The organism is Actinomycetospora aurantiaca, from assembly GCF_037401875.1.
Lineage (GTDB): Bacteria > Actinomycetota > Actinomycetes > Mycobacteriales > Pseudonocardiaceae > Actinomycetospora > Actinomycetospora aurantiaca.
Genome location: NZ_JBBEGN010000011.1, coordinates 112503 through 170173, shown reverse-complemented (window position 1 = coordinate 170173; position 57671 = coordinate 112503). Strand labels below are relative to the sequence as shown.

Here is a 57671-nt window from a genome sequence, read left to right as displayed (position 1 = left end):
CCCAGGACGGTGCCCGCCGCCCACAGCACCGCGGCGCCGGCCGCCAGCAGCGCCGCCACCACGGCCTGCACCCCGACGTCGAGCGGGTCGGCGAACGCCAGCAGCCAGGCGCCGACCAGGGCCGGGACCGCGTAGAGCCAGTAGCCGCGACGCAGCCGCTCGCCGAGCAGCCACGCCGCCCCGAGCGCCGCCACCAGGGGCTGGATCTTCTGCAGGACCAGGGGCGTGATCGGGTCCCCGAGCACGAGCGCCTCGGTGAACAGCACCGTCGCGAGGGCGGACGACCCGGCGCCGATCACGGCCATCGCGGCCCGGGCTCGCGGCGGCATCGCCGCGAACGCCCGCCACGCGCGCGGCAGCCACGGCACGAGTACCACGACGATGATCAGGTGCTCCCAGAACACGATGCTCGCCGCCGGGAGCGCCCCCGCGAGCGGCGCCCGCAGCAGGGCGTCGGTCCCCCAGAGCGCCGCGCCGAGCGCGACCAGCCACGTCAGGTCAGTCGAGCCGCGCCACCAGGTGCGCTTCACCGCCACCCTCCTCGTCGACCAGCACGTCGAGGTCCGCGAACGCCGCACGGAGCTCCCCCGGCCCCGCCCGGAAGCGGCCGCCCGCGTCGCCCACGACGGACAGGACCGTCACCACCAACACCCCGCCGGGCGCCAGCAGTCCCGCGAGCGGACGGTAGAGCGCCGGGTCACGGAAGCGCTGGCAGACCACCACGTCGTAGCCACCGGTGACCGGCAGGCCCTCGTCGAGATCGGCCTCGACCCAGTGCACGGTCACGCCCTCGCGGGCGGCCAGCTCCCGGCCGAGCGCGAGCCCGGCCGGGGCGGCGTCGACGGCGTCGACGGTGAGCCCGCGCTGCGCCAGCCACACCGCGACCGTGCCACGACCACACGCCACGTCCAGCGCCCGACCCGTCGTCGGGAGGAGGTCCATCCGGCCGACCAGGACGCCCGGCGGGCCGGGCTCGCCCGGCCCGGACGCGGCGAAGCGCTCGTTCCAGTCCATTCAGCGGTGGCGCGCCAGCGTCATCCCGAACCGCTCGCCCGGGTCGGTGAACCAGCCGACGGCGTCGAAGCCGGCCGCGTCCAGCTCGCCCGCGATGCCGGCGCGCGTGAACTTGGTGGAGATCTCGGTCCGCATCTCCTCGCCCGCCGAGAACTCGACGGTGAGGTCGAGCGCCGGCACCTGCACCGTCATCGCCCGGCGGGCCCGCACCCGCATCTCGATGCGGCTCGACTGCGGCACCCAGGCCGCCACGTAGTCGAAGCCGTCCGGGTCGAAGTCGGCCCCGAGGACCCGGTTGAGCACCGTCAGCGCGTTGAGCTCGAACGCGGCCGTGACACCCGCCGAGTCGTCGTACGCGGCGACCAGGGTCTCCTCGTCCTTGACCAGGTCGGTGCCCACCAGGAAGTGCTCCCCGGGGACGAGGGCCTCGGAGAGCGCCGTCAGGAAGGCCCGGCGGTCGTCGGGCTCGAAGTTCCCGATCGTCCCGCCGAGCAGCACCACCAGGCGGCGTCCGACCTGCGGGATGCTGCGCAGGTCGGCGGTGAAGTCGCCGACCACCCCGTGGACGTCGAGGTCCGGGTAACCGGCGACGAGGCCGGGCACCGCCTCCTCCAGCGCGGCCGCGGACACGTCGACCGGGACGTAGTGGCGCAGCTCCCCGGTGCGCGACATGGCGTCGAGCAGCAGCGTCGACTTCGTTGACGAGCCCGACCCGAGCTCGACGAAGGTGTCGGCGCCCGCGGTGCGGGCGATCTCGTCGGCCCCGGCCGCGAGCGCCTCGCGCTCGGCGGTGAAGGGGTAGTACTCGGGCAGCGTCGTGATCTGCTCGAACAGCTCCGAGCCCCGGGCGTCGTAGAGCCACTGCGGGCGCAGCACCTTCGGCGTCGAGGTCAGGCCGCGACGGGCGTCGGCACGCAGGGCGGCGTCGGCGTCGGCCTCGGTGAGGTGGACGTCGAGCGTCGGGAGGGTTCCGTGCTGGGTGGTCACGGCGGGGTACACGTCCGATCGGTTGCGGCCCTCCCGGTCGGGGTGGGCCTGGTTCACGGCGTCGGGAACGGGTCCGGGGTGCTACAGGGCGGTGACCTCGACCGCCGCCGCGTCGCGGGTGACGACGAGGTGGTGGTCGGCCACCGGGGTCCACGGCCGGTCGTCGAGGGGCTCGGAGGCGACCGTGACGCCCTCGTCGTCGACCACCCAGGACAGGGCGTGGTGGACCGCGGTGGCCACGAGGACCGGCTCCCCCGCAGGACCGCCGGTGAGCAGCATCAGGTTGAGCCGGGAGCCGGGGGCGGCGGCCAGGGTCCGGGTGACGACGTCGGCCACCGCGTCGGCCGGGTCCTTCCCCGCGTCGAGCCGGCGGCGCACCAGGGCCCACAGCACCGCGGAGTCGGTCGGGGCCTCCAGCGTCATCAGCGCCTCGGGGTCCAGCTCCGCGGCGAGGTCACGCAGCGAGCCCGGCCAGCCGCGCACGACGCCGTTGTGGCTGAAGACGCGGTCGGCGTCGCGGAACGGGGCGCAGGCCCCGGTGGAGACCGGCATGCCGACCGTCGCCGAGCGGACCGCCGCCACGAACGCGGGCGAGGAGATCGCGGTCGCGAGGTCGAGGAACGACCCGTCGGTCCACATCGGCACCGGCGACCGGTACGAGTGCGGGCCGGTGTCCGAGTACCAGCCCACGCCGAAGCCGTCGGCGTTCACCGTCCCGCCCCCGCGCATGTCGGCGGGCGCGTAGGACTGCACGAGCAGGGAGTGCTCCGGCTCGGTCACCCGCGAGGCGAGGGTGACCGGCCGCGGACCCACGTGGCCCAGGTGTCGGCACATCGCGCGTCAGGCGTCCCGGGCGAGACGGAAGCCCGAGAAGATCTGCCGACGGATCGGGAGGTCCCAGTTGCGGAAGGTGGTCCGCGCGTTGATCGCGCCGACGCCGAACGACGAGCCGCGCAACATCCGGAAGTCGCCGCCGAAGAAGACCTCGGAGTACTCCTTGTACGGGAACGGCGCGAAGCCCGGGTAGCCCTCGAACCCGGAGTCGCACCACTCCCACACGTCGCCGACCAGCTGGTGCACCCCGAGCGGCGAGGCACCCTTCGGGTAGGCCCCGACCGGCGCGGGCTGCAGGTGCCGCTGGTCGAGGTTCGCGAGCTCGGCGGTCGGGTCGCCGTCGCCCCACGGGAAGCGGCGGGAGGTTCCCGACGACGGGTCGACCCGGGCCGCGTACTCCCACTCCACCTCGGTGGGCAGTCGCTTGCCGGCCCAGCGGGCGTAGGCGGCGGCCTCGTGGAAGCACACGTGCATCACCGGCTGGTCGGCGACGTCGGCGATCGCCTCGCGCCGGCCGAAGCTCGTGCGGTGCCACCCACCGTCGAGCCGCTCCCAGGTCATCGGTGCGGACCAACCCGCGGTGGTGATCTGCTCCCACCCGGCGTCGGACCACAGCTCGCGGCGGGCGTAGCCGCCGTCGTCGACGAAGCGGGCGTACTCGCCGTTGGTGGTCGGCACCGCGTCGAGGTGGAAGGGCGCGACCTCGACGGCGTGCGCCGGCCGCTCGTTGTCCAGGGCGTACACGTCCGGCCCGACGGGGTCGACACCCATCGTGAAGCGCCCGCCGGGGTGGAACACCTCGGTGCCGACCAGCTCGCGGGCGAGCTCCGAGCGCGGCGGCTCCTCGGCGTGCAGCGCGGGCGCCCCCACGCGCAGCTGGTGGGTGGCGAGCATCGTCTCGACGTGCTGCTGCTCGTGCTGGGCGATCATCCCGTAGACGAAGCCGTCCTCGAGCAGCGGGCGGCCGTCGGCCCCGGCCTGCTCCAGGATCTCCAGGGTGCGCTCGCGCACGCTCCGGCCGTAGGCCCGCGCCTCGGTCGGGTCGAGCAGCGGGAGCTGCGGCCGGCCCGCCCGCGGGTTGGTGAACGCGTCGTAGAGGTGGTCGATGTCCTCGCGGACCCCGACCGTCGGCTCGTCGCCCGGCGTCGCCCGGCGGACGAGCCAGAAGTCCTCCATGTTGGCGATGTGCGCGACGTCCCAGTGCAGGGGCGACATCAGCGGCGAGTGCTGCCGGGTCAGCTCGACGTCGTCGACCGCGTCGGTGAGCACCTGGGTGCGGCGCCGGGCGGTGGCGAGCTCCTCGGCCAGCCGGGCGCGGAGCTCGTCGGGGTAGCGGGTCACGCGGGGTCACCTCCGGAGGGTGCGGTGGTCGCCGGGCCGTCGTCCGGGTCGCGCGGGGAGGGGTAGGGGTTCTCGACGGCGGGTCCGAACTCGCTCTCGCCGGGCTCGACGGTCGCGTCGTCGGCGGGGCAGCGTCCGCGCAGGACCCGGCGCTCGGCGACCTCGCCGACCAGCGCGGCCAGGGTGGGGTCGGTCCGGCGCAGCCCGGCGTGCGCGAGGTCGACCAGCCGGGCCGCCGCCCGGTGCAGGGCGGGGTCGGTCAGGCCGTGGCGGGCGGCGGCGACCCAGCGGTCGGCCACCGGGGCGGCCGCCTCCCGGGCGGCGTCGAGGGTGCGGGCGTCGTCGAGCAGCGCCGTGATCACGGCGAGGGGCACGGCCCACTCCCCGCCGGGCTGCTGGTCGACGTAGCGCACCTCGACGTGCCCGTGCGGGCGGACCGGGGGGAACAGCGTCGTCAGGTGGTAGTCGAGGTCGTCCCAGGTGGGTGCGTCGTCGAGGCCGCCCTGCCCGTCGATCCAGTCACCGAACGTCACCGCGGGCGGGGCGTTCCAGTGCCCGTGCCGGCGGACGCAGAGCAGCGACGTCGCGAGGGCGCGCTCGGCCCACTCGGCGGCCGGGTCGTCCCCGAGCCCGCGGGGCGGCCGGGTGCGCTCCGGGTCGAGCGACAGCCACGCCGCCATCCGCGAGGACTTCCAGCCGGTGCGACGGCCGTGCACCGCCGGCGAGTTCGCGAACATCGCGACGAGGGTGGGGCCGATCTCGTGCAGCGCCCGCCAGCGGTCGGCCACCGCGGCGCCCTCCCCCGCGTCCACGCAGAGCTGGACCGCCGAGGTGGAGCACATCATCGTGCGCCCGTGCGGCCCGACGCGGTCGAACGCCGCCTCCATGGCCGCGTACCGCGGCACGCGCAGCAGGCGGCGGGGTGGGCGGAGCGGGTCGGCGGCGCGGTCGACGAGGGTGAGGCCCTCGGTGGCCAACCGCTCGCGGATCACGTCGGCGTCCGTGCGCACGGCCGTGACCAGCGCGGACAGGCTGGCGACGGGCGGGGAGGCGATCTCGACCTGGCCGCCGGGCTCGACGGTGACGGTGCTCCCGGACGGGAGCGGCTCCGGAGCCGGGGCGGCGTGCGGGGCGGGCGGCGCGCCGGTGACGGTGGGGACGGAGGTACGGAGGGTGCCCGGGGCGTGCGGGCCGAGGACCCGCAGCAGCTGCGCGGGGTCCACCGGGTCGGCCGGCCGCCAGGCCGACCGGACGAGCCATTCCAGCTCGGCACCCAGCAGCCGCGGCGGCCCGTGCTTGAAGCAGACGGACGCGACGTACGCGGCGGCGGCGGCCCGGTCGGGCACCGGGGCCGCCGGATCGAGCTCGATCGCGGGAGCGGCCATGTCTGTTCAACTCCCCTCGATGCTCGTCGGTGATCACCGGCGGCGCACGGGAGGCCCGTGCGACACGCCGAACGACGCTACACGCGGCCCCGAGCAGGTGCAGGTGTTCGCGCCGTCGATGTCTGGCGTATCACGGCCCCCCGACAACCTCACCGATGGTGATCACGCGGCGGGCGCGAACTGCGTGTGGTGCAGGTCGGCGTAGCGCCCCGCGCGGGCCAGCAGCACCTCGTGCGAGCCCTGCTCGACGACCCGGCCGTCCTCGACGACGGCGATCGTGTCCGCGCTGCGGATCGTCGAGAGCCGGTGGGCGATGACGATCGCCGTCCGTCCGACCAGCGCCTCCGTGAGCGCCTCCTGGACGGCCACCTCCGACTCGGAGTCGAGGTGGGCCGTGGCCTCGTCGAGGATGACCACCCGCGGGGCGGCCAGCAGCAGGCGCGCGATCGTCAGCCGCTGGCGCTCCCCGCCGGAGAGCCGGTAGCCGCGCTCGCCGACCACGGTCTGCAACCCGTCGGGCAGGTCGGCCAGCAGAGCGCCGAGCCGGGCCCGTCGCAGGGCGGTGACCAGTTCGGCATCGGTGGCCTCGGGCTTCGCGTACCGGAGGTTCCCGGCGATGGTGTCGTGGAAGAGGTGGCCGTCCTGGGTCACCACGCCGATCGCGCCGCGCAGGTCGGCGAAGCTCGCGTCCCGGATGTCGGTCCACGCCCCGGGTCGGCCCACCTCCACCGCGCCGGAGCCCACGTCGTAGAGCCGCGGCACCAGCGACGCGATCGTCGACTTCCCGGCCCCCGACGGCCCGACCAGGGCGAGCATCTGCCCCGGCGCCACCTCGAGGTCCACGCCGTGCAGCACCTCGTGGTTCTCGGTGTGCTCGAGCGTCGCGACCTCCTCCAGGCTCGCCAGCGAGATCGTCGACGCGTCGGGATAGGTGAAGCGCACGTCGCGCAGCCGCACCCCGAGCGGGGTCGCGGGCAGCGGGGTGGGGTCGGGTCGCTCGGTGAGCGACGGCTTCAGGTCCAGCACCTCGAAGACCCGCTCGAAGCTGACCAGGGCGCTCATGACGTCCACGCGGGCGTTGGCGAGCTGGGTCAGCGGGCCGTACAGCCGGGTGAGCAGCAGGGCGAGGCTCACGACGGTGCCCGCCTCGATGCGCCCGGTGAAGGCGAGCCAGCCGCCGACGCCGTACACCATGGCCTGCGCCAGGGCGCTGACCAGCGTCAGGCTCGTCATGAAGACGCGGTTGGCCATCGCGGTGCGCACCCCGATGCCGCGCACCCGGTCGGCGCGGTCGCCGAACTCGGCGGCCTCGGCCTCGGGCCGCCCGAACAGCTTCACCAGGGTGGCGCCGCCCGCGGAGAAGCGCTCGGTCATCTGCCCGGTCATCGCGGCGTTGAGGTTGGAGGACTCGCGCTGCAGGGCCGCGATCGTCCGCCCCATGCGGCGGGCGGGGAGGATGAAGATCGGCAGCAGGACCAGCGCGAGCAGCGTGATCTGCCAGGCGAGGGTCACCATCACCGCGACCGTCAGTACCAGCTGGATCACGTTGGTCACCAGGCCGGACAGCGTCGAGGTGAACGCCCGCTGCGCGCCGATGACGTCGTTGTTGAGCCGGCTGACCAGCGATCCGGTGCGGGTCCGGGTGAAGAACGCGACCGGCATCGACTGCACGTGGCCGAACACCGCACGGCGCAGGTCGTAGATCAGCCCCTCGCCGATGCGCGAGCTCATCCACCGCTCGGCGAGCCCGAGCAGCGCGTCCGCGACCGCGAGACCCGCGATCGCCGCGGCGATGGTGATCACGGTGGCGAGGCCGGTGCGCTGGACGATCGCGTCGACGACCCGCCCGGCGAGGACCGGGACGCCGACCGCGATCACCGCCGAGACCGTGGTGAGCGCGAGGAAGCCGTAGAGCATCCGGTGGTGCGCCGCCGCGAACCACCAGATCCGCGGCAGCGTGCCCTTCGGCACCGACCGCGGCAGCTTCTCGCCCTGCGACATCGACATCATCAACATCCAGGCGTTCTCCACGCCGTCACCCCACCTCGCTCGGACCTGGTTCCGAGCGTGCGACCTCGACGATGGTTGAGGTCAAGCGGGACGCCCGGCCGTGGCGGGTGGTGGTCCGCCGGTCCGACCGCCGAGTATCCGCCGCGGGGCGTGGTGATGCGCGATCATCCGCAGGTGTTCGCGCAGGGCGAGCGGGTGCGCCGCACACGGACCCGGCCCGCCCGCTGGTGGACGGGCGCGGGTCGGCGGAGGCGACCTGCCGTCAGGACGTCTTCTTCGTCCTCGTCGCCCCGCCCCGCCCGCGCAGGGTGACCCCGGACTCCGAGAGGACCCGGTGCACGAAGCCGTACGAGCGGCCCGTGGACTCCGCCAGGGAGCGGATGCTCGCCCCCTTCTCGTACTTCTTCTTGAGATCCGTGGCGAGCTTGTCGCGCTGGTCGCCCGTGATGCGGGCGCCCTTCTTCAGGTCGGCCATGGTGATCCACCCCTCTCCCGGACGGTGCCCGGTCGACCCATGATGATCGCCGAGGCGGATGTGCGCCACGGCACAATCCACATGATCGGTGAGCGGTTGGGCCGATCGGCTCCCGATCGGTCCGCGCGGACCAATCGGGCATCCGTCCAGGTCATCAAGGCCCTTGACGGCCCGACGAGAGCTCAGGCGAGTTCGACGAGCTCCAGGTGGTCGGCCGAGAAGTGGTCCTCGGTGCCGTCCGGCAGCAGGATCACGCGCTCCGGTTCGAGTGCCTCGACCGCCCCCGGATCGTGCGTCACCAGCACGACCGCGCCCTCGTAGTGGCGCAGGGCGTCGAGGACCTTCTCCCGCGACGCCGGGTCGAGGTTGTTGGTCGGCTCGTCGAGCAGCAGCACGTTCGCGGCGCTCGAGACGAGGCCGGCGAGGGCGAGCCGGGTGCGCTCGCCGCCGGAGAGCGTGCCCGCCGGCTGGTCGAGCTGCTCGCCGGTGAACTGGAACGCCCCCAACAGGGTCCGCAGCTGCTGCTCGGGGGTGTCCGGGGCCGCGGAGCGGGCGTTCTGCCACACCGTGCGGTCCATGTCGAGGGTGTCGTGCTCCTGGGCGAAGTAGCCGCGGCGCAGCCCGTGACCCGGCACCACGTCCCCGGTGTCCGGGGTCTCGACCCCGGCCATGATGCGCAGCAGGGTCGTCTTACCCGCCCCGTTTAGGCCGAGGATGACCACCCGCGACCCGCGGTCGACCGCGAGGTCGACCCCGGTGAACACCTCGAGCGAGCCGTAGCTCTTCGACAGCCCGGCGGCCGTGAGCGGGGTGCGGCCGCAGGCCTGCGGGGTCGGGAAGCGGATCGCGGCGACCCGGTCGGCCACCCGCTCCTCGTCCAGCCCCTCGAGCAGCGCGTTCGCCCGGCGCTGCATCTGCTTCGCCGCGACCGCCTTCGTCGCCTTCGCGCCCATCTTGGCCGCCTGGGCCTGCAGGGCGGTCGCCTTCTTCTCGGCGTTGGCGCGCTCCCGCCGGCGCCGGGCCTCGTCGTCGGCCCGCGCCTGCAGGTAGTTCTTCCAGGTCATGTTGTAGGTGTCGAGCTCGCCGCGGGTCGCGTCGAGGAACCACACCTTGTTGACGACGTCGGCCAGCAGGTCGGTGTCGTGGCTGATCACCACGACCCCGCCCTCGTAGGCCTTGAGGAAGGTCCGCAACCACGAGATCGAGTCGGCGTCGAGGTGGTTGGTCGGCTCGTCGAGCAGCAGCGTGGTGCCCGAGTTCCCGCCGTCGCCGGACGCGGCGAACAGGATGCGGGCGAGCTCGACCCGGCGCCGCTGGCCGCCGGAGAGGGTCTCCAGGGGCTGGGCGAGCACGCGGTCGGGCAGGCCGAGGTTCGAGCAGATCCGCCCGGCCTCGCTCTCCGCGGCGTACCCGCCGAGGTCGGCGAAGCGCTCCTCGAGGCGGCCGAACCGGGCGATCGCCCGGTCGCGCTCGGCGTCGTCGGCGAGCTCCGCCATCGCCGTCTGGACCTTCTCCATGTCGCGCAGGAGCTGGTCGAGGCCGCGGGCCGAGAGCACGCGGTCGCGCGCGAGCACCGACAGGTCGCCCTCGCGCGGGTCCTGGGGCAGGTAGCCGACGGGCCCGGTGGAGTGGATCCGGCCGCCGTAGGGCTCGGACTCCCCCGCGATCGCGCGCAGCGAGGTCGTCTTCCCGGCCCCGTTGCGGCCGACGAACGCGATGCGGTCGCCCGGCTGCACGCGCAGGGTCACCCCGGCGAGCAGGACGCGGGAGCCGGCACGCAGCTCGAGGTCGGACGCGGTGATCACAGGAGTCCAGTGTAGGCGAGGTGTGGACCGCACCCGGCCGGCCGGTGGGGATGTAGGGATTCTTCACATCGGGCGGGGATACTGGGACGTATGGGCCTGTTCAGCTGGTTCCGCCGGAGCCCCGGCTCGTCGGGGGTCGGTGGCGACGGGCGCCGTCAGGTCCTCGACCGCGAGGGCGGCCCGGCCGACCTCGAGCACCTGCGGCTGTTCGCGAGCACCCGGACCGGGGTGGAGTTCTTCGTCGAGCCGGAGACGACGGCGACGGACACCACGGTCGTGGCCGTGGCGCAGGACGGCGAGTGGACCCGGCGTCGGGTCGGCACCCCGCGCGCGGCGGAGAAGCTCGCGCGCCGCTGCAAGGTGCCGGTGTACGACGTCCAGGTGACCGGCTACCCCCAGGCGATGCGGGACTGGAACGCGCGGGCCAAGGCCGATCGCGAGAGGCTCGCCGCGTGGGAGGCGGAGCAGCGGGAGAACGGCGGACTCTGAACGACGACGTGGTCGTCGCGGGCGGAGGGCCCGCGGGATGGTCGGCGGCGCGGGCGTGCGCACGCCGCGGACTGGCCGTGACGCTGGTCGACCCGCACCCCGACCGGGCCTGGCGCCAGACCTACGGAGCCTGGGCCGACGAGGTCCCCGTGTCCGGCCCGGACGCCCTCGACCCGTCCGTGGTCGCCGCCTCCGCGCCGGTGTGGGCGGTCGCGCGGCGGACCCATCGCCTGACCGGGGCCTACGCGGTGCTCGACACGCCCGCCCTGCAGGGCGCACTGCGCGACGACGCCGTCTCCGTCGTGGCGGGTCGCGTCGTCGACGTCCGGGACCGCGCGGCGGTGCTCGACGACGGGCGCCGGCTGCCCGCGCCGCTGGTGCTCGACGCCACCGGCGCGACCCAGGCGCTCTCTCGGTCCCGACGGCGGGTGGGGCGGGCGGCGGAGCAGACCGCGGTGGGCGTCGTCGTGCCCTCCGCGGTGGCGCGGCGGGTCACCGGCGGCCGGCTGACGTTCATGGACTGGCGGCCACTGCACGGCCGGCCGGGCTGGCCCACCTTCCTCTACGCGATCCCGCTCGGCGGCGACGACTGGCTGCTCGAGGAGACCTCGCTCGCGCGGCGGCCCGGCCTGCCGCTGGCGGACCTGGCGGACCGGCTGCGGCGGCGCCTGGTCGCGGGCGGGCTCGCCGCGGACGAGATCCCGCTGGACGACCGGTCCCGGGTCGAGCACGTCCGCTTCCCGGTCGACACCCCCGCCCACCGCTCCCCCGCCGGCGTCGTCCCGCTCGGTGCGGCCGTCCCCCTCGTCCACCCGGCCACCGGCTACTCGGTGACGCGGTCGTTGGCGACCGCCACTCGACTGGCTGACGTCCTCGCCGCTCGACCGGACCATGGAGCGGTCGTCGACTCGGCTCGTCGAGCGGTGGGCGGGCGCCCGGGGGCCGCGGTGCACGTCATGCGGCGCCGCGGGCTGGACGTCCTGCTGCGGATGCCGCCGGCCGACGTCCCGGAGTTCTTCGAGCGCTTCTTCACCGTCCCGCCGGACGCGCAGCGGGCCTACCTCGGCGCGCACGACGACGTCGTCGGCTCGATGGGCGCGATGCTCTCGGTGTTCGTCCACCTGTCCCCGCGCCTGCGCCGTCACCTGATCGCCGGATCACTTCTGGGTGCCGGGAGCGATCGATCGGGCGAGGACGGGTACTAGGACCTCCGAACGGAGCATCGCGTTACCATCCGCGGCCCCTGCTCGTTCCGTCGACGGGCGGGTCAGTGGCCGCCAGAGCCGCCAGAATCGGAGCAGACCACCATGGGTGCCTACCAGCTCGTCGCCGTCGGTACGGACGGGTCGGACTCCTCGTTCCGCGCGGTCGACCGCGCGGCCGTCGTCGCCGCCGACGCCGGCGCCACCCTGCTGATCATCAGCGCCTACCACCCGGCGAGGAACACCGGCTCCGCCGAGCAGCAGCTCGGCGAGGACGCCGCCTACCACGTCGTCGGCTCGACCCCGGCCGAGGAGGCGCTGCGCGACGCCAAGGAGCGCGCGTCCGCCAAGGGCGCGAAGGAGATCGAGACGATCGCCCAGGAGGGCGACCCGATCGAGGTCGTCACGGCCGTCGTCACCGACAAGAAGGCCGACCTGCTCGTCATCGGCAACCGGGGCCTGAACAGCCTGTCCGGCCGCCTGCTCGGGTCGGTGCCGCAGGGCATCTCCCGCAAGGCGCCGACCGACGTGCTCATCGTCCACACCACGTGACGGAGCGGTCCTGGTCCGACGCCCGGCGCGAGGTCGAGGACTTCCTGATCGGCGGCGAGCGCACGCTGCGGCGCGGGGACGTCGCCGAGCAGGCGGGGGTGCCGCTGGAGCGGACCGCCCGGCTGTGGAGCGCCCTGGGCTTCCCCCAGGTCCCCGACGACGTCGCCGCGTTCGCCGGGACGGACCTGGACGCCCTCGCCCGGGTCGAGGAGCTGATCGGCCAGGACGCGTTCGACGAGGACGAGGCGCTCGCCGTCGCCCGGACCCTCGGGCAGAGCATGGCGCGGCTCGCGGAGTGGCAGTCGAACCTGCTGCGGCAGGTGATCGCCGAGCGCGGGACCGGCGACGACCCGGACGCCGTGGTGTCGGCGGTGCGCTCGCTCGTGCCGTTGATGGAGGACCTGCAGGCCTACACCTGGCGTCGGCACCTCATGGTCACGGCCGGCCGGATGATGAGCTCGCTCGCGACCGACGAGGGTGACGACGGCGGCCGGCGCACGACGAGCGCGGTGGGGTTCGCCGACATCGTCGGGTTCACCGCGCTCTCCCGGCGCATCGACGCCGACGAGCTGCGGACCCTGCTGGAGCGCTTCGAGGGCGTCGCCAACGACGTCGTCTCCCGCGGCGGCGGCCGGATCGTCAAGACCCTCGGCGACGAGGTCCTGTTCGTGTGCCCGGACGCGGCGTCGGCGTGCGAGATCGCGTTCGCGCTGCACGACGAGGTCCCCGACCCCGGCGAGCGGATGGTCCTGCGCATCGGCCTGGCCTACGGCGACGTGCTCCCGCGCTACGGGGACGTCTACGGCCCGACGGTCAACATCGCGAGCCGGCTCACCTCGCATGCGCGTCCCGGGACGACCCTGGTGGACGACGAGATGACCGCCGCGATCCGCGACGCGGGTCTCGACGTCGACCTCCGCTCCGTCCCGCCGCTGAACGTGCGCGGGTACAAGCACCTCAAGCCGCACGTGGTCCGCCGGTCGTCCTAGGGACGGACCGCCCGGAACGCACGAACGGGCCGTTCATCACGGAAGATCGTGATGAACGGCCCGCTCGTCGGTTCGCGGGTGGAGCGGAGCCACCTACACCGTGAAGCCGAGCGCCCGCAGCTGCTCGCGGCCGTCGTCGGTGATCTTGTCCGGACCCCACGGCGGCATCCAGACCCAGTTGATGCGCACGTCGTCGACGAGCCCGCCGCCCGGGCCGCGGGTGAGCGCGGCGCGGGACTGGTCCTCGATGACGTCGGTCAGCGGGCAGGCGGCCGACGTCAGCGTGAGGTCCAGCGTCGCGATGGTGCCGGCGGCGTCGTCCTGGTGCACGTCGATGCCGTAGAGCAGGCCCAGGTCGACGACGTTGATCCCCAGCTCGGGGTCGACGACGTCGCGCATGGCCTCCTCGAGGTCGTCGATCGAGGGGGTGTCCGCCTTCGGGGCCGGCGCGTCCGGCATCCCCTCGGCGCCCCGGGGCGTCTCGGTCTCCGTCACGGTTGTCCCTCCAGTTCGGGGGCGTTGTCGTCAGCCTGGGCGACCGCGTCCTTGAACGCCAGCCAGCCCAGCAGCGCGCACTTGACCCGCGCCGGGTAGGCGGCGACGCCGGCGAACGCGACCGCGTCGTCGAGCACGTCCTCGTCCGGCTCGACCTTGCCGCGACCCTGCACCATCTCCTGGTAGGCCGCCAGCACGTCGAAGGCCTCACCGACGGTGCGCCCGACGATCAGGTCGTAGGCCACCGAGGTGGCGGCCTGACTGATGGAGCAACCGAGCGCGTCGTAGGACAGGTCGACGACCTTCGCGTCCGCGCCCGAGCCCTCCAGGTGCACCCGCACGGTCACCTCGTCGCCGCAGGTCGGGTTGACGTGGTGGACCTCGGCCTCGAAGGGCTCGCGCAGCCCGTGGCCGTGCGGGTTCTTGTAGTGGTCCAGGATGATCTCCTGGTACATGGTCTCCAGCTTCACGGCGGTGACCTCCTCCTAGAGAGAAACGCCGTCGCGGGCGAAAAAGTCCTGGGCCCGCCGCACGCCGTCGATCAGCGCAGCCACCTCGTCGAGGGTGTTGTAGACGTAGAAGCTGGCGCGGATCGAGCTCTGCACGCCGAACGCCCGGTGCAGCGGCCACGCGCAGTGGTGCCCCACGCGCACGGCGATGCCCGAGTCGTCGAGCACCTGCGAGGCGTCGTGCGGGTGGACGCCGTCGATCTCGAACGACACCGCTCCCCCGCGGGACTCGGTGTTGCGGGGCCCGATGATCGTCACGCCGTCGATGCCCTGCAGGCCCTCCAGCGCGGCCGCGGTCAGCACGTTCTCGTGGGCGTGCACGTTCTCCATGCCGAGCGCGGACAGGTAGTCCACGGCCGCACCGAGCCCGACGGCCTGCGAGGTCATCGGCACGCCGGCCTCGAACCGTGCCGGCGGCGCGGCGTAGGTCGAGCCCTCCATGCGGACGAGCTCGATCATCGACCCGCCGGTGAGGAACGGCGGCAGCGCCTCGAGCAGCTCGCGGCGCCCGTAGAGCACCCCGATCCCGGACGGGCCGAGCATCTTGTGCCCGGAGAACGCCGCGAAGTCGACCCCGAGGGCGTGCACGTCGATCGGCGCGTGCGGCACCGACTGGCACGCGTCCAGCACGGTGTAGGCGCCCACGGCACGGGCCATCGCGACGATCTGCTCGACCGGGGTCACCGTGCCCAGCACGTTGGACTGGTGGGTGAACGCCACGATCTTCGTGCGCTCGGTGATCACCGACGGGTCCAGGTCGAGCCGGCCGTCGCGGTTCACCCCGAACCAGCGCAGCGTCGCCCCGGTCCGGCGGCAGAACTCCTGCCACGGCACCAGGTTCGCGTGGTGCTCCATCTCGGTGACGACGACCTCGTCGCCCGGACCCACGCGGAAGCGCGCCGCCTTCGGGTCGTCGCTGGTCAGCGCGTTCGACATCCCGTACGCGACGAGGTTCAGCGCCTCCGTCGCGTTCTTGGTGAACACGACCTCGCCCTCGCCCGCCCCGATGAACCCGGCGATCCGGGCCCGGGCGGACTCGTAGGCGTCGGTGGCCTCCTCGGAGAGCGCGTGCGCCCCGCGGTGGACCGCGGCGTTCGAGGTCTCCAGGAAGGCCCGCTCGGCGTCGAGCACCTGGCGCGGGCGCTGGCTGGTGGCGCCCGAGTCCAGGTAGACCAGCGGCTTCCCGTCGCGCACGGTGCGGCTCAGGATGGGGAAGTCCGCACGGATCTTCGCGACATCCAGGGTCGCACCCGCCGTGGTGGGAGCGGATGCGAGTGAGGTCATGCCGGCTGCTCCTCCTTGGCGCCCGTGAAGCGCTCGTAGCCGTTCTCCTCGAGCTCGTCGGCGAGCTCGGGGCCACCGGACTCGGCGACCCGGCCGTTCACGAACACGTGCACCTTGTCCGGCGCGATGTAGCGCAGGATGCGGGTGTAGTGCGTGATCAGCAGGACCCCGACGTCGGACTGGGCCTTGTAGTCGTTGACGCCCTTCGACACGACGCGCAGGGCGTCGACGTCGAGCCCGGAGTCGGTCTCGTCGAGCACCGCGAACCGCGGCTTGAGCAGCGCGAGCTGGAGCACCTCGTGGCGCTTCTTCTCACCGCCGGAGAAGCCCTCGTTGACGCTGCGCTCGGCGAACGCCGGGTCGATCTCGAGGTCGGTCATGGCGGTCTTGACCTCCTTGACCCAATGACGCACCTTCGGTGCCTCGCCACGGGTCGCGGTGGCCGCGGAGCGCAGGAAGTTCGACATCGAGACGCCGGGCACCTCGACGGGGTACTGCATGGCCAGGAACAGGCCGGCGCGGGCGCGCTCGTCGACCGCCATCTCCAGGACGTCCTCGCCGTCCAGGAGCACCTGGCCCCGCGTCACGGTGTACTTCGGGTGCCCGGCGATGGAGTAGGCCAGCGTGGACTTGCCGGAGCCGTTCGGACCCATGATCGCGTGGGTCTCGTTCGAGTTCGCCGTCAGGTCGACGCCGCGGAGGATCTCCTTCGGGCCGGACTCGGTCTCGACCTCGACGTGCAGGTCGCGGATCTCGAGGGTGGACATCAAGCCTCTTTCAGCAACGCAGTGGTGGAGTTCAGGAACCAGCCCGGTCAGGAGCCGACGGCCTCGAGCTCGGCCTCGACGGCCGCCTCGAGACGGTCGCGCAGCGCGGGGACGCGGACCTTGTTGATGACCTCGCCGAAGAACCCGCGCACGACCAGGCGCCGGGCCTGGTCCTCCGGGATGCCGCGTGCCATCAGGTAGAACAGCTGCTCGTCGTCGAAGCGGCCGGTGGCACTCGCGTGCCCGGCGCTGACGATCTCGCCCGTCTCGATCTCGAGGTTCGGCACCGAGTCCGCGCGGGCGTTGTCGGTCAGCAGCAGGTTGCGGTTGAGCTCGTAGGTCTCGGTCGCCTCGGCCTCCTTGCGGATCAGCACGTCGCCGATCCACACGGTGTGCGCGGCCTTGTCGCCGTCGGCACCCTGCAGCGCGCCCTTGTACATGACGTTCGACCGGCAGTTGGGCACCGAGTGGTCGACCAGCAGGCGCTGCTCGAAGTGCTGCCCGCCGTCGGCGAAGTAGAGCCCGTCGAGCTCGACGTCCCCACCGGTGGCCCGGTAGTTGACCACCGGGGAGAGCCGGACGAGGTCGCCGCCCAGGGTGATCGACGTGTGCCGGATGGTGGCGTCGCGACCGACCGAGAGGTGCTGGGCGCCGACGTACACGGCGTCGTCGGCCCAGTCGTGCACCTCGACGATCTCGAGCTTGGCGCCGTCGGCCACCACGAGCTCGGTGTTCGCGGCGACGGTGCCGGAGCCGCGGTGGTCGAGGACGACGACGGCCTCGGCGTGGTGCTCCAGGCGGACCTGCAGGTGCGTGTAGGCCGTCTTCCCGACGCCGGGCCCCTCGACCTGGACGGTCAGGGGCTCGTCGTCGGACCGGGCCTCGTTCACGGTGACCACGGCCGCCGTCGGGAAGGACGACCAGGCCTGCGCGGCGACGCGGTCGGCGGGGATGCCGCCGTCGCCGAGGCGGGAGTCGCCCCGCTCGACGTGCTCCAGGCGCACGCCCCCGAGGTCGTCGGAGGCCGAGTCGCCGAAGCCGGACCGTACGGACACCGCGACCTCACCGTCGGCGGTCGCGGTGCCGTCGTGCAGGCCGCGCAACCGGCGCAGCGGCGTGAACCGCCACTGCTCCTCGCGACCGCGCGGGACCTCGAAGGCCTCGACGTCGTAGGAGGTGAACCGCTCCTCCCACGGCGCGATCTTCGGCGACGAGGCGGTCTTGATGCCCGGGTCCACGTCGAGGACCGGGGCGCCGGGGGCGTCGATGACGCCGCCCCCGGACTGCGCCACGGGACCGTCACTCATCCGACAGCGCCCTCCATCTGCAGCTCGATCAGGCGGTTGAGCTCGAGCGCGTACTCCATGGGGAGCTCGCGCGCGATGGGCTCGACGAACCCGCGCACGATCATCGCCATGGCCTCGTCCTCGGTGAGGCCGCGGGACATCAGGTAGAAGAGCTGGTCCTCGCTGACCTTCGAGACGGTCGCCTCGTGGCCCATCGTCACGTCGTCCTCGCGGACGTCGACGTAGGGATAGGTGTCCGAGCGGCTGATCGTGTCGACCAGCAGCGCGTCGCACTTCACCGTCGACCGCGAGTGGTGCGCTCCCTTGTTCACGCGGACCAGGCCGCGGTAGGAGGTCCGGCCGCCGCCGCGCGCCACCGACTTCGAGATGATCGTCGAGGACGTGTGCGGGGCCAGGTGCACCATCTTGGCGCCGGCGTCCTGGTGCTGGCCCTCGCCGGAGAACGCCACCGAGAGCACCTCGCCCTTGGCGTGCGGACCGGTCAGCCAGACGGCCGGGTACTTCATGGTCACCTTGGAGCCGATGTTGCCGTCGACCCACTCCATGGTCGCGCCCTCTTCGGCCTTGGCGCGCTTGGTGACCAGGTTGTAGACGTTGTTCGACCAGTTCTGGATGGTCGTGTAGCGGCAGCGGCCGCCCTTCTTCACGACGATCTCGACGACCGCGGAGTGCAGCGAGTCGCTCGAGTAGATCGGCGCGGTGCAGCCCTCGACGTAGTGGACGTAGGCATCCTCGTCGACGATGATCAGCGTCCGCTCGAACTGGCCCATGTTCTCGGTGTTGATCCGGAAGTAGGCCTGCAGCGGGATGTCGACGTGGACACCCTTCGGCACGTAGATGAACGAGCCGCCGGACCACACCGCGGAGTTCAGCGCGGAGAACTTGTTGTCGCCGGCCGGGATCACCGAGCCGAAGTACTCCTCGAACAGCTCGGGGTGCTCGCGCAGCCCGGTGTCGGTGTCCATGAAGATGACACCCTGCTGCTCCAGGTCCTCGCGGATCTGGTGGTAGACGACCTCGGACTCGTACTGCGCCGCGACACCGGCCACCAGGCGGGCCTTCTCGGCCTCCGGGATGCCCAGCTTGTCGTAGGTCGACTTGATGTCCTCGGGGAGGTCCTCCCAGGACGCGGCCTGCTTCTCGGTCGACCGGACGAAGTACTTGATGTTGTCGAAGTCGATGCCCGAGAGGTCCGAGCCCCACTGCGGCATGGGCTTCTTGTCGAACATGCCGAGCGCCTTGAGGCGCAGCTGGAGCATCCAGTCCGGCTCGTCCTTCTTCGCCGAGATGTCCCGGACGACGGCCTCGTTCAGCCCACGCTGGGCGCTGGCGCCCGCGCTGTCGCTGTCGTGCCAGCCGAACTGGTAGCTGCCCAGGGAGGCGAGGGTCTCCTCCTGGGTCAGCGTCTCCTTCTCCGGCGCGCTGGTCATACGACCTGCCTTCCCTGGTTCTCGGGTGCTCCGCCGGTGGTGGCGGCCGGAGCCGTGGTGCTTCCCGTCTGCGTGTCCGAGCGCTGGGCCGGGACGTGTGTGGTGCACGCGGCGTCGCCGCGCGCGATGGTGGCCAGCCGCTGCACGTGGGTGCCCAGCAGCTCCGCGAACACCTCGGCCTCGGCCTCGCAGAGTTGCGGGAACTCCGCGGCGACGTCGGCCACCGGGCAGTGGTGCTGGCAGAGCTGCTCACCGGCCACCCGGGCGTCGGCGCTGCCGCGGCTGCTCGCCGCGTAGCCCTCGGCGGTCAGGGCGTCGGCCAGGCGTTGCGTCCGCTCCGCCCGGTCGGCCCCCGCCTCGACGTGCTCACGGTGCGCGCCGACCATCGACAGTGCCCGCTCGCGGGCGAAGGCCTTCACGGCCTCCTCCCCCGCCGCCTCGCCGAGGCGGCGCAGGGCCGCGACCGCGAGCTCGGCCGACCCGTGCTCCCCCCGCCCCGCACGGGCGCGCCCGCTCGAGGTGAGCAGGAACTGGCGGGCAGGGCGGCCGCGCTTGCCCGACGCGGGTGCGTCGCGGGTGGCGACGCTGCCCTCGGCGCACAGGGCGTCGAGGTGGCGCCGGACCCCCGGGCCGGACAGGTGCAGCCGGTCGGCGAGCGTGGCCGCGGTCGTCGGTCCGCGCTCCAGCAGGAGCCGGACCACCGCGTCGCGGGTACGGCCGTCGGCGGCGGAGCGAGCGTGCTCGGCGTGCTCGACGTGAGCGGTCTGCTGCGCGGTCATCTCCCACCTCCGATCGGGTCCGATCCGATCATGACACACGGACCGCCGCTTTTGGCAACACCAGTCTTGCCTATATGCCCGTCGGCCGCCAACGAGGGTGTCCGGGCCGTGGCACGGGTCACTCGGCCGGGTGCGCCCCGTCGTCGGGAAGGCTGCTCGGTATCGTCCCGGGGGTGACGGCGACGGCCCCGACGGCTCCCTCCGGGCCCGACGGGCCTGCGGCGACGCGGGGGGCCTCCGAGGCGCCCGCGACCCCTGACGAACGACGCCGGCTCCGGTTCTGCCGCCGCTTCGGCTTCACCGGGGCCCTGCTCATGGCGGTCGGGGCGCTCGGCTGCGGCGCGACGCCGGCCTCGGCCTACAACCCGCTGCTCGGCATGCGGGTGCTCGGCCTGCCCGGCCGGCTGCCGACCGTGTCGATCGCGCTCGCCTACGTGGGCATGGGCATGGTCGTGCTGGCGTGGCTGTGGCTGGGCCGCCTGGCCTGGCCGGGACGGGTGCGGCTCACGGTGCGGCAGCTCTCCCGCATCCTCGTGATGTGGTGCGCGCCGCTCGCCGTCGCGCCGCCGCTGTTCTCCACCGACGTCTACGGCTACCTCTCGCAGGCCGAGGTGGTCTCGCGCGGCTTCGACCCGTACGTCTTCGGCGCGGCCCAGGCCCTGGGTCTCGACGATCCCCTGGTCGCCTCCATCCCGACGATCTGGCGCACGACGCCGTCGCCGTACGGCCCGGGCTTCCTGACGTTCGGCCGGCTCGTCACCTCGATCGCGGGCGAGGACATCGTCCTCGGGGTCTACCTGCACCGGGTCCTGGCGCTGGTCGGGCTGGGCCTGGTGATCTGGGCGGCGCCGCACCTGGCGCGGCGGGCCGGGGTCGAGCCGATCGCGGCGCTGTGGCTCGCCGTCAGCCCCCTGGTGCTCTTCCACCTGGTCTCGGGCATCCACAACGACGCGATCATGATGGGCGTGGTCCTGGCCGGCCTGGAGATCGGTTTCCGCTCGTCCTGGTTCCTCGGCGCCCTCCTGATCGGGCTCGGCGCGTCGGGGAAGATCCCGGCGGTCCTCGCCCTGGCGTTCCTCGCCGCGCACGTGGCCCGCGAGCGGTGCCTGGCGGCCGGGAAGGACCCCCGCGGCCGGGACGGCCTGATCTCCCTCGTGCGCTGGGGCGCGGCGGTCTCGGCGACGGGCCTCGCGGTGGTGGCCGCCGTGTCGGTGGGGTCGGGTCTCGGCTTCGGGTGGATCACGGCGCTGTCCGTGCCGAACCTGCTGCGCTCCTGGCTCTCGGTGACCACCGACCTCGGCGTGCTCGGCGGGCAGATCGGGATCGCGCTCGGACTGGGCGACCACACCGAGGCGGTGCTCTCGCTGACCCGCTCCGCGGGGCTCGGCGTGGCCGCGCTGGTCTGCGTGCTGCTGGTGTTCATGGTGCTGCGCGGCCGGCTGCACCCGGTGGCCGGTGTCGCCTACGGCTTCGGGGCGGTGTTCCTCGCGGGGCCGGTGCTGCACCCGTGGTACCTGCTCTGGCTGATGGTCCCGCTGGCGTGCTCGGTGACCGCACCGCGGGTGCGCGGCTGCGCCGTGGCGGTGACCGCCGCGGTGGCGCTGCTGGTCCCGCCCACCGGCAACGACTTCACCTTCCGCGCCTACCAGCTGCCGATGGCCATCACCGCCGCGCTGCTCGTCGCGATCGTCCCGCTGCTGGCCGCGCGGGGGAACACGCCCCGGGTTCCGCCGCGTGTCCTGCCACCCGGCGCCGCCCCACGGGACGAGACCGTCGGTCCCCGGCCCTAGGCTGGGCCGCGTGGGTGCAGAACCGGCCGCCGTCGAGGTGCGTGACCTCGTGGTGCGCTACGGCGCGACGACGGCGGTCGACGGCCTCGACCTCGACGTGCACCACGGCCGGGTCCTCGCGCTGCTCGGCCCCAACGGCGCCGGGAAGACCACCACCGTCGAGGTGTGCGAGGGCTTCCGGTCCCGGACGGCGGGTGCGGTGCGGGTGCTCGGGGAGGACCCGACGGGCGCCCCCGAGTCGGTGCGGGCGCGCATCGGCGTCATGCCGCAGGGCGGCGGGGCGTACCCGATGGTGCGGGTGCGCGAGATGCTCGACCTCGTGGCGGCGTGCTCGGCCCGGCCGCTGAACACCGAGTGGCTCGTCGACACCCTGGGACTGGGGTCGTGCGCGAAGCTGCCGTACAAGCGGCTCTCCGGCGGGCAGCAGCAGCGCCTGAGCCTGGCGTGCGCCGTGGTCGGGCGCCCGGAGCTGGTGTTCCTCGACGAGCCGACCGCGAGCCTCGACCCGCAGGGCCGCCACCTGGTGTGGGACCTCGTGCGCGCCCTGCGCGCCGACGGCGTCGCGGTGCTGCTCACGACGCACTACATGCAGGAGGCCGAGGCGCTGGCCGACGACGTCGTCATCGTCGACCACGGACGGGTGGTGGCCGCCGGCTCCCCCGACGAGCTGACGACGACGGGCGCCGAGGACACGATGCGCTTCCGGGCACCGGCGGGCATGGACCTGGCCCTGCTCGACGACGTGCTGCCCGAGGGCCACCTGAGCAAGGAGGGCCCGCCCGGCCACTACACCGTCGCGGGCCCCGTCGACCCGCAGGTCCTCGCCGCCGTGACCGCCTGGTGCGCGCGCCAGGGCGTGCTCGCCGACGACGTGCGGGTCGGGCGCCGCAGCCTCGAGGACGTCTTCCTCGACCTCACCGGACGGGAGCTGCGCTCGTGACGGTGTTCGAGTCGGGGACCTTCACCCCCGATCCCGGGGTCGGGTCCCGCGCCCGCATGCTCGCGGTGCACACCCGCACGGAGACCCTGCTGGCCCTGCGGCACTCCGAGCAGCTGCTGCTGACCCTCGTGATCCCGCTGGCCCTGCTCGTCGGGCTCACCCTGCTCGAGGGTCTCGTCGAGCTCCCGGAGCCGCGTGTCAATGCGGCGCTGGGCACCGTGCTGGCGCTGGCGATGATGTCGACCGGCTTCACCTCCCAGGCGATCGCGCTCGGCTTCGACCGCCGGTACGGGCTGATGCGCCGCCTGGCGGCGACCGCGATCCCGCGCTGGCTGGTGGTGACCGGCCGGCTCGGCGGGATGGCCGCCGTCGTCGTCATCCAGGTCGTGGTGCTCGCGGGGGTCGCGGTCGCGCTGGGCTGGCGTCCGGACGGCGGGTCGATCGGCTGGGCACTGCTGCTGGTGCTGCTGGGGGCGGCGGCGTTCGGGGCGTGCGGCCTGCTGCTGGGCGGCTCGGTGCGGGCCGACCTCGTGCTCGTGATCGCGAACGTCGTGTGGTTCGTCCTGCTCTTCGTCGGCGGGATCGTCGTGCCCGTCGACCAGCTGCCCGGCGCGCTGGGCACGGTCGTCGAGTTCCTGCCCAGCGGGGCGCTCGCCGAGGGACTGCGCTCGGTCCTGCTCGGCGGGACGCCCGGCGTCGGACACGTCGTGGTGCTGCTGGTGTGGACCGCCGTCGCCGGGCTCGCGGCGGCGCGGGCGCTGAAGTGGGACTGACTACAGGTTGTCGTAGGCTGTGCCCGTGAGGACTCCCCCGGCGCTGATGCGGGCGCTCGCGGTCGCGGCGGTCGTCGGTCAGGGCGGCATCGCCGTCACCGGCGCGGCCGTCCGCGTGACCGGCTCCGGCCTCGGCTGCCCGACGTGGCCGCAGTGCTTCCCCGGCAGCATGGTCCCGGTCGCGCACCCCGAGATCTCCGCGCTGCACCAGTGGATCGAGTTCGGCAACCGCCTGCTCGGGATCGCGCTCGTGCTCGTCACGGGCGCCTGCGTGATCGCGGCCCTGTTCGTGCGCCCGCGGCGCCGCCGCCTGCTCTGGCTGGCGTGCACGATGCCGCTCGGGGTCGTGGCCCAGGCGGTGATCGGCGGGATCACCGTACTGACGGGACTGGCCTGGTACACCGTCGCGCCGCACTTCATCGTCTCGGTGCCGCTGGTGTGGCTGGCGGTGCTGCTCGCGCGCGACGCGTGGGCGCTGGAGGAGCCGTCGGAGACCCGCGAGACGGCGGTGCCGCGGGCCGTGCGGGGCCTGGTCGGGGTGAGCGCGGCGGTGCTGTTCGCGCTGGTGGTGGTGGGCACGCTGGTGACCGCCGCCGGCCCGCACGCGGGCGACCCCACCACGCCGCGACTGACCGCCTTCTCGGTCGCCGACCTCGCGATGGCGCACGCGCACCTCCTGTTCGGCTTCCTGGGCCTGCTCGTGGGCCTGGGCTTCCTGCTGCACGCGGTCGCCGCGCCGCGGTCGGTGCTCGTCCGGTTCCGGGTGCTCGTCGTCGTCACGCTCGCCCAGGGCCTGCTCGGCGGCATCCAGTACGCGATCGGCGTGCCGGAGGTGCTCGTGGCGCTGCACGTCCTCGGGTCGATGCTCGTCGTCGCGGCGACGGCATGGCTCTGGGCGGGGACGACCCGCCCGGCCGTCACCGACCCGTCGTCGGGAACGGTCTCGCGCAGCATGGCGGCAGCTCGGTCCTGACCGCCCCTGCGTCGAGTGCCACACCACGCAGGTTCTGGGCGCCTCTGAGCTGGCTCACGGAGCACTCGGGCTGGGCGCTCGTCGGCGGTCGGTGCCTTCTGCGCCGAGTGCGACACCGCGCAGGTTCTGGGCGCCCCCGGCCTGCCTCACGGAGCACTCGGGCCGGGCGCTCGTGGGGAGGCTGGGGCCATCTGCGCCGAGTGCGACACCACGCAGCTTCTGGGCGCCACCGGCCTGCCTCACGGAGCACTCGGGGCGGCGATGGAACCGATCGCGGCTCGCGGGGCTCCAAGGGGACGTGGAGAACATCAGCGGGCCGTTCCGCGCGAACGAGGCCCTGACAGCAGGAGACATCACCCGGGGGCGTCTGGCGGGCCCGCGGACGACCCGGCTCTTCCCGAACGTCCACGCTCTCGTCGACCAGGTCGCCGGCCCGGAGGACCTGGTCGGGCGAGCGCGTGCGGCCGTGCTCTACGTGCGCGGGGAGCCACCGGTCGTGGGTGGCTATGCGGCCGCGGAGGTGCACGGGGCGGACTGCGCCCCGATCGGGGTGCCGGTCGACCTCGTCGTCGGGACGCGGGCGATCCGCGCGCGGCCGGGCCTCGTCGTCCGGCGGGAGGTGCTCGGGCCCGACGACGTCGAGGAGAAGGATGGACTGCTCGTCACCACGCCGGAGCGCACCGCGTGGGATCTGGTCCGGCGGCTGGGGTTCACCGAGGGAGTGGTCGCCCTGGACGCGCTCGCCCGCGTCGGTGAGTTCGATCCGGCCGTCCTCCTCGACCGGCCACCCGGGTCGCGTGGGTGTCGGCGGGTCGGGGCGGCCGTCGAGGCGTCGGACCCACGGGCGGAGTCCCGGCCCGAGACGATCATGCGACTCACCATGGCCGAGCACCACGTCCCGACACCCACGCTCCAGCTCGAGGTGGACAACGAGTACGGCGCGTTCGTCGCCCGGGTCGACTTCGGCTGGGAGGAGTTCCGGGTGGCGGCCGAGTACCAGGGCGACCAGCACCGCATGGACCGGAGGCAGTGGCGCCGGGACCAGGCCCGGATGGCCGACCTCGCCGCCTGCGGCTGGGTGATGGTCCCGTGGACCGGGGACGACCTCCTGAACCCGGTCCGCTTCATCCGGCGGCTGCTCTCGACCCTGGTTCAGCGCGGGTACGTGCTCTGAGCCGAGTGCTGCGTGAGGCAGGCTAGGAGCGCGCAGGGCCTGCGTGGTGTCGCAGTCGGCGCCGGGCCCCGGGGGCCGCCGACGAGCAGCCACAGCGAGTGCTCCGTGAGGCAGGCCAGGAGCGCCCAGAACCTGCGTGGTGTCGCACTCGACGAGCGGGACCCGAGGGCCCCCGACGAGCGCCCACGGCGAGTGCTGCGTGAGGCAGGCCAGGAGCGCGCAGAACCTGCGTGGTGTCGCAGTCGGCGCCGGGACCCGAGGGCCGCCGACGAGCAGCCACAGCGAGTGCTCCGTGAGGCAGGCCGGAGGCGGCCAGAACCTGCGTGGTGTCGCAGTCGGCGCCGGGACCCGAGGGCCCCCGACGTGCGCCCACGGCGAGTGCTCCGTGAGGCGGGCCGGGAGCGCTCAGAACCTGCGTGGTGTCGCACTCGACGAGCGACGACGCCGAAGCCCTAGAAGGGCCACCCGAAGACGGGCCAGCCGAAGGCCGAGTCCACCGCGACCGCCACGAACAGGCCGGTCAGGTACGTGTTCGACAGGTGGAACAGGCGCATCGAGTTGACGACCTCGTCGCGGTGCACGGCCCGGTCGAGGCGGTGCGCGGCGATCAGGAACCACACGCCCCCGACGACGGCGGTCGCGAGGTAGATCCACGAGGTCGCCGGCACGAGCAGCACCGACCAGGCCACCATCGCCCACGAGTAGAGGACGATCTGCCGCGAGACGCGCTGCGGCGCGGCCACCACCGGGAGCATCGGGACACCCGCGGCCGCGTACTCGTCGCGGTAGCGCATGGCCAGGGCCCAGAAGTGCGGCGGGGTCCAGAAGAAGATGATCCCGAACAGCACCAGGGCGGGCCAGCCCACGCCGCCGGTCACGGCGGCCCAGCCGATCACCACCGGCATGCAGCCCGCGGCACCGCCCCAGACGATGTTCTGCGAGGTCCGGCGCTTGAGCACGAGCGTGTAGACGACGATGTAGAACGCGATCGCGGCGACCGAGAGGCCCGCCGCGACCCAGTTGGCCGTCAGGCCGAGCCACACGGCCGACGCGGCGCCCAGCACGAGGCCGAAGACCAGTGCGTGCGAGCGCGGCACGGCGTCGCGGGCCAGGGGCCGCTTGCGGGTGCGCGCCATCTTGGCGTCGATGTCGGCGTCGATCACGCAGTTCAGCGCGTGCGCACTGGCCGCCGCGGCCGCGCCGCCGAGGAGCACCGCGAGCACCAGCCAGAGCGAGGGCACCGACCGCTGGGCCAGCATCATGGCCGGCACGGTGACCACGAGCAGCTGCTCGATGATCCGGGCCTTCGTCAGCGCCAGGTACGCCCGGACGGTCGCCAGGGACCGGGTCCAGAGTCCGGTCCGTGCCTCCGTCGGCGCCGGACCGACCGCCGTGCCCACCCGATCACCCGGTCCCTTCGCCGCGTTCACCGCCGGCCCGTCGGGCCGCCTCCTACACGCTGTCGTCGGTGCAGTCTGCACCCCGGGCGTCCCTCTCGCTCGCCCGCCCCCCGGGCAGGGGGTGGTGGTGCGGGGTACGTCACCCGCAGGACGCGGGCGAGGAGGAGCAGACCGCGATCGTAGAGCGCCCGGCGACCGCCCGCGGACCAGGGCCGACGCGCGTGTCCGCGCGCGCGTGAGCGGGTACTGCGCCCCATGGGTCTCCGTCGGTGCACCTGAGCGTCATCTCGGCGTGGCAGCATGGTGCCGATGGCCACTCCGGATCGATCCAGACGCCGGGCGCGCCCGGGTCGGGCCGGGGCGGGCGTGCGGCGGGGCGCAGGACGGACAGAGGGGCCGCGACCACCCGCGAGCGGCTCCACGACGCGAGACACAGGGAGAGCAGGTTCGTGACCACGACCGATGCGAGCACCCGCCCGGCGAGCGAGTCGCCCGACGAGATCGCCGCCCTCACCACGCCGCACCGTCCCGACGACTGGTCGGACCTCGACCAGCGCACCGTGGACACGATCCGGGTGCTCGCCGCCGACGCCGTGCAGAAGGTCGGCAACGGTCACCCGGGGACGGCCATGTCGCTCGCCCCGCTGGCCTACACGCTCTTCCAGCACACCATGACCCACGACCCGACCGACGCCGACTGGCCCGGGCGGGACCGGTTCGTGCTCTCGGCCGGGCACTCCAGCCTGACCCTCTACATCCAGCTGTTCCTCGCCGGCTACGGCCTCGAGCTCGAGGACCTCGAGCAGCTGCGCACGTGGGGCTCGAAGACCCCCGGGCACCCGGAGCACGGCTACACCACCGGTGTCGAGATCACCACCGGTCCGCTGGGCCAGGGTCTGGCCTCCAGCGTCGGCATGGCGATGGCCGCCCGCCGCGAGCGCGGCCTGTTCGACCCGGACGCCGCGCCCGGCGAGAGCCCGTTCGACCACTTCGTCTACGTGATCGCCTCCGACGGCGACATCGAGGAGGGGGTGACGGCGGAGGCGAGCTCGATCGCCGGCCGCCAGCAGCTCGGCAACCTGATCGTCTTCTACGACGACAACCACATCTCGATCGAGGACGACACCACGGTGGCGCTCTCCGAGGACGTCGTGGGCCGCTACGAGGCCTACGGCTGGCACACCCAGGTCGTGCGCGGCGGCGAGAACGTCGTCGGCATCCGCGAGGCGATCGACAACGCGAAGGCCGAGACCGGCCGGCCCAGCTTCATCGCGCTGCGCACCGTCATCGGCTATCCCGCGCCCGAGAAGATGAACACCGGCACGGCACACGGCGCCGCGCTGGGTGACGACGAGGTCGCCGCCGTCAAGAAGATCCTCGGGTTCGACCCGGAGAAGTCGTTCCAGGTCGAGGACGAGGTCCTCGCACACGCCCGCAAGGCCCAGGACCGCGGCCGCGAGTCCCACGAGGCGTGGACGAAGCGCTTCGACGACTGGGCGAACGCGAACCCCGAGCGTCGCCGGCTGTTCGACCGGATGGCCAAGCGCGAGCTGCCCGCCGGGTGGGCCGACAAGCTCCCGACCTGGACCACGGACGACAAGCCGCTGGCCACCCGCAAGGCGCTGCAGAAGATCCTCGGCGCCGTCGGCCCCGAGCTCCCGGAGCTGTGGGGCGGCTCGGCCGACCTCGCGGAGTCGAACAACACGACCATCCCCGACTCGCCGTCGTTCGGGCCGTCGACGGTCGAGACGAACATGTGGGGGCGGATGAGCCCCTACGGCCGCGTCCTGCACTTCGGGGTCCGCGAGCACGCGATGGGCTCGATCCTCAACGGCATCGCGCTGCACGGCGGGACCCGCGTCTTCGGCGGCACCTTCCTCATCTTCTCCGACTACATGCGGCCCCCGGTCCGCCTCGCGGCGCTGATGAACCTGCCGACCACCTACGTGTGGACCCACGACTCGATCGGTCTCGGCGAGGACGGCCCGACGCACCAGCCGATCGAGCAGCTGGCGAGCCTGCGGGCCATCCCGCGGATGTCGGTCGTGCGCCCGGCGGACCCGAACGAGACCGCGCACGCGTTCAAGGCGGTCCTGGACAACCCGAACGGCCCGGCCGGGCTGGCGCTGACCCGCCAGAACCTGCCCGTGCTCGAGGGCACGTCCGCCGAGGGCGTGGCGCGCGGCGGCTACGTGCTCCAGGACGCGTCCGGCGACCCGCAGGTGGTCATCGTGGCCACCGGCTCCGAGGTGCAGCTCGCCGTCGAGGCCCGGTCGACCCTCGAGGCCGACGGCGTCCCGACCCGCGTCGTCTCGATGCCCTGCCTGGACTGGTTCGAGAACCAGGACGCGGACTACCAGGAGAGCGTCATCCCCGCCGCGGTGACCGCCCGGGTGTCCGTCGAGGCCGGCGTCGCCCAACCCTGGTACCGCATCCTCGGCCACACCGGCGAGCCGGTGTCGATCGAGCACTTCGGCGCGAGCGCCGACTACCAGACCCTGTTCGAGAAGTTCGGTTTCACCGCCGAGGCCGTCGTCGACGCCGCTCGCCGCTCGCTGGCGCGCGTCGCGAAGTGACCCCTCGCAGCGAGGAGAAGAGGACACCATGACCACTCCCCTGGCCGACCTGTCGGCCGCCGGCGTCTCCATCTGGCTCGACGACCTCTCCCGGCACCGCATCGAGTCCGGGAACCTGCGCGGGCTGATCGAGGACAAGCACGTCGTCGGCGTCACCTCCAACCCGACGATCTTCGCGAGCGCGCTGTCCGACGCGGACTACTACGCCGAGCAGCTCGACGACCTCGCCCGCCGCGGCGCCTCGGTCGACGAGGCCGTTCGCGAGATCACCACCGACGACGTCCGCCGCGCGTGCGACGTCTTCCGCGGGGTGTTCTCCGAGACGAACGGCGAGGACGGCCGCGTCTCGCTCGAGGTCGACCCGCGCAGCGCGCACGACACCGAGAAGACCGTGGACGAGGCCCTCGACCTCTGGAAGACCGTCGACCGGCCGAACCTCATGATCAAGATCCCGGCGACGCCCGAGGGCCTGCCGGCGATCACCCGCGTGCTCGCCGAGGGCGTCAGCGTCAACGTCACGCTGATCTTCTCCGTCGACCGCTACCGCGCGGTGATGGACGCGTTCCTCGCCGGCATGGAGCAGGCCCGCGCCAACGGGCACGACCTCACCTCGATGGCCTCGGTCGCCTCGTTCTTCGTCTCGCGCGTCGACAGCGAGGTCGACAAGCGGCTGGACGCCATCGGCACCGACGCCGCGCTCGCCCTGCGCGGCACGGCCGCCGTCGCGAACGCCCGGCTGGCCTACCAGGCCTGGCTGGACACCTTCTCGACGGAGCGGTGGGCGACCCTCAAGGGCGCCGGCGCGAAGGCGCAGCGTCCGCTGTGGGCGTCGACCGGGGTGAAGAACAAGGCCTACCCCGACACCCTCTACGTCACCGAGCTGGCCGCCCCGGACACCGTCAACACGATGCCCGAGTCCACGCTGGACGCGTTCGCCGACCACGGCGAGCTGCACGGCGACGCCGTCACCGGCACCGCCGACGCCGCGGGTGAGGTGTTCGCGGCCCTGTCGGGCGTCGGCATCGACGTCGACGACGTCTACCAGGTCCTCGAGGACGAGGGCGTGGACAAGTTCGAGAAGTCCTGGACCGAGCTGCTGGAGACCGTCTCCGACCAGCTCACGCGGCGCAGCCCGGAGCAGGCGTGAGCGCCCCGGTCGAGGCGCCGCTGTCGGTGTCGCTGGTCGACCCGCAACTGGCGGACGCCGCCGCGGCGCTCGTCGAGAAGCTGGTCGGCGACCAGGTCGCGTCCAAGCTCGCCCGCCAGGACGACTCCCTGTGGGGGCCGGAGGCGCAGAGCGAGGCCGCGAAGCGGCTGTCGTGGGTGTCGCTGCACGAGTCGTCGCAACCGCTGGTCCAGCGGTTGACGACGCTGCGCGGCGAGCTGCACGCCGAGGGCGTCGACCGCGTGGTCCTCGCGGGCATGGGCGGTTCGTCGCTGGCGCCCGAGGTCATCTGCCACACCCGGTCGGGCTCGGCCGTCGGCGGCCGGCACCCGATCACGGTGCTGGACACCACCGACCCCGGCCAGGTCTCGGACGCGCTCGCCGGCGACCTCTCGCGCACGGTGCTGGTGGTCAGCTCGAAGTCCGGCGGCACCGTCGAGACCGACAGCCAGCGGCGCGTGTTCGCGGAGGTGTTCGCCGCCAACGGGATCGACGCCGCCGGCCGGATGGTCGTCGTCACCGACCCGGGCACGAAGCTCGAGGACCTCGCGAACCAGAGCGGGTACCGGGCGGTGATCGAGGCGGATCCGAACGTCGGCGGCCGGTACTCGGCGCTGACCGCGTTCGGGCTCGTCCCCTCGGCGCTCGCCGGCGTGGACGTCGAGGGCCTGCTCGACGAGGCCGCCGCCGCGGCCCCCGAGCTGCAGCGCGACTCGGCCGACAACCCCGCGGTCCTGCTCGGCGCCGCCCTCGCCGCGGCCCACAACGCCGGCGCGGAGAAGGTCGTGCTGGCCGACTCGGGGTCCGGGCTGATCGGGTTCGGCGACTGGGCCGAGCAGCTGATCGCCGAGTCCACCGGCAAGCAGGGCCTGGGCCTGCTGCCGGTGGTCGTGGAGTCCCCGGACGCCCCCGGCTTCACCGACCACGGGACGGACGCCACCACCGTGGCGCTCGGACCCGCCGTCGGGAACGCGCAGATCGCGACCGAGGGGTCGCTGGGGGCGCAGTTCCTGCTGTGGGAGACCGCGGTCGCGCTCGCGGGCCGGCTGATCGGGATCAACCCGTTCGACCAGCCCGACGTCGAGTCGGCCAAGCAGGCCACGCGTGACCTGCTCGACGGCAGCGGTGCCACCGGCGCCGACGAGGCCCCGGTCCTGGTCGAGGGCGCGGTCGAGGTCCGCGGCGAGTGGCTGCGCGAGCCGTCGAGCCTCGTCGACGCGCTCCGGCAGCTGATCGACCAGGCTCCGGAGCGCGGCTACGTCGCGGTCCAGGCCTACCTCGACCGGCTCGACGACGCCTCCGCCGAGGTGCTGCGCCCGGAGATCGCGAAGGCCACCGGCCTGCAGACCACCTTCGGGTGGGGCCCGCGGTTCCTGCACTCCACGGGGCAGTACCACAAGGGCGGGCACCAGAACGGCGTGTTCCTGCAGATCACCGGCTCGGTGGCGGACGACCTGGCGATCCCGGACCAGCCGTTCACCTTCGGCGAGCTCCAGCACGCCCAGGCGGCCGGCGACGCGCAGGTGATCTCCCAGCACGGCCGCCCGGTGCTGCGACTGCACCTCGCCGACCGCGCCGCCGGCCTGGTGGCCCTGACGAACGCCGTCAGCGAGGTGAGACGGTGACCGCTCCCGCCGACTGGCGGAACCCGCTGCGCGACGAGCGGGACAAGCGTCTGCCGCGGATCGCCGGCCCGAGCGGCCTCGTGCTGTTCGGGATCACCGGCGACCTCGCGCGCAAGAAGCTCATGCCGGCCATCTACGACCTCGCGAACCGGGGGCTGCTGCCGCCCGGCTTCGCGCTGGTCGGGTTCGCCCGGCGGGACTGGTCCCACGAGGACTTCGCCGAGATCGTGCACGACTCCGTGCGGGAGCACTCCCGCACGCCGTTCCGCTCCGAGGTGTGGGACCGGCTCGCCGAGGGCCTGCGCTTCGTGCAGGGCACGTTCGACGACGACGCCGCGTTCGACCGGCTCGCCGACACCGTCGCCTCCCTGGACAGCGAGCGCGGCACCAACGGCAACCACGCGTTCTACCTGTCGATCCCGCCGGACGCGTTCCCCACGGTGTGCAAGCAGCTCTCCCGGGCGGGCCTGGCGGAGTCGACCGAGGACGCGTGGCGTCGCGTCGTCATCGAGAAGCCGTTCGGTCACGACCTGCGCTCGGCCCGCGAGCTGAACGCCATCGTCAACGACGTCTTCCCCGAGGACTCGGTGTTCCGCATCGACCACTACCTCGGCAAGGAGACGGTGCAGAACCTCCTGGCGCTGCGCTTCGCCAACGAGCTGTTCGAGCCGATCTGGAACGCCCACCACGTCGACCACGTGCAGATCACGATGGCCGAGGACATCGGGGTGGGCGGGCGCGCCGGCTACTACGACGGCATCGGCGCCGCCCGCGACGTCATCCAGAACCACCTCCTGCAGCTCCTCGCGCTGACCGCGATGGAGGAGCCGCTGTCGTTCTCCCCGGACGACCTGCGGGAGGAGAAGATCAAGGTCCTCTCCGCGACGAAGCTCGCCGAGCCCCTCGACGAGACCACCGCCCGCGGGCAGTACGCGGCGGGCTGGCAGGGCTCGACCGAGGTCCGCGGCCTGCAGCAGGAGGACGGCTTCCCGGCGGACTCGGTCACCGAGACCTACGCGGCGATCACGTGCTCGGTGAACACCCGCCGCTGGGCCGGGGTCCCGTTCTACCTGCGCACCGGCAAGCGGCTGGGGCGACGCGTCACCGAGATCGCGGTCGTGTTCAAGCGGGCCCCGCACCTGCCGTTCGACCAGACGATGACCGAGGAGCTCGGGCAGAACGCGCTGGTGGTGCGGGTGCAGCCGGACGAGGGCGTCACGCTGCGCTTCGGCTCCAAGGTCCCCGGCTCGGGGATGGAGGTCCGCGACGTCACGATGGACTTCGGGTACGGCACGGCCTTCACCGAGGCGTCCCCGGAGGCCTACGAGCGGCTCCTGCTGGACGTCCTGCTCGGGGAGCCGTCGCTGTTCCCGACCAACACCGAGGTCGAGCTGTCGTGGAAGATCCTCGACCCGGTGATCGACAAGTGGCACCGTGAGGGCACGCCGGGCACCTACCCCGCGGGCACCTGGGGCCCGCGGTCGGCGGACGAGCTGCTCTCGCGGACCGGACGCGTCTGGAGGAGACCGTGATCGTCGACCTGCCGTCGACCGACACGTCGGCGGTCAACCGCAAGATGGTCGAGCTGCGCGAGTCGGCGGGCGCGGTGGCCCTCGGCCGCGTGCTCACCCTCGTCATCTCCACCGAGGACGGGCCCGAGGCCGAGCAGGCGATCCAGGCCGCGAACGACGCCTCGCGGGAGCACCCGTGCCGCGTGCTCGTGCTGGCCCGCGGCGTGCGCCGGGCCGCGACGCGGCTGGACGCCCAGATCCGCATCGGCGGCGACGCGGGCGCGAGCGAGGTGATCGTCCTGCGGATGTACGGCCCGCTGGCCGACCACGGCGGGTCGATCATCGTCCCGCTGCTGCTGCCGGACGCGCCGATCGTCACGTGGTGGCCGGGCGAGCCGCCGCCGAGCCCGGCCGAGGACCCGGTCGGCGCGGTCGCCGGCCGCCGGATCACCGACGTCTCGCAGACGAAGGCCCCGTCGAAGTCCCTCGCGAAGATGGCCGCGACCTACTCGGCCGGCGACACGGACCTCGCGTGGAGCCGGATCACCAGCTGGCGGGCGCTGCTGACCTCCGCGCTCGACCCGCCGCCCTACGACGAGGTGCTGCGCGCCGAGGTCGACGGCGAGGCCGAGTCCGCGTCGGCGGACCTCCTCGCGGGCTGGCTCTCGTCACGGCTCGGGGTCCCGGTGACGCGGTCCGTGGTCGACGTGTTCGGCGGGCACGTCGGGGCCGTCCGACTCGAGCGCGCGTCCGGGACGATCGAGCTCCGCCGCCAGGACTCCAAGACCGCGAAGCTCACCCAGCCCGGCCAGCCCGACCGTCGGGTCGCGCTCGCCCGCCGCACCGCGCGCGAGTGCCTGGCCGAGGAGCTCCGGCGCCTGGACCCGGACGAGATCTTCCACGAGGCGCTCGGTGCGGTGCCGCGCGCCGGATCGCGCCGGTCCTCCTCGAAGTCGAAGGTGCGCGCATGAGCCGGGACATCATCACCCTTCCCGACGACGGGTCCGTCGCGGCCGACGGCGCCGCGCGGCTCCTGGCGGCGCTGGCGAAGGCCCAGGCCGACCGCGGCGTCGCGTCCGTCGTGCTCACCGGCGGCGGGATCGGGATCGCGATGCTCGAGGCCGTGGCCACCTCGTCCGAGCTCGGGTCGGTGGACTGGTCGCGGGTCGAGGTGTTCTGGGGCGACGAGCGGTTCGTCCCGGCCGGCTCGGAGGACCGCAACGACGCCCAGGCCCGCGACGCCCTGCTCGACCGGCTCGACCTCGACCCGGCCCGGGTGCACCCGATGGCCTCGTCGACCCCCGGCCCGTCGGCGCTGGAGTCGGAGGACTCCGCCGACCCCGACCAGGGCGCCCAGGCCTACGCACAGGTCCTCACGGAGGCGGCCGCCCGGCTCGGTGAGGGCCTGCCCGGCATCCCGGCGTTCGACGTGCTGCTCGCCGGGTGCGGGCCGGAGGGGCACACCCTGTCGGTCTTCCCCGACTCCCCCGCCGTGCACGCGACCGCCCCCGGCGTCGTCGCGGTACGGGACTGCCCGAAGCCGCCGCCGACCCGGATTTCGCTGACCCTCGCCGCCGCCCGGTCCGCGCGCGAGGTGTGGCTGGTGGCCACCGGCTCGTCGAAGGCGGAGGTGCTGGGGCAGGCCGCCGGCGGCGCGAGCGAGGTGGACGTGCCGCTCGCCGGGCTCGCCGGGACCGAGCGCACCCTGTGGCTGCTCGACGAGGCGGCCGCGGCGCAGCTCTGATCCCCCGACGACGACGGCCCCGCACCCTCCTCGGGTGCGGGGCCGTCGTCGTCGAGCGGGTCAGAGGACCGGGCGGACCTCGCCGCGCCGCGTCTCCCAGCCCAGGGGTCGAGCTCCGCTGCGCTGCGTCTCCCACGGCCGCATGGACCGGTCGTAGGCGGCCCACGCCTGCCGCTGGGCGGCCGCCCGCCGGGCGAGGCCGGCGAGCAGACGAACGTCCGAGGCCGGGGTGTGCCCGTACTGCGGGCCCCGCGGCAGGGCGGGGTCCCGGTGGTCGGTGGTGTCGTTCGAGCGGGTGTCCGCGCCGTAGCGCACCACCGCGAGCCCGAGGACGGCGACGACGGCGAGGACGACGAGCATGGTGATCATGAGGAGTTCCTTCGGGTTCACGGGGTGATGTGGCTAGAGTGGCTGCCAAGTGACAGCCCGACCAGGTCCAGTCTGCCGCCAGTGGCAGGCAAATTGGCAGAAGTGGCAGGTGTGAGGTGGACCAACAGGTCGGGGGGCCGGCTCTCGTGCGGCACCTCGGGTCGTTCGCCGGGGGTCCGGTCGGCTACGCGGCGCTCGCCGGTCGCATCCGCACCCTGCTCGGCGACGGCCGGCTCGCCGTCGGGACCCGGGTGCCGAGCGAGCGGGAGCTCGCGCTCGCCCTCGGGATCGGGCGGGGCACGGTCGCGGCGGCGTACGAGCAGCTCCGCGAGAGCGGCCACCTGATCCGGCGCCGCGGCTCGGGCACCTGGACGGCGCTCCCGTCGACCGCCGACGGGCCCCCGTCCTCCCCCGCGCCGTTCGCGCCCAGCGGGGCCTTCGCGGTCTCGCCGGACCTCCCGGACGGCGTCATCGACCTCGCGCACGCCGCCCCGGCCGCCCCGGTCGACGCCATGACGGTCGCCGGGGCCGAGGCGCTGGCCGCGCTCCCGACCCACCTCGTCGGCCCGGGCTACGAGCTGCTCGGGACGACGCTGCTGCGCTCCGCGATCGCCGCCCGCCTGACCGCCCAGGGGCTGCCGACCACGCCCGACGAGGTCATGGTCACCGCCGGGGCCCAGCACGCCCACTCGCTCGCGGTCCGCGCGCTGGTCCGGCCCGGGGACCGTGTGCTCATCGAGCAGCCGACCTACCCCGGCGCGGTGGACCTCGTCCGCCACGCCTCGGCGCGGACGGTGCCGATGGCCCTCGACCGGGACGACCGCGGCCGGACCCGCTGGGACGTCGGCGCCTTCGCCACCGCGCTGCGGGAGTCCTCCCCCGCGCTGGCCTTCCTGGTCCCCGACCACCACAACCCCACGGGCGCGGTGATGGACGCCGAGACCCGGGGTGCCGTGGTCGCCGCCGCCCGGCGGCACGGGGTGCCGTTGGTCGTCGACGACTGCCTGCGCGAGATGTGGCTCGACGAGCCCGTCCCCCCGCCCCTCGGGGCGTGGGCGACGTCGGGCGGCGAGGCGCCGGTGCTGACCCTCGGGTCGATGAGCAAGACCGTCTGGGGCGGCCTGCGGATCGGCTGGATGCGGGGCCCGCGCGCGGTGCTGCGCCGGATCGCCACCAGCCGCGCCTCCGACGACATCGCCTCGCCGGTCCTGGAGCAGCTGGTCGCGGCAGGGCTGTTGGCCCGCCTCGACGACCTGCTCCCGGTGCGCCGCGCCGCGACGGCCGCGCAGCGCGACCACCTCGTCGCCGCGCTGCGTCGCGTGTTCCCGGAGTGGACCGTGCCCGTGCCCACCGGCGGGCTGTCGACCTGGATCGACCTCGGGGCCGCCCGGTCGAGTGCGCTGGTCGACGCGGCCGCCCGGCAGGGACTGCACCTCGCGGCCGGGCCGCGCTTCGGGATCGGCGGGGCGTTCGAGGGCTTCCTGCGCGTGCCCTACACCCACCGGGTCGACGTGCTCGACGACGCGGTGGAGCGGTTGGCGGCCGCGTGGGCCTCGCTGGGCTCCCTGCCCGCTCCCGCGCTCACCACCGTCGTCTGACATGCCTCCAGTCTCCGAGGGAGAGGGGCTGGACGACATGGCCGATCCACGGAGATAGTGGTCGGGTGACTTCAACTCTCGACGGCCGGACGCGCCCTCACCTGGAGAACGACAAGGGCCTGCTGGACGACGTCAACCTGGCCATCCTGCGGGCCCTCGCCGAGGACCCGCGGCGGTCGATGAGCGCGCTCGCGCGGGCCGTGGGGATGTCCGCGCCCGCGGTCACCGAACGGGTGCAGCGGCTCGAGCGCACCGGGGTGATCCGGGGCTACCGCCTCGACGTCGACCCGGCGGCGGTCGGCTTCCCGATCGGGGCCTGGGTGCGGGTCCGGCCCGCGCTCGGCCAGGGCAAGGCGCTCGAGCAGATCGTGGCCCGGACCCCGGAGGTGGTGGAGGCGCACCGCATCACCGGGGAGGACTGCCTGCTGGTGCGGATCCAGGTCCGCGACGTCGCCGACCTGGACCGGGTGCTCGAGCTGTGGATCGAGCGCGGCTCCACGGTCACCTCGGTCATCAAGACCTCACTGGTGGAGCCGCGGCCGGTCGGCATCGACGGCTGACGCCGGGCCGCACACCGCGGCGAGGAAGCGCAGGACCCGTCGGGTGGTGTCGCGGTCGGCCGCGGCCTGGCCGGCCCGCTCCCCGCCGAGGGCGATCCCGGCGGACCAGGGAGCGTCGGTGGGCACCGTCCCCAGGCGGGTGAGGTGCCCCGCCCCGGGGTGGGAGACGTGCTCGTCGTCCGCGCGGGCGCGGCGGCGGACCAGCTCGACGGCCATCGGGCCGCCCGGCCACACCTCGTCGTCGTCGCCGGAGACCAGCAGCAGCGGCGCGGCGACCCGCTCGGCGGCGATCTCACCCGGCCCGCCGGCGGCGAGGCCGGAGCGGTAGGCCGGCCGCAGTCGGAGCAGGCTCGGCCGGTGGGCGCGCTCGTCGGCGTCGAGCCGCCACGCGTTCCGCACGATCTGCGGCATGAGCGCCCCGGTCGGCAACGGCCGGAACGGCACCGGGCGGCCGGCGATCGTCCAGGAGCCGGTGTCCGGGATCCCGCCCTCGTCGCCCACGGCCTGCCAGGTCACGCTGCTCGGACTGACCAGGACGAGCCCGCGGAGCGTGGCCGCCCCCGGCGCCGCACAGGCGGCGAGCAGGCCCTCGGCGCCCCGGGAGATCCCCATCGCGACGAGACGTCCGGCGTCGACGTCGTCGCGACCGGCCAGGGTGCTCACCGCGGCGGTGAAGCGCTCGAGGGGCACCTCGGTGATGGCGACCTGACCGTCGGGCCCCGGCTCGACCCAGCTCGCGGCGAGCGCCGCGAACCCGTGCGAGGCGAGCAGCAACGCGGCGCCGATCTGCGACTCGTGCCCGCCCTCGGACCCGCCGAGGCAGACCACGCCCGGCCGGCCGCCCGGCGGCGGGTCGCCCGCGGGCAGCGCGAGCAGGCCCGGTCGGCCCTGCACCGGGCACGGTTCGGTCCGCACCCCGGGGTCCGCGGGACGGCGCCGCACCACGACCCCGCCCGACGGGCCGCTCTCGACGGCCGCGCGCACGGTCACCAGCCAGGGCTCGGCCGGCGGGACGAAGAGGTCGGGCACCGCGCCCGGCTCGGCGAAGCGCATCGCCCAGAGCGGTGCCTCGGGGTCGGCGGTGGACCAGTCGCCGCGCACCGGGGAGGTCACGGCGACGTCGACGGCGCCGTCGGGTCCCGCGAGGAGGTCCGCCGTCGACCGCCACGTCCGACCGACGAGGTCGGTGCCCTCGCTGGTGACCCGCACGGTCGCCCCGGCCGGGGCGCCGTGCACGAGCACCCCGAACGGCTCGTCGTGCCGGGAGTCGGGAGGCGCCACGACGACGAGCCCGGCTGCGGCGGGCGGCGCCGGCACCCGCTGGGAGGTGGGCGACGGGTCGGCCGTGGACCGGGCGTCGAGTCTCGCGCTCGCCTGCTCGAACCAGGGCGGGAACGCGCCGGACACGGCGCCGGCCAGCCCGAGCAGCACGAACGGCGCCACCCAGTAGCAGACGACCGAGAGGGTGTCCCCGGCGTCGCGGATCGTCGCCTCCCCGTCGAGGACCGGCGGGATCGCCGACACGACCGTCATCGCCGCGAAGACCCCGACCCACATCCACGTCATCGCCGTGGTGATGACCCGGAACCCGTCGGAGCGCGCGGTCGCCGCGTCCACCGACGCGGTCGCGTAGTCCCGGACGAAGGGGTGCCCGGTCAGCACCCCCGCCAGGGCGACCACGAGCAGCCCGGCGTTGCCCAGGGGCTGCAGCCAGCGCTCCAGGACGGGGTCGGGTACGACGAGCGCGGCGACGGCCAGGACGACGAAGACCCCGAGGTTGCCGAGGTCGAACGCCGTGGGCCGGGTGCCCCGGGCGCGGCTGACGGCGGTCCCGAGCACGGCGACCCCGAAGGCCGCCAGCACGGCGACCGTGAAGGGCGCGTTCCCGACGAGCACCCAGTAGACGATCCACGGCACGAAGCCCAGGACGACGGCCATCGTCTCCCACCCCTCCCGCCGCGGACGACGACGGCGCGTGACGATGCTGCGCCGTCCGGGCGGGTGGGGACCAGCACGGACCGGTCACGCGCCCGGCGAGGGCTCCTCACCGAGGTCGCTGGCCAGGTGGTCCTGGTAGGCCGCGAGGTCGAGCAGGCCGTGGCCGCAGTAGTTGAACAGGATGACCCGTTCCTCGTTCTTCGCGGTCGCGTCGTTCGCCTCGGCGATCGCGGAGGCGATCCCGTGGCCGGCCTCGGGGGCGGGCAGCTTGCCCTCGACACGGGCGAAGAGCACGTTCGCCTCGAACACCGCCTTCTGCCGGTGCGCGACGGCCTCCATCCGGCCCTCGTGGACCAGCTTGGAGATGATCGGCGAGTCGCCGTGGTAGCGCAGCCCGCCGGCGTGGATGCCGGGCGGCATGAAGTCGTGGCCCAGGGTGTACATGTTCATCATCGGCGTCAGCCCCTGGACGTCGCCGAAGTCGTACTCGTAGGTGCCCTGGGTCAGGGTCGGGCACGACGCGGGCTCGGCGGCGAGCAGCCGCACCGCGGGGTCCGGCAGGAACGGCAGGGCGAGGCCGCCGAGGTTGGAGCCGCCACCACAGGGCGCGATCACGACGTCGGGTCGGGTCTCCCCGGCGAGCGCCAGCTGCTGCTGGGCCTCCAGCCCGATCACGGTCTGGTGCAGCAGGACGTGGTTGAGCACCGAGCCGAGCGCGTAGTGGGTGTCCTCGCGGCCCATCGCGTCGCGGACCGCGTCCGAGATGGCCGAGCCGAGACTCCCCGCGTTCGACGGGTCGTCGATCGGCGAGGGGACGACCGTGCCACCCCAGGTCTCCATGATGACCTTGCGGTACGGCTTCTGCTCGAAGCTCTTGCGCACCATGTAGACCGCGCACTCGAGGTCGTACTGCGCGCAGGCGAACGAGAGCGCGGTGCCCCACTGGCCGGCACCGGTCTCGGTGGAGAGCCGGGTGATGCCCTCGCGGGCGTTGTAGAAGGCCTGCGGCACCGCGGAGTTCGGCTTGTGCGACCCGGCCGGCGAGACGGACTCGTCCTTGAAGTAGATGCGGGCCGTGGTGCCGAGCGCCGCCTCCAGACGGCGGGCCCGCACCAGCGGGGTGGGCCGCCACAGCCGCAGGACGTCGAGCACCTCACCCGGGACGTCGATCCACGGGTCGGTGGACATCTCCTGGCCGATGAGCTCGCCGGCGAAGAGCGGGGCGAGGTCGTCCGGCCCGACCGGTTCGCGCGTCGCGGGATGCAGCGGCGGGTCGAGGGGGCTGGACAGGTGCGGGGCGACGTTGAACCAGGCCGAGGGGATCTCGGCCTGGCTCAACGAGAAACGTGTGTCGGTGATCTCCGGCGCGACCATGCGCCGGAGTCTGCCTCAGTTCTCGCCGCGGCGGGCCCGCAGCTTGGCCAGGGCCTCCTCGAGCAGCGCCTCGCCGTCGGCGTCGCTGCGGCGCTCCTTCACGTACGCGAGGTGCGTCTTGTAGGGCTCGGTGCGCCGCGCCGGCGGCGGGTTCTTCATGTCGGTGTTCGCCGGCAGGCCGCAGCGCGGGCAGTCCCAGGTGCCCGGCAGCTCGGCGTCGTGGGCGAACGACGGCCGCGTCTCGTGGCCGTTCGAGCACCAGAAGGAGACGACGACGCGCGCCGCGCTCTCCCCCCGCTCGGACTCCCCCATCGGACCGGACCCGACCCGGGTCCCCCGGATCGCGTTGCCAGTGGCCATGTCGGCGTTACCTCCGCATCGTCACCGGGCCCGGGTGTGGGTCCGGGCCGGTCGTCAACCTTCGATCTTGATGAGCAGGCCCGTCCCGACGATCGCGATCAGCCAGATCGCGCCGACGAACAGGGTGAGGCGGTCGAGGTTCTTCTCGACCACGCTGGAGCCGGCGAGGCTGGACTGCACCCCACCTCCGAACAGCGACGAGAGACCACCGCCGCGGCCGCGGTGCAGCAGCACGAGCAGCACCAGCAGCACGCTGGACACGATGAGCAGGATCTCCAGGAACAGTCGCATCGCGGGCTCCGTGACCTCCAGGTCTTCTCCGCCCCGGGATGCGGGGCGTGCGTTCGTGCGTCACACTACCCGGCCCCTCCGACCGGGGGGTGCGGGGTCACACCTCTCAACGATCATCGGGCCGACCGGGAACGACCGAAGGGCCCCTCCGCTCGATCTACTCGACCGGAGGGGCCCTTCGCTCGACGGGACCTACAGCGGGCCGCCCGCCGCGAGCGCGCACAGTTCGGCGAAGCCCTCGGCGTCGAGGGACGCCCCGCCGACGAGCGCGCCGTCGACGTCGGACTGCGCCACCAGCTCCTTGACGTTGCCGGACTTCACCGACCCGCCGTAGAGGATGCGCACCGCGTCGGCCACCGCGCCGCCGTGCACCTCGCGCAGCCGCTCCCGGAGGGCGTGGCAGACCTCCTGGGCGTCCTGCGTGGTCGCGGTCTTCCCGGTGCCGATGGCCCACACCGGCTCGTAGGCGACGACGACCCGGCCCACCTGCTCGGACGACAGGCCCGCCAGCGACCCGTCGAGCTGGCCGGTGCAGTGCTCCACGTGGCCACCGGCGTCGCGGACGTCCTCGCCCTCGCCGAGGCACAGGATCGGCGTCAGCCCGTGCTCCAGGGCCTTGGCGACCTTGCGGGCCACCAGGGCGTCGTCCTCGCCGTGGACCGTGCGCCGCTCGGAGTGCCCCAGCACCACGTAGGTGCAGCCCAGCTTCGCGAGCATCGCCGCGGACACGTCACCGGTGAACGCGCCCGACTCCTCCGGCGAGCAGTCCTGCCCGCCGTAGGTGATCGGCATCGAGTCGGCCTCGATCACCGTCTGCACGCTGCGCAGGTCGGTGAACGGCGGGCACACGGCCACGTCGACGTGGTCGTAGTACTTCGTCGGCAGCCCGAAGTAGAGCTTCTGCACCACGCCGATGGCCTCGAGGTGGTTGAGGTTCATCTTCCAGTTGCCGGCGATCAGGGGCTTGCGCGCCACCTAGGACCCCTCCTCGAGGACCGCGATCCCGGGCAGGTCCTCGCCCTCCAGGAACTCCAGCGACGCGCCGCCGCCGGTCGAGATGTGCCCGAAGCGCTCCTCGTCGAGCCCGGCGGCGCGGATCGCGGACGCGGAGTCGCCGCCGCCGATCACGGAGAACGCGGGCGAGTCGGCCACGGCCTCCGCGACCCCGGTGGTGCCGGCCGCGAACGGCTCCATCTCGAACACGCCCATCGGGCCGTTCCAGAACACCGTGGCGGCGTCGGCGAGCTTCTCGCCGAACAGCCGGACGGTCTCCGGCCCGACGTCGAGCCCCATCCAGCCGTCCGGGATCTCGGTGACCGGCACCGTGCGGGTGTTCGCGTCGGCCGCGAACGCATCCGCGACGACGACGTCGGCCGGCAGGACGAGCGTCTCGGAGTACCGCGACAGCAGGTCCTTGCACGTGTCGACCTGGTCGGCCTCGAGCTTCGAGCCGCCGACGTCGTTGCCCTCGGCGGCGAGGAACGTGAAGCACATCGCCCCGCCGACGAGCAGCGTGTCGACCTTCGGCAGCAGGTTCTGCAGCACCGCGAGCTTGTCGGAGACCTTCGACCCGCCCAGGATCACGACGTAGGGCCGGTCCGGGTCGCCGGTGAGCCGCCGCAGGACCTCGGTCTCGCGGGCGACGAGGTCGCCGCCGTAGGCCGGGAGCTTGCGGGCCACCTCGTACACCGAGGCCTGCTCGCGGTGCACCACGCCGAAGCCGTCGGAGACGAACGCCCCGCCCGGCACCAGCTCGGCGAGCTCGGTGGCGAGCGCGTCGCGCTCCCCGGCCGAACCTGTCTCGCGCGGCTCGCACCGGACGTTCGCGAGCATGGCCACACCGCCGGCGGTCACCGCCGCCGCGACGTCCCGGGCGGACTGCCCGACGACGTCCTCGGCGAGCGACACGCGCTGGTCGAGCAGCTGCCCGAGCCGCCCGGCGACCGGGGCGAGGCTGGACCGCTTGTCCCGGCCCAGCGGCTCCGGGTCCTTGACCCGACCCAGATGGGCCATCACCAGCAGCCTCGCGCCCGCCCCGACCAGCTTGGTGATCGTCGGCAGCGCAGCACGGATCCGGCCGTCGTCGGTGATCGAGTAGCCGTCGAGCGGGACGTTGAAGTCCGCCCGCAGGAGGACGTACCGGTCCTGGACGCCCTCGGCAATCAGGTCGTCGACGGTCCGCATCAGAGCTTCGAACCCACGAGCGTGGTGAGGTCCACGACGCGGTTCGAGTAGCCCCACTCGTTGTCGTACCAGCCGATGATCTTCACGGTGTTGCCGTTGAGCACCTTCGTCATGCCGGAGTCGAACGTGCACGACGCCGGGGTGCCGACGATGTCGGTGGAGACGATCGGGTCCTCGGTGTAGACCAGGACCCCCTTGAGCTCGCCCTCGGCGGCCTTCCGGAACGCCTCGTTGACCTGCTCGACGGTGACCTCCTGGTCGAGCGTCGCGGTCAGGTCGGTCACCGAGCCGTCCGGCACCGGCACGCGCATCGCGACGCCGTTGAGTTTGCCCTCGAGCTCCGGGAGCGCGAGCGCGGTCGCCTGGGCCGCACCCGTCGTCGTCGGGATGATGTTGACGGCGGCGGCACGGGCGCGGCGCAGGTCCTTGTGCGGGGCGTCGTGGACGCGCTGGTCGCCGGTGTAGGCGTGGACCGTCGTCATGAAGCCGGTCTGCAGGCCGAACGCGTCGTGCAGCACCTTCGCCATCGGCGCCACGCAGTTCGTGGTGCAGGAGGCGTTGGAGAGGATGTTCTGCGAGCCGTCGTAGGCCTTGTCGTTGATGCCCATGACGACGGTGAGGTCCTCGCCCTTGGCCGGGGCGGAGATGACGACCTTCTTGGCTCCGGCCTTGAGGTGCTTCCCGGCCGAGTCGGCGTCGGTGAAGATGCCCGAGGACTCGATGACGATGTCGACGCCCAGGTCGCCCCAGGGCAGGTCGGCTGGGTCGCGCTCGGCGAAGGCCTTGACCTCGGTGCCGTTGACGATCAGCGCGGAGTCGTTGTACTCGACCGTGCCGTCGAACCGGCCGTGCACCGAGTCGTAGCGCAGCAGGTGCGCCAGCGTCTTGTTGTCGGTGATGTCGTTGACCGCCAGCACCTCGATGTCGGCAGTACCGGCGGCGCGCTGGACCTCGAGCGCGCGGAAGACGTTCCGTCCGATGCGGCCGAAGCCGTTGATGCCGATCTTGATCGTCACGCGCAGTCCTGTCTCTTCGTGGTGTCCGTGCTGGCAGGGCCGACCCTAACGAAGCCGACGAGGGGCCCGCATCGTCGCGAGCGCCTCACCTGCGCACGCTGACCAGCGGATTCAGCGCTCCCGCCCCGCGGGGACCTCCACCATCTCGTCGTCCTCCATGTCGGCCGTGACCGCGGCGGAGGTGTCGGGGACCCGCAGGTCCTTGGCCTTCTTGTCGGCCATCGCGAGCAGGCGGCGGATGCGCCCGGCGACGGCGTCCTTGGTCATCGGCGGATCTGCCAGCTGCCCGAGCTCCTCCAGCGAGGCCTGCTCGTGCTGCACCCGCAGCCGCCCGGCGGTGATCAGGTGGTCGGGGACCTCGTCGCCCAGCAGTTCGAGGGCCCGGTTGACCCGCGCGGACGCCGTGACCGCGGCCTTGACCGAGCGGCGCAGGTTGGCGTCGTCGAAGTTCGCGAGCCGGTTCGCCGTCGCGCGCACCTCCCGGCGCATCCGGCGCTCCTCCCACTGCAGCACCGACGAGTGGGCGCCGATCCGGGTGAGCAGGGCGCCGATCGCGTCGCCGTCGCGGACGACGACACGGTCCGCCCCGCGGACCTCGCGGGCCTTCGCGGCCACACCAAGCCGGCGCGCGGCGCCGACCAGCGCCATCGCGGCCTCCATGCCCGGGCACGTGATCTCCAGCGCGGACGACCGGCCGGGCTCGGTGAGCGAGCCGTGCGCGAGGAAGGCGCCCCGCCACGCGGCCTCGGCGTCGCAGACCCCGCCCGAGACGACCTGCGGCGGCAGCCCGCGCACCGGGCGGCCGCGCGGGTCGAGCAGACCGGTCTGGCGGGCGAGGGAGTCGCCGTCGGCCGCGACCCGCACCACGTAGCGGGTGCCCTTGCGCAGGTTGCCCTGCGAGAGCACGTGCACCTCGGGCTGGTGGCCGTAGAGCTCGTGGATCTCCCGACGGAGGCGGCGCGCCGCGTTCCCGGTGTCCAGCTCGGCCTCGACGACGACCCGGCCGTTCACGATGTGCAGCCCGCCCCCGAACCGGAGCAGCGCCGACACCTCCGCCCGCCGGCAGCAGGTCTTCGTGACGGCGAGACGGCTCAGCTCGTCCTTCACCGCAGCGGTCATGGCCACCGTAGGTCCTCCTCGTCATGGCGGTAGGCGCCGTCGGTGGGCGTGAAGAACACGTCCGCTCCGAGGCGGCGCCGTGCCGCTCTCCCCCAGGTCTCGACGCGCGCGTCCCACTCGTCGTCGGGCACGCGCTCGCGCGAGGCGGCACTGCCCGCCGCCTCGCGCAGGGCCCCGGCCAGTGCCACGGCATCGTGGCGCGGGGCGCCGTCGGGCTCGCCGACGGATGTGAACAGGGTGGTCGCGCCGAACGCCTCCGCGCCGCGGCGCAGGCGGTCGGGCTCCGGCGTCGCCTCGGGATCCGCGACGACGACGTCGAGGCGCAGCCGCGGGGCGTGCTCGGCCAGGGCGTCGAGGTGCTGCTCGGGCGAGAAGCCGGCCGTCTCCCCCGGCTGCGGGGCGAGGTTGAGCACCAGGACCCGGCGCGCCTCGGTCTCGGTCAGTGCCGTGAACAGCTCGGGCACCAGCAGGTGCGGCATGACGCTGGTGAACCAGGAGCCGGGCCCGAGGGTGACCACGTCCGCCGTCCGGATCGCCTCGACGGCCTCCGCGCACGCCTTGGGGCGGCGCGGGACCAGCCGGACCTGCCGGACCTGGCCCGGCGTCGTCGCGACCGCGACCTGGCCCCGGATGCGGTGCGCGATGTCGTCGTCGGTCGCGCGCGAGGACGACAGACCCAGCCCGGTGACGTCGGCCTCGAGGTCGACCGGCATCGGGCTCATCGGCAGCACGCGGCCGCGGACGCCGAGCAGGCGGCAGGCCTCGTCGAGGGCCGCGACCGGCTCGCCGAGCACGTCGAGCAGGCCCGCGAGCACGAGGTTCCCGACGGCGTGCCCCGCGAGCGCCCCCGACCCGCCGAAGCGGTGCTCGAAGAGGCGGCGCCAGGCGGACGTGTCGGTCGGGCCCGGGTGGTCGCGCTCCGCGAGGGCGTCCAGGGCCATCCGCAGGTCGCCCAGCGGCAGGATGTCCAGCTCGCGGCGGATCCGGCCAGACGACCCGCCGTCGTCCCCGACCGTCACCACCGCCGTGACGTCGTCGGTCAGCCGCCGCAGGGCCCGCAACGTCGCGTGCAGGCCGTGCCCGCCGCCGAGAGCGGTCGCGCGGAACGGGGAACCGGGGCCGTCACCGTTGCCGTTGACCCCGCTCACTCGCGCCCCACGTCCCGGTGCGACACGGTCACCCGCACCCCGTCCTCGCCGGCCATCCGGCGGGCGATCTCCTCGGCGATCGCGACGCTGCGGTGCTTGCCGCCGGTGCAGCCGATCGCGACCGTCAGGTACCGCTTGCCCTCGCGGCGGTACCCGACGCCGACGATGCGCAGCAGCTCCAGGTAGCGGTCGACGAACTCCGCCGCACCCTCCTGGGAGAGCACGTAGTCGCTGACCACCTCCTCGCGGCCGTCGTGCTCGCGCAGCTCGGGAATCCAGTGCGGGTTGGGCAGGAACCGCACGTCGACGACGAGGTCGGCGTCCTGGGGCAGGCCGTGCTTGTAGCCGAACGAGAGCACGGTGACTGTCGAGGCCACCTCCGCGGCGCTCTCGTGGAAGGCCTCCTCGATCGCCTTGCGCAGCTCGTGCACCGACCGGTTGGAGGTGTCGACGACGAGGTCGGCCAGGTCGCGCAGCGGGGCCAGCAGCTCCCGCTCGGCGTCGATGCCGTCGACGAGCCGGCCGTCGCCCTGCAGCGGGTGGGAGCGCCGGTTGGACTCGAAGCGGCGGATGAGCACGCTGTCGTCCGCGTCGAGGAAGACCACCCGCGGGCGGGCGCCGCGGGTGTCGAGCTCCTTGATCGCGGCCCCCAGGTCGGCGGTGAAGGCCCGGCTGCGGACGTCCATGACGACGGCGATCCGGGTCACCTGCCCCTGCGACCGGGCGCCGAGGTCGACGACGGTCTCGAGCAGCTCGGGCGGGAGGTTGTCCACCACGAACCACCCGAGGTCCTCGAGGACCTTTGCCGCGGTGCTCCGCCCCGCTCCCGAGACCCCGGTGACGATCGCGACCTCCACCCCACCGTCACTCACGATGCCTCCCCCGAGTCCATGGTCGAGCTCCGCTGCGCTGCGTCTCCGGCGTTGAGCGCGTGCAGGACCGCCTCCGCGGTCCGCTTCCCCACGCCGGGCACTTCGGTGATCTGCTCGACGGTCGCGGCCCGCAGCTTCTTCACCGAGCCGAAGTGCTTGATCAGTGCGGCCTTGCGTGACGACCCGAGCCCGGGCACCCCGTCGAGCTCCGAGGTCGTCATCCGGGCCGACCGCTTCTGGCGGTGGTAGGTGATCGCGAAGCGGTGCGCCTCGTCGCGCACGCGCTGCAGCAGGTAGAGCGCCTCGGAGGTACGCGGCAGGATGGCCGGCATCTCGTCGCCGGGCAGCCAGACCTCCTCCAGACGCTTCGCCAGGCCGCAGACCGCCACGTCGGTGATCCCGAGCTCGGAGAGCACCTCCTGCGCGGCCGCGACCTGCGGCGCCCCGCCGTCGACGACGAGCAGGTTCGGCGCGTAGGAGAACTTGCGCGGGCGGCCCGTCGTCGGGTCGATGCCCGGCAGCGGCCCGTCGATCTCGGCCGGGTCGATCTCCCGCGACGCCGGCGAGCCGTCGGGGGTCTCGCCGGAGCACGACGTCGTCGTCGGGTCGTGCTCGTGGTCCTCGGCGGTCTCGCGCAGGTAGCGCTGGAAGCGGCGCCGCACGACCTCGGCGATCGCCGTGACGTCGCCGCCCTCCGCGCCGCCGCGGATCGCGAACCGCCGGTAGTCCGACTTCTTCGGCAGGCCGTCCTCGAACACCACGAGGCTCGCGACGACGTCGGACCCCTGCACGTGGCTGACGTCGGTGCACTCGATGCGCAGCGGCGCCGAGTCGAGCTCCAGGTACTCCTGGATCTCCTCCAGCGCGGCGCTGCGGGCGGTGAGGTCGCCGGCGCGCTTGAGCTTGTGCTGGGTGAGCGACTCCTTGGCGTTGCGCTCCACGGTCTCGGCGAGCGTGCGCTTGTCGCCCCGCTGCGCGACGCGCACGCTCACCCGGCTCCCGCGCAGCCCGCTCAGCCACTGGGTGAGGACGGCGTGGTCCTCGGGCAGGGCCGGCACCAGCACCTCGCGCGGGACCGGCTGCACCGCGTCGTCGGCCGAGTCGGCCAGGGCGGCCTGCTCGCCGTAGAACTGCGACAGGAACTGCCCGACGAGGACCTCGAGCGAGTCCTCCTCGCCCCGCTCCACCACCCACCCGCGCTGTCCGCGCACCCGACCACCGCGGACGTGGAAGACCTGGACGGCCGCCTCGAGCGGGTCGAGGGCGAACGCGACGACGTCGGCGTCGGTGCCGTCGCCGAGCACGACCGCCTGCTTCTCGACGACCCGCTTGAGCGCCCCGGCGTCGTCGCGCAGCCGGGCGGCCCGCTCGAAGTCCATCTCGGCCGATGCGGTCTGCATCTCTTTCTCGATGCGGCTGATCAGCTGGTCGGTGTGGCCGGCGAGGAAGTCGCAGAAGTCGAGCACGATCTGCCGGTGCTCCTCGGCGGAGACGCGGCCGACGCACGGCGCGGCGCACTTGCCGATGTAGCCGAACATGCACGGCCGCCCGATCTGGCCGTGGCGCTTGAAGACCCCGGGCGAGCACACCCGGGCCGGGAAGACGCGCGTGAGGAGCTTGAGCGTCTCGCGGATGGCCCAGGCGTGCGCGTAGGGGCCGAAGTACCGGACGCCCTTGCGGCGGGGCCCGCGGTACACCTTGAGCTGCGGGTACTCCTCGTTCAGCGTCACCGCGAGGACCGGGTAGGTCTTGTCGTCGCGGTAGCGGACGTTGAACTGCGGGTCGTACTCCTTGATCCAGTTGTACTCGAGCTGGAGGGCCTCGACCTCGGTGCCGACCACGGTCCACTGGACGGCGGCCGCGGTGGTGACCATCCGGCGCGTGCGGGGGTGCAGGCCCGAGAGGTCGGCGAAGTAGGAGTTCAGGCGGCTGCGGAGGCTCTTGGCCTTGCCGACGTAGATCACGCGGCCGCCCGCGTCGGAGAACCGGTAGACGCCAGGCGCCTCCGGGATGGTTCCCGGGGCGGGGCGGTAGGTGCTCGGATCGGCCATGGCGAGCACCAGCGTAGGCGTGTCTCCTCAGCGTGTCGGCGTGCACCCAAGCGGGTGGTGTCGGCGTGTCGTTCGGCGTGTCTCGCGCGGAGACACTTGCCCTCCGGCGTGTCACCTTGCGTCCCCGGACGGCCTACGACCAGTCCCTGACCCACTCCTTGCGACGTCGCTGGAGGGTGCGGTGGAGCCGCCGGTCGCCCCGGGATCGCGCGCGCACGGTGAGGATGGTGGAGACCTCCTGCAGGAAGCGGAGGACGGTGGCCCGCTCCTCGGCGGTCAGGTCCGCGGCGGCGCCGGCGAGCGGGCTGCGCACGTCCTGCAGCGAGGCGGCGACCACCTCGCCGGTGCCCGCTGCGCGCGTGACGTCGACGTAGCCCGGGACGTCCTGGCCGCGCTCGACCCAGGTCCTCTCCTCCAGCCGTGCCGCCGCCCGGGACGCCGCGGCGTGGCTGAGGGCGACCCGATCGGCGAGGGCCGACAGGCGGAGTGCTCGTGTGACCCCCAGGACCTCCACGATCGCCATCTCCGTGGGGTCCAGGCCGAGCTCGACGGCATTCGCCCGGTGCAGCGCGGTCGCGGCCGGGAGGAGGCGGTCGAGGACATGGTCGGCGATCTGTGCGCAGTCGGGGTCCCTCTCGGGCGCCCACGGGGAGTACCACCACGGGACGATCGAGATGTCGGGCACGTCGGCGACGCTAGGGAGCCGACCCCGTCGGTGGGTGCCGTTCGCGGCCGACTGCTCCGGATGCCGCCCCTCGCGTTGCGGGGCACACACGGTCGGGCGGGCTGGACTCGCGCCGTCGGGGCGTTGCGGGCCGCACACGGGCGCTGGGGTCGCGCCAGCCATGTGGGGCGCGCAACGGAGTGCGGAGCCGAGGGCAATCCGGCCGGCCGTCTGCGGCGCGCAACGCCGCATGGCAGAGGGCGGTTCGGCCTGCCGTGTGTGGCGCGCAACGGGGTGCGGGGCCGAGGGCGATCCGGCTGGCCGTGTGCGGCGCGCAACGAGGTGCGGAGCCGAGGGCGATCCGGCTGGCCGTGTGTGGCGCGCGACGGGGTGCGGGGCCGAGGGCGATCCGGCTGGCCGTGTGCGGCGCGCAACGGGGAGTGGGGCCGAGGGCGATCCGGCTGGCTGTGTGCGGCGCGCAACGGCCGGTATGGCGGAGGGCGATCCGGCTGGCCGTGTGCGGGCCGCAACGCGCGGCGTCGGGAAGGCCCTACTTCGTGTCGAGGACGAGGAAGCCCTCGGCGTAGCGGCGCTCCTCGGGCGGGGTGCCGTCGTGGCACCAGCCCGCCCACTTGGCCTGCGCGTAGCCCCACATCTGCATGCGCTCGGCGAGGTCGGTCATGTGGCCGGTCTGGGACTCGTGGGCGCGCAGGGCCTCGATCTTGCGGTCCATCACGTCGGTGATGTCGACGTAGAGGTCCGCGCCCTCGCCGGGGTTCGCGATGTAGGTCTCCCCCACCGTCCAGGCCTCGAGGCCCTCGTCGGCGAGCAGCTCCGGGTGGGCGAAGGGGTTGCGGGCGTCCGGGTAGACCGCGCACATCGCGGCCTCGCCCGCCGCGGTGTGGTCGGGGTGGCTGCCGTAGGTGCTGCGGACGTTGCGGGTGGGCGACTGCACGACGACGCGGTCCGGGCGGCGCCGGCGGATGGAGCGGGAGATGTCGCGGCGCAGATCGTGGCTGACGTAGAGCCGCCCGTCGGGGTGGCCGAGCCAGTCGATCTCGTGCACGCCGTACACGTCGGCCGCGGCGCGCTGCTCCTTGCGGCGCAGCTCGGCCATCTCGACGCGGCCGACGGCCTCGTCGTACCCGCCGGCGTCGCCGTCGGTGCAGATGCAGTAGTCGACGGTGTTGCCCTCGGCGACCCACTTGGCCACCGAGCCGCCGCTGCCGAAGTCGATGTCGTCGGGGTGCGCGACGATCAGCAGGATGCGTGCCACGATCACCGTTCTACCGGGTCAGGCGCCGAACCGCCGGTAGAGCGGGCGGAGCAGTTCCCGCGCGTCCGGGCCGTCCCTGCCGTCGAGGGTCACCCCGAGCGGCGGCATCTGGTCGAGCAGCTCCTCGGAGTTCGCGGCGAGCCCGGTGGCGCCACCGACCTCGGGCAGGGGCCCACCCGCCGTCCAGAACCGGTCGAGCACCTCGGCCAGCGGCGTGACGGCGGGTCCGACGTCGTCGCGGCGGTCGCGGATGCCCGCGAGCAGGCTCGCCCGGTCGCGGCCGCGCCAGCGCAGGATGAGGAACGGGTCCTCGTCGAACCGCTCGGCCACGAGGTAGGCCACCGCCGCGAGGTGCTTGCAGGGCACCGACCAGTCCGGGCAGGAGCAGTCCATCGGCATCTCGCGGGTGCCGGTCGGGAACAGCGAGAGCCCGACGGCGGCGAAGACGTCCTCGAGGTCGTCGGGGACGGTGCCGCCGAGCAGCGAGGCCGCGTACCAGGAGTCGCGGGCGAAGGCCTGCTCGACGGCCTCCCAGGCCTCGTCGGCGAAGGTCGTGATGCCGATCCGCGCGCGGTAGGGCTCGGCCCGCGACCCCTGCACCGTCGCGACGACCTCCCCCGGCTCGATCGCGAGGTCGATCACCTGGCCGGCCCGGGCGTAGGTCTTGCCGCGGTCCAGCCGTCCCCCGACGCCCAGTCGCTGCAGCACCGCGAGGAACCGGCCGGACCACCACGACTCGCCGATGTCCCCGCGGCGGCTCTTCGCGGCGATGCCGTCCTCGACCGCGATCCGCTTGCCGTACTCGGGGAACTTCTCGCTGAACGGCTCCTTCGGGGCCCGACGTCTAGGCGGCATCGTCGTCGTCCTCCAGGTCGGACTCGTCCTCCGCGGTGGCCCCTGGGTCGAGGGCCACGATCCGGCGCAGCTCGTCCGCCGAGAGTGCGGTCAGCCAGTCCGGGTCGTCCCCGCCATCGCCGATCACCTGCCCGGCGAGGACCCGCTTGCCCTCGATGAGGTCGTCGATGCGCTCCTCGACGGTGCCGCCGCACACCAGCTTGCGGACCTGCACGGTGCGCTTCTGCCCGATGCGGAAGGCGCGGTCGGTGGCCTGGTCCTCGACGGCGGGGTTCCACCAGCGGTCGAGGTGGATCACGTGCTGCGCGGCGGTGAGAGTGAGCCCGGTCCCGCCGGCCTTGAGCGAGAGCAGGAACAGCGGCGGGCCGTCCTCGGACTGGAACGCCTCGACCATCCGGTCGCGGGCCCGCCGCGACGTCCCCCCGTGCAGCCACAGCACCTCGACGCCGAAGCGCCGCGCGAGGTGCGGGGCGAGCTCGTCGCCGAACGCCGTGAACTGGGTGAACAGCAGCGCCTTCTCCCCCGCCGCCAGGATCTCCGCGACGATCTCCTCGACCCGGGCGAGCTTGCCGGAGCGGCGGGCCAGCGGGGAGCCGTCGTGCAGGAGCAGGGCCGGGTGGTCGCAGACCTGCTTGAGCTTGGTGAGGGCGGCGAGGACGCGGCCCCGGCGCTCGATCCCCTCCTTGCCCGCCGTCTCCAGCCCGTGCAGCGTCTCGGTCATCTCGTCGACGACCACCTGGTACAGCGACGCCTGCTCGGCGGTCAGGCTGCACCGCTCGACGGTCTCGATCTTGTCCGGCAGGTCGTCCACGACGGCGCGGTCGGTCTTGACCCGCCGCAGCAGGAACGGCCGGACGGCGGTCTGGAGACGCTTCGCGACGTCGGAGCGGCCATGGCGCTCGATCGGCACCGCGTAGCGGTCGCGGAACGCGGTGATGCCGCCGAGCAGCCCCGGGTTGACCGCGTCCATGATCGACCACAGCTCCGCGAGCCGGTTCTCCACCGGCGTCCCGGTCAGGGCGACCCGGTGGGCCGCGTCGACGGTCCGGACGGCCCGCGCGGCGCGGGAGCGGTTGTTCTTGACCAGCTGCGCCTCGTCCAGGACGAGCCGGTGATAGCGGTGGCGGGACAGCTCCGCGACGTCGCGGGTCAGGGTGCCGTAGGACGTCACGACGAGGTCGGCCGCGGCCAGCACCGCCGTGAGGTCCCCCGTCGCCCGGCCGGCGCCGTGGTGCACGACCACCCGCAGCCCGGGGGTGAACCGTGCGGCCTCCCGCTGCCAGTTCCCGACGACGGAGGTCGGGGCCACCAGCAGGGTCGGCGCGAGCTCCTCGGTGCGCTCGTGGGCCTCCAGGGCCAGGACCTGCAGCGTCTTGCCCAGCCCCATGTCGTCGGCGAGGACCCCACCGACCCGCAGGCCGGACAGGAACGCCAACCACGAGACCCCGCGCCGTTGGTAGGGCCGCAGCGTCGCCTCGAGCGCGGGCGGGTCGTCGAGCAGTTCGAGCTGCGCGTCGACGGCGCCCGCGAGCAGCGCACCCAGCGGCCCGCTGGCGGACACGTCCTCGACGGGCAGCGGCGCGGCCCATTCCGGGGGCAGGTCGTCGTGGTAGGCCGAGTGCAGGGTCAGGACGTCGCCGACGGTCCCCTCGGCCGGCGCCCGGTCGAGGAACTCCAGCCCCGCGCGGAGCCGCTCGGGGTCGACGGCCACCCACCGCCCGCGCAGGAACACCAGGGGCGCCTTGGCGTGCACCAGGGCGCGCATCTCCTCGTCGGAGAGGGACTCCCCGTCGACGGCGAGCTTCCACGAGAACTCGACGAGCTCCTCGCGGCGCAACCGGCCGTTCGTCGCGACGACGCCCTCGGGACCCGCGCCGCCCGCGGTCGCCGTGAGACCGAGCTTCGCGGGTTCCGTCCACCAGCTCGGCAGCAGCACCCCGAACCCGGCGCGGTCGAGCGCGGACGCGACGTGCAGCAGGAAGTGGTGGGTGCCCTCCCGGTCGAGCTCCATCCCGGTCGGGCGCGGGACCCGCAGGGCATCGGTCAGCTCCGGGTAGAGCGCGGCCGCCCGACCGAGCTCGGCGAGCAGCTCCTCGCTGGGATCGTCCAGCCAGCGTCGCAACGACCCGGCGTCGCGCCAGATCGACTCGGCCGTGACCCGCAGGCTCGGGTCCTGCGACGACTGCAGCGAGAACTCCAGCCAGAAGCGTGGCTCGCCGTCCACCGCGTGCCCGAGGTCGTCGACGACGATCTCGGTCAGCCGGAACGTGCCCCGGGCCGGCCCGGCGTGCGGGGCGCCCACGACCTCCCACCGGGCGAGGCCCTCGTCCAGCTCGCCGGCCCCGACCGCTGTGAGCAGGGCCGGGGCGGGCGGCTCGTCGGCCAGGCGGTGCCGGGCCTCGGCGTCCGCGAACACGGTGAGCGCCTCGGTGACGACCTCCGCCGGGTCCGGTCCGACGCCGTCGGCCAGCGGTGTCCCGTCGACCGCCTCGGCCCGCACGGCCGGCGGGAGGGCTGCAGCGAACGCGTCGGCGGCCACGAGGTCGCGACCCTGCAGGACCGGGCGCCAGCCGAGCGGCCCGCCGTCGTGACCCGTATCGGGAGCGGGGAGGAGCCGGCCGCGGGAGACCAGGTCGGCGGCGAACGCGGCGAGCGCGCGCAGCACCGCGAACTCGGGCCCCTCCCCCGGCAACGGCTCGGAGTGCCGCAACGCCCCGGCGTCCAGTTCGAGCACGGGCACGGTCCACGGGGCGAGCGCCGCGGGCGCCTCGTCGGAGTCCGAGCGGACGGGGCGGCGGTCGGCGCTGCCCGGGCCGCCGGTCGAGGGCAGGTGCAGGACCGCCTGGCCCTCGCCCCCCGTCGTCGCCAGCGCCGCCGCCACGGCCCGGAGCTGCTCGTGGTCCGCGGCGAACGGGTGCGGACGGGCACCGCGGGCCCGGCTGCGGGGCGTCCCCCCGGCGAGGCGCGCCGGATCCTCGGCCCACAGGCAGAGTCCGCGGCCGGGCGACCACGCGGCGTGCAGCGCGAGCATGCGCTCCAGTCTGCCCGTGCGGGGATCAGACGAACTGCACCTGCCCGTTCGCCACGGTCGTCGCGACCGGCGTGAGCCCGCTCTCGGCCGGCCCCTTCTTCAGGGCGCCCGACGTGGCGTCGAACTGGCTGCCGTGGTTGGGGCAGGTGATGGTGCCGCCCTCCGGCGCGTCGACCGGGGTGCCCTGGTGTGGGCAGGCCGCGTCGAAGGCCTTGATGACGCCGGCCTGGGGCTGGGTCAGCACGACGGGACCGTTCGGCCCCTCGACGACGGTGCCCCCGCCGACCGGGACCTGGGCGACCGGGATTCCGCCGCCCGCGGGCGGGGCGGCGGTGGTGCCGCCTCCTGCGGCCGGGGGCGCCTCGGCGCCCGAGGAGCAGGCCGCCAGGGCGGCGGGCGCGGCGAGGGCGACGACGAGCCCGCAGAGGGCCCGACGGCGGGTCAGGCCGGTCGCGTTCGGGGTCGGCTCGGTGGTCACGGGTGGGGCCTCCGTCGGGTCGCGGTGGTGGTCGCGGCTGGCGGTCGACGCTACTCGGGCCCCTGGTCCGGGAGCGCGAGCAGTCCGGCGACGACGTCGTCCAGGCTCTCCGCCGACACGTGCGGCCGGAGTACGGCGTCGGGCACCCGCCCCTCCAGCCGCTCGCAGAAGCCGCCGACCAGCCCGGCGGCCAGCGCCCCGTGCACGTCCCACGAGTGCACCGCGACCAGGGCGGTGCGCGCCGCGTCGCCCCCGATCCGCTGCACGGCGAAGTCGTAGACCCGCCGTGGTGGCTTGAACGTCGCGATCTCCTCGCAGGAGAACACGTCGGCGAGCAGGTCCCGGACACCGGCGGCCTCGAGGGCGGCGGCCGCCGTCGCGGCCGAGCCGTGCGTGAACCCGTAGGCCGGGACGCCGGCGTCGCGCAGGAGCGTGAACGCCTCGCGGACGTCGTCGTGGGCGGGGAGCTCGCGGAACCCGTCGAGGACGGAGGCGACCTGGTCGTCGGTGAGGTCACGGCCGCTGGTGCGCCGCAGCATGTCCGCGGCGACGACCCGGAACGCGGGCGCCTCCCCCGCGAGCGTCATCGCCATGCCCTGGTGCAGCAGCCGGGCGAAGAACAGTTCCAGCTCGTGCTCCGGGCGGCCGAGCGCCACGAACCGGGGACGCAGGCCCTCGAGCTGCAGGCAGGTCTCGAAGACGTCGAACAGCACGACCTTCGGACGGCGGGCCGGCGCGGTGTCGGTCATGGGTGCTCATCGTGCCGGGCGCCCGGGTGCGCGGCGCGGTGGGCGTGGAACCGGGTAGGCGCCGGCGTTGCAGGACGCACACGGGTGGAGGCCTGCGCACGGCGCGGCACTCGCGTTGCGGGACGCACACGGCCGGAGGCCCGCGCACGGTGCGGCACTCGCGTTGCGCGACGCACACGGCCGGAGGCCCGCGCACGGCGCGGCACTCGCGTTGCGGGACGCACACGGCCGGAGACCGACGCAGGTCGCGGAACCTGCGTTGCGAGACGCAACGCTCGCGCAGAGGTGGACCGGCCGGCCTGGCCGTGTGCGGCACGCAACGCTCGCGCAGAGGTGGACCGACCGGCCCGGCCGTGTGCGGGACGCAACGCGGGGTTCGGGGTAGGTCGAGCGGGCGGGCCGTGTGCGCGAGG

General features: G+C 73.9%; 52 protein-coding genes (1 of these 52 only partly in view). 17 read left to right on the top strand and 35 right to left on the bottom strand.

The features are described from left to right. The 9 genes from WCD74_RS21005 to WCD74_RS20965 all read right to left on the bottom strand — a co-directional run. A protein-coding gene (locus WCD74_RS21005; RefSeq protein ID WP_337696817.1) for a DMT family transporter crosses the window boundary here: on the bottom strand, positions 1 to 536 show its 5' portion. The gene continues 421 nt to the left of window position 1, outside the view; 536 of the gene's 957 nt are visible here — the first part of the coding sequence; the start codon lies at positions 534 to 536; the stop codon falls past the left edge of the window. Further along, positions 499 to 1014, bottom strand: a complete 516-nt coding sequence (locus WCD74_RS21000; protein ID WP_337696816.1) for a class I SAM-dependent methyltransferase — start codon at positions 1012 to 1014, stop codon at positions 499 to 501. Before WCD74_RS21000 ends, WCD74_RS21005 begins: the two co-directional genes overlap by 38 nt. Then, positions 1015 to 2001 (bottom strand): L-histidine N(alpha)-methyltransferase, encoded by a 987-nt coding sequence (gene egtD / locus WCD74_RS20995; RefSeq protein ID WP_337696815.1) that lies wholly within the window; start codon positions 1999 to 2001, stop codon positions 1015 to 1017. Between the two features lie 81 nt (positions 2002 to 2082). Further along, the gene (gene egtC / locus WCD74_RS20990) at positions 2083 to 2835 is read right to left on the bottom strand and encodes an ergothioneine biosynthesis protein EgtC (protein WP_337696814.1); all 753 of its coding nucleotides are present in this window, start codon (positions 2833 to 2835) and stop codon (positions 2083 to 2085) included. A 6-nt stretch (positions 2836 to 2841) separates the two neighbouring features. Next, the gene (gene egtB / locus WCD74_RS20985; RefSeq protein WP_337696813.1) at positions 2842 to 4176 is read right to left on the bottom strand and encodes an ergothioneine biosynthesis protein EgtB; all 1335 of its coding nucleotides are present in this window, start codon (positions 4174 to 4176) and stop codon (positions 2842 to 2844) included. After that, positions 4173 to 5561, bottom strand: a complete 1389-nt coding sequence (gene egtA / locus WCD74_RS20980) for an ergothioneine biosynthesis glutamate--cysteine ligase EgtA (protein WP_337696812.1) — start codon at positions 5559 to 5561, stop codon at positions 4173 to 4175. The genes egtB and egtA overlap by 4 nt, the downstream gene beginning before the upstream one ends. 162 nt (positions 5562 to 5723) lie before the next feature. Further along, on the bottom strand, positions 5724 to 7592 hold the full coding sequence (locus WCD74_RS20975; RefSeq protein ID WP_373696107.1) for an ABC transporter ATP-binding protein: 1869 nt from the start codon (positions 7590 to 7592) through the stop codon (positions 5724 to 5726). A 241-nt stretch (positions 7593 to 7833) separates the two neighbouring features. Beyond that, positions 7834 to 8046: a helix-turn-helix domain-containing protein gene (locus tag WCD74_RS20970; RefSeq protein ID WP_026204731.1), complete on the bottom strand. Its 213-nt coding sequence runs from the start codon at positions 8044 to 8046 to the stop codon at positions 7834 to 7836. Between the two features lie 182 nt (positions 8047 to 8228). Further along, positions 8229 to 9851: an ABC-F family ATP-binding cassette domain-containing protein gene (locus WCD74_RS20965; RefSeq protein WP_337696811.1), complete on the bottom strand. Its 1623-nt coding sequence runs from the start codon at positions 9849 to 9851 to the stop codon at positions 8229 to 8231. 90 nt (positions 9852 to 9941) lie between these two features. On the opposite strand from WCD74_RS20965, the gene WCD74_RS20960 reads away from it, so the two are divergent. From WCD74_RS20960 to WCD74_RS20945, 4 genes are all read left to right on the top strand, one after another. Then, positions 9942 to 10340, top strand: coding sequence for a hypothetical protein (locus WCD74_RS20960; RefSeq protein WP_337696810.1), 399 nt, complete (start codon positions 9942 to 9944; stop codon positions 10338 to 10340). Beyond that, complete coding sequence (locus tag WCD74_RS20955) at positions 10304 to 11545, top strand: FAD-dependent oxidoreductase (RefSeq protein WP_337696809.1); 1242 nt, start codon at positions 10304 to 10306, stop codon at positions 11543 to 11545. The genes WCD74_RS20960 and WCD74_RS20955 overlap by 37 nt, the downstream gene beginning before the upstream one ends. A gap of 102 nt (positions 11546 to 11647) precedes the next feature. Then, entirely contained in the window at positions 11648 to 12094 is a 447-nt protein-coding gene (locus tag WCD74_RS20950) for a universal stress protein (RefSeq protein WP_337696808.1), read from the top strand. Next, on the top strand, positions 12091 to 13083 hold the full coding sequence (locus WCD74_RS20945) for an adenylate/guanylate cyclase domain-containing protein (RefSeq protein ID WP_337696807.1): 993 nt from the start codon (positions 12091 to 12093) through the stop codon (positions 13081 to 13083). Before WCD74_RS20950 ends, WCD74_RS20945 begins: the two co-directional genes overlap by 4 nt. A gap of 93 nt (positions 13084 to 13176) precedes the next feature. Here the strand turns inward: WCD74_RS20945 and WCD74_RS20940 are convergent, their stop codons facing one another. Genes WCD74_RS20940 through WCD74_RS20910 form a run of 7 tightly spaced genes read right to left on the bottom strand, consistent with a single transcriptional unit; the run spans position 13177 to position 19654 of the window. Then, a complete protein-coding gene (locus WCD74_RS20940; protein ID WP_337696831.1) occupies positions 13177 to 13542 on the bottom strand; it encodes a metal-sulfur cluster assembly factor in 366 nt (121 codons plus the stop codon). A gap of 32 nt (positions 13543 to 13574) precedes the next feature. Continuing rightward, a complete protein-coding gene (gene sufU, locus WCD74_RS20935; protein WP_337696806.1) occupies positions 13575 to 14048 on the bottom strand; it encodes a Fe-S cluster assembly sulfur transfer protein SufU in 474 nt (157 codons plus the stop codon). Between the two features lie 15 nt (positions 14049 to 14063). Continuing rightward, entirely contained in the window at positions 14064 to 15371 is a 1308-nt protein-coding gene (locus WCD74_RS20930) for a cysteine desulfurase (protein WP_337696805.1), read from the bottom strand. Beyond that, positions 15368 to 16138 carry a Fe-S cluster assembly ATPase SufC gene (gene sufC, locus WCD74_RS20925; protein WP_337696804.1) on the bottom strand — a complete coding sequence of 257 codons (771 nt, stop codon included), beginning with the start codon at positions 16136 to 16138 and terminating at the stop codon, positions 15368 to 15370. Before sufC ends, WCD74_RS20930 begins: the two co-directional genes overlap by 4 nt. 47 nt (positions 16139 to 16185) lie before the next feature. Further along, a complete protein-coding gene (gene sufD / locus WCD74_RS20920) occupies positions 16186 to 17445 on the bottom strand; it encodes a Fe-S cluster assembly protein SufD (RefSeq protein ID WP_337696803.1) in 1260 nt (419 codons plus the stop codon). Then, positions 17442 to 18875, bottom strand: a complete 1434-nt coding sequence (sufB, locus tag WCD74_RS20915; RefSeq protein ID WP_337696802.1) for a Fe-S cluster assembly protein SufB — start codon at positions 18873 to 18875, stop codon at positions 17442 to 17444. The genes sufD and sufB overlap by 4 nt, the downstream gene beginning before the upstream one ends. Next, the gene (locus WCD74_RS20910) at positions 18872 to 19654 is read right to left on the bottom strand and encodes a helix-turn-helix transcriptional regulator (protein ID WP_337696801.1); all 783 of its coding nucleotides are present in this window, start codon (positions 19652 to 19654) and stop codon (positions 18872 to 18874) included. The genes sufB and WCD74_RS20910 overlap by 4 nt, the downstream gene beginning before the upstream one ends. A 173-nt stretch (positions 19655 to 19827) precedes the next feature. On the opposite strand from WCD74_RS20910, the gene mptB reads away from it, so the two are divergent. From mptB to WCD74_RS20885, 5 genes are all read left to right on the top strand, one after another. After that, the gene (gene mptB, locus WCD74_RS20905; RefSeq protein ID WP_337696800.1) at positions 19828 to 21444 is read left to right on the top strand and encodes a polyprenol phosphomannose-dependent alpha 1,6 mannosyltransferase MptB; all 1617 of its coding nucleotides are present in this window, start codon (positions 19828 to 19830) and stop codon (positions 21442 to 21444) included. Positions 21445 to 21454: 10 nt separating this feature from the next. Next, the gene (locus tag WCD74_RS20900) at positions 21455 to 22384 is read left to right on the top strand and encodes an ABC transporter ATP-binding protein (protein WP_337696799.1); all 930 of its coding nucleotides are present in this window, start codon (positions 21455 to 21457) and stop codon (positions 22382 to 22384) included. A gap of 56 nt (positions 22385 to 22440) precedes the next feature. Continuing rightward, the gene (locus tag WCD74_RS20895; protein ID WP_337696830.1) at positions 22441 to 23157 is read left to right on the top strand and encodes an ABC transporter permease; all 717 of its coding nucleotides are present in this window, start codon (positions 22441 to 22443) and stop codon (positions 23155 to 23157) included. A 46-nt stretch (positions 23158 to 23203) separates the two neighbouring features. Then, the gene (locus WCD74_RS20890) at positions 23204 to 24130 is read left to right on the top strand and encodes a COX15/CtaA family protein (RefSeq protein WP_373696109.1); all 927 of its coding nucleotides are present in this window, start codon (positions 23204 to 23206) and stop codon (positions 24128 to 24130) included. Positions 24131 to 24428: 298 nt separating this feature from the next. Continuing rightward, entirely contained in the window at positions 24429 to 25304 is an 876-nt protein-coding gene (locus WCD74_RS20885; RefSeq protein ID WP_337696797.1) for a type IV toxin-antitoxin system AbiEi family antitoxin, read from the top strand. 452 nt (positions 25305 to 25756) lie between these two features. On the opposite strand, the gene WCD74_RS20880 is transcribed toward WCD74_RS20885, so the two are convergent. Continuing rightward, the gene (locus tag WCD74_RS20880; RefSeq protein ID WP_373696106.1) at positions 25757 to 26704 is read right to left on the bottom strand and encodes a heme o synthase; all 948 of its coding nucleotides are present in this window, start codon (positions 26702 to 26704) and stop codon (positions 25757 to 25759) included. Positions 26705 to 27204: 500 nt separating this feature from the next. Here WCD74_RS20880 and tkt point away from each other — a divergent pair, with 500 nt between their 5' ends. The 6 genes from tkt to pgl are packed head-to-tail and all read left to right on the top strand — an operon-like array spanning position 27205 to position 35325. After that, positions 27205 to 29280 carry a transketolase gene (gene tkt / locus WCD74_RS20875; RefSeq protein WP_337696828.1) on the top strand — a complete coding sequence of 692 codons (2076 nt, stop codon included), beginning with the start codon at positions 27205 to 27207 and terminating at the stop codon, positions 29278 to 29280. 28 nt (positions 29281 to 29308) lie between these two features. Then, a complete protein-coding gene (gene tal, locus WCD74_RS20870) occupies positions 29309 to 30427 on the top strand; it encodes a transaldolase (RefSeq protein WP_337696796.1) in 1119 nt (372 codons plus the stop codon). Beyond that, positions 30424 to 32070, top strand: coding sequence for a phosphoglucose isomerase-related protein (locus WCD74_RS20865; RefSeq protein WP_337696795.1), 1647 nt, complete (start codon positions 30424 to 30426; stop codon positions 32068 to 32070). The genes tal and WCD74_RS20865 overlap by 4 nt, the downstream gene beginning before the upstream one ends. Continuing rightward, positions 32067 to 33602: a glucose-6-phosphate dehydrogenase gene (gene zwf, locus WCD74_RS20860; RefSeq protein ID WP_337696794.1), complete on the top strand. Its 1536-nt coding sequence runs from the start codon at positions 32067 to 32069 to the stop codon at positions 33600 to 33602. The genes WCD74_RS20865 and zwf overlap by 4 nt, the downstream gene beginning before the upstream one ends. Next, positions 33599 to 34552 carry a glucose-6-phosphate dehydrogenase assembly protein OpcA gene (gene opcA / locus WCD74_RS20855; RefSeq protein WP_337696793.1) on the top strand — a complete coding sequence of 318 codons (954 nt, stop codon included), beginning with the start codon at positions 33599 to 33601 and terminating at the stop codon, positions 34550 to 34552. The genes zwf and opcA overlap by 4 nt, the downstream gene beginning before the upstream one ends. Then, positions 34549 to 35325, top strand: coding sequence for a 6-phosphogluconolactonase (pgl, locus tag WCD74_RS20850; protein WP_337696792.1), 777 nt, complete (start codon positions 34549 to 34551; stop codon positions 35323 to 35325). Before opcA ends, pgl begins: the two co-directional genes overlap by 4 nt. A 60-nt stretch (positions 35326 to 35385) precedes the next feature. Here pgl and WCD74_RS20845 read toward each other — a convergent pair whose 3' ends face one another. Further along, a complete protein-coding gene (locus tag WCD74_RS20845) occupies positions 35386 to 35694 on the bottom strand; it encodes a hypothetical protein (RefSeq protein ID WP_337696791.1) in 309 nt (102 codons plus the stop codon). A gap of 116 nt (positions 35695 to 35810) precedes the next feature. On the opposite strand from WCD74_RS20845, the gene yczR reads away from it, so the two are divergent. Then, positions 35811 to 37292, top strand: a complete 1482-nt coding sequence (yczR, locus tag WCD74_RS20840) for a MocR-like transcription factor YczR (RefSeq protein ID WP_337696790.1) — start codon at positions 35811 to 35813, stop codon at positions 37290 to 37292. A 65-nt stretch (positions 37293 to 37357) separates the two neighbouring features. Beyond that, positions 37358 to 37852, top strand: a complete 495-nt coding sequence (locus WCD74_RS20835; RefSeq protein ID WP_337696789.1) for an Lrp/AsnC family transcriptional regulator — start codon at positions 37358 to 37360, stop codon at positions 37850 to 37852. On the opposite strand, the gene WCD74_RS20830 is transcribed toward WCD74_RS20835, so the two are convergent. From WCD74_RS20830 to WCD74_RS20750, 17 genes are all read right to left on the bottom strand, one after another. Continuing rightward, positions 37814 to 39790, bottom strand: a complete 1977-nt coding sequence (locus tag WCD74_RS20830; RefSeq protein ID WP_337696788.1) for an acyl-CoA thioesterase/bile acid-CoA:amino acid N-acyltransferase family protein — start codon at positions 39788 to 39790, stop codon at positions 37814 to 37816. The two genes, WCD74_RS20835 and WCD74_RS20830, sit on opposite strands and share 39 nt — an antisense overlap. Before the next feature lie 84 nt (positions 39791 to 39874). Beyond that, positions 39875 to 41164 (bottom strand): TrpB-like pyridoxal phosphate-dependent enzyme, encoded by a 1290-nt coding sequence (locus WCD74_RS20825; protein WP_337696787.1) that lies wholly within the window; start codon positions 41162 to 41164, stop codon positions 39875 to 39877. Positions 41165 to 41179: 15 nt separating this feature from the next. After that, positions 41180 to 41524, bottom strand: a complete 345-nt coding sequence (locus tag WCD74_RS20820; protein WP_337696786.1) for an RNA polymerase-binding protein RbpA — start codon at positions 41522 to 41524, stop codon at positions 41180 to 41182. A gap of 54 nt (positions 41525 to 41578) precedes the next feature. Continuing rightward, entirely contained in the window at positions 41579 to 41815 is a 237-nt protein-coding gene (gene secG / locus WCD74_RS20815; protein ID WP_018333624.1) for a preprotein translocase subunit SecG, read from the bottom strand. Between the two features lie 192 nt (positions 41816 to 42007). Beyond that, positions 42008 to 42790 (bottom strand): triose-phosphate isomerase, encoded by a 783-nt coding sequence (gene tpiA, locus WCD74_RS20810; RefSeq protein ID WP_337696785.1) that lies wholly within the window; start codon positions 42788 to 42790, stop codon positions 42008 to 42010. Continuing rightward, on the bottom strand, positions 42791 to 43999 hold the full coding sequence (locus WCD74_RS20805; RefSeq protein ID WP_337696784.1) for a phosphoglycerate kinase: 1209 nt from the start codon (positions 43997 to 43999) through the stop codon (positions 42791 to 42793). Beyond that, complete coding sequence (gene gap, locus WCD74_RS20800) at positions 43999 to 45015, bottom strand: type I glyceraldehyde-3-phosphate dehydrogenase (protein ID WP_337696783.1); 1017 nt, start codon at positions 45013 to 45015, stop codon at positions 43999 to 44001. The genes WCD74_RS20805 and gap overlap by 1 nt, the downstream gene beginning before the upstream one ends. A 111-nt stretch (positions 45016 to 45126) precedes the next feature. Then, complete coding sequence (gene whiA, locus WCD74_RS20795) at positions 45127 to 46140, bottom strand: DNA-binding protein WhiA (RefSeq protein ID WP_337696782.1); 1014 nt, start codon at positions 46138 to 46140, stop codon at positions 45127 to 45129. Continuing rightward, complete coding sequence (locus tag WCD74_RS20790) at positions 46131 to 47282, bottom strand: gluconeogenesis factor YvcK family protein (protein ID WP_337696781.1); 1152 nt, start codon at positions 47280 to 47282, stop codon at positions 46131 to 46133. The genes whiA and WCD74_RS20790 overlap by 10 nt, the downstream gene beginning before the upstream one ends. Then, positions 47279 to 48154: an RNase adapter RapZ gene (rapZ, locus tag WCD74_RS20785; RefSeq protein WP_337696780.1), complete on the bottom strand. Its 876-nt coding sequence runs from the start codon at positions 48152 to 48154 to the stop codon at positions 47279 to 47281. The genes WCD74_RS20790 and rapZ overlap by 4 nt, the downstream gene beginning before the upstream one ends. Next, positions 48151 to 50205: an excinuclease ABC subunit UvrC gene (gene uvrC / locus WCD74_RS20780; RefSeq protein WP_337696779.1), complete on the bottom strand. Its 2055-nt coding sequence runs from the start codon at positions 50203 to 50205 to the stop codon at positions 48151 to 48153. The genes rapZ and uvrC overlap by 4 nt, the downstream gene beginning before the upstream one ends. A gap of 133 nt (positions 50206 to 50338) precedes the next feature. Beyond that, positions 50339 to 50890: a MarR family transcriptional regulator gene (locus tag WCD74_RS20775; RefSeq protein ID WP_337696778.1), complete on the bottom strand. Its 552-nt coding sequence runs from the start codon at positions 50888 to 50890 to the stop codon at positions 50339 to 50341. A 529-nt stretch (positions 50891 to 51419) separates the two neighbouring features. After that, on the bottom strand, positions 51420 to 52145 hold the full coding sequence (locus WCD74_RS20770; protein ID WP_337696777.1) for a PIG-L deacetylase family protein: 726 nt from the start codon (positions 52143 to 52145) through the stop codon (positions 51420 to 51422). 18 nt (positions 52146 to 52163) lie between these two features. Then, complete coding sequence (locus WCD74_RS20765) at positions 52164 to 53000, bottom strand: SWIM zinc finger family protein (RefSeq protein ID WP_337696776.1); 837 nt, start codon at positions 52998 to 53000, stop codon at positions 52164 to 52166. Next, on the bottom strand, positions 52990 to 56031 hold the full coding sequence (locus WCD74_RS20760) for a DEAD/DEAH box helicase (RefSeq protein WP_337696775.1): 3042 nt from the start codon (positions 56029 to 56031) through the stop codon (positions 52990 to 52992). The genes WCD74_RS20765 and WCD74_RS20760 overlap by 11 nt, the downstream gene beginning before the upstream one ends. A 25-nt stretch (positions 56032 to 56056) precedes the next feature. Beyond that, complete coding sequence (locus WCD74_RS20755) at positions 56057 to 56509, bottom strand: Rieske (2Fe-2S) protein (RefSeq protein WP_337696774.1); 453 nt, start codon at positions 56507 to 56509, stop codon at positions 56057 to 56059. A 50-nt stretch (positions 56510 to 56559) separates the two neighbouring features. Beyond that, entirely contained in the window at positions 56560 to 57258 is a 699-nt protein-coding gene (locus WCD74_RS20750; RefSeq protein WP_337696773.1) for an HAD family hydrolase, read from the bottom strand. Between the last annotated feature and the right edge of the window lie 413 nt (positions 57259 to 57671).

Coding starts and splice junctions, on each gene's coding strand:
- WCD74_RS20760 (WP_337696775.1), bottom strand. CDS start 56,031: ATGCTCGCGCTGCACGCCGCGTGGTCGCCCGGCCGCGGACTCTGCCTG.
- WCD74_RS20890 (WP_373696109.1), top strand. CDS start 23,204: ATGCGGGCGCTCGCGGTCGCGGCGGTCGTCGGTCAGGGCGGCATCGCC.
- WCD74_RS20825 (WP_337696787.1), bottom strand. CDS start 41,164: ATGGTCGCGCCGGAGATCACCGACACACGTTTCTCGTTGAGCCAGGCC.
- sufC (WP_337696804.1), bottom strand. CDS start 16,138: ATGTCCACCCTCGAGATCCGCGACCTGCACGTCGAGGTCGAGACCGAG.
- uvrC (WP_337696779.1), bottom strand. CDS start 50,205: ATGGCCGATCCGAGCACCTACCGCCCCGCCCCGGGAACCATCCCGGAG.
- WCD74_RS20845 (WP_337696791.1), bottom strand. CDS start 35,694: ATGATCACCATGCTCGTCGTCCTCGCCGTCGTCGCCGTCCTCGGGCTC.
- sufD (WP_337696803.1), bottom strand. CDS start 17,445: ATGAGTGACGGTCCCGTGGCGCAGTCCGGGGGCGGCGTCATCGACGCC.
- pgl (WP_337696792.1), top strand. CDS start 34,549: ATGAGCCGGGACATCATCACCCTTCCCGACGACGGGTCCGTCGCGGCC.
- egtA (WP_337696812.1), bottom strand. CDS start 5,561: ATGGCCGCTCCCGCGATCGAGCTCGATCCGGCGGCCCCGGTGCCCGAC.
- WCD74_RS20830 (WP_337696788.1), bottom strand. CDS start 39,790: ATGGCCGTCGTCCTGGGCTTCGTGCCGTGGATCGTCTACTGGGTGCTC.
- sufB (WP_337696802.1), bottom strand. CDS start 18,875: ATGACCAGCGCGCCGGAGAAGGAGACGCTGACCCAGGAGGAGACCCTC.
- WCD74_RS20805 (WP_337696784.1), bottom strand. CDS start 43,999: ATGCGGACCGTCGACGACCTGATTGCCGAGGGCGTCCAGGACCGGTAC.
- WCD74_RS21000 (WP_337696816.1), bottom strand. CDS start 1,014: ATGGACTGGAACGAGCGCTTCGCCGCGTCCGGGCCGGGCGAGCCCGGC.
- secG (WP_018333624.1), bottom strand. CDS start 41,815: ATGCGACTGTTCCTGGAGATCCTGCTCATCGTGTCCAGCGTGCTGCTG.
- WCD74_RS20940 (WP_337696831.1), bottom strand. CDS start 13,542: ATGCCGGACGCGCCGGCCCCGAAGGCGGACACCCCCTCGATCGACGAC.
- WCD74_RS20950 (WP_337696808.1), top strand. CDS start 11,648: ATGGGTGCCTACCAGCTCGTCGCCGTCGGTACGGACGGGTCGGACTCC.
- WCD74_RS20895 (WP_337696830.1), top strand. CDS start 22,441: ATGCTCGCGGTGCACACCCGCACGGAGACCCTGCTGGCCCTGCGGCAC.
- WCD74_RS20910 (WP_337696801.1), bottom strand. CDS start 19,654: ATGACCGCGCAGCAGACCGCTCACGTCGAGCACGCCGAGCACGCTCGC.
- WCD74_RS20750 (WP_337696773.1), bottom strand. CDS start 57,258: ATGACCGACACCGCGCCGGCCCGCCGTCCGAAGGTCGTGCTGTTCGAC.
- WCD74_RS20960 (WP_337696810.1), top strand. CDS start 9,942: ATGGGCCTGTTCAGCTGGTTCCGCCGGAGCCCCGGCTCGTCGGGGGTC.
- WCD74_RS20930 (WP_337696805.1), bottom strand. CDS start 15,371: ATGACCTCACTCGCATCCGCTCCCACCACGGCGGGTGCGACCCTGGAT.
- WCD74_RS20820 (WP_337696786.1), bottom strand. CDS start 41,524: ATGGCCACTGGCAACGCGATCCGGGGGACCCGGGTCGGGTCCGGTCCG.
- egtC (WP_337696814.1), bottom strand. CDS start 2,835: ATGTGCCGACACCTGGGCCACGTGGGTCCGCGGCCGGTCACCCTCGCC.
- WCD74_RS20970 (WP_026204731.1), bottom strand. CDS start 8,046: ATGGCCGACCTGAAGAAGGGCGCCCGCATCACGGGCGACCAGCGCGAC.
- WCD74_RS20765 (WP_337696776.1), bottom strand. CDS start 53,000: ATGCCGCCTAGACGTCGGGCCCCGAAGGAGCCGTTCAGCGAGAAGTTC.
- tal (WP_337696796.1), top strand. CDS start 29,309: ATGACCACTCCCCTGGCCGACCTGTCGGCCGCCGGCGTCTCCATCTGG.